The following is a 57,275-nucleotide window of genomic DNA, read 5'->3' as shown; positions in this document are numbered from 1 at the left end:
TGGAGGCGCGACGGCGCGACCCGGCCGCCGGAGTGCTGGAGGCGGCCATGCGGGGCGATCTCACCGGGTGGTCGCGATTCACCGTCACCTCGGACGGGCCGGGCAGCCGCGTGCTCTTCGAGGAGGACACCCGCCCCGGCAAACCCCTGCTGCGCCGCCTCGCCCTGCCCCTGCACCCGCTGTTCCGGGCCAACCACGCGGTGATGATGCGCCGGGGGCGGCGGGGGCTGGCGGCACACCTGGGCAGCGGGGGCGGGCCGGCGAACGGGTGACCACGCGGCCGGTGGCGGCCGGCACCCGTCCGGCTCTAGCGTGGCGGCGCACCCCCGACCACCGGAGGCCGTCATGCCCACCACCGCACCGGACGCGTTCGGCTTCGCGGCCCCCTTCGACCGGACCGGGACGGGCAGCAGCAAGTGGGCCCGCGCGGGGGCGCCCGGGGTGATCGCGATGGGCCTGGCGGACATGGACCTGCCCGGACCGCCGGCTGTGGCCGCCGCGCTGGAGCGCCGGGCCCGCCACCGCGCGTACGGGTACACGGTGTGCGACCCGGCCGGGCGGGCGCTGGTGGCCCGCTGGTACCGCTCGCGGCACGGCGTCGAGGTGGATCCGGACTGGGTGCTGCTGCTGCCCTGCGGCCCGCGCACCGCCCTACGCCTGCTGCTGGAGACCGTGCGCCCGCAGGCGCCGGTGCTGTTCCCGACGCCGGAGTGGGGCGGCTTCGCCCAGCTGTGCCGGGCGGCCGGCCTCCCGTACCGGGAACTGCCCCTGACCGCCGGCCCGGACGGCTACCGGCTCCCGGACGGTCCGCTCCCCCACCCGGCCGGAGCCGTCCTGCTGAGCAGCCCGCACAACCCCTCCGCCCGGGTCTGGCCGGCCGCCGACCTGCGGGCCCTCGCCGAGCGGGCGGCGGAGGCCGGCGCGCTGCTGGTCTCGGACGAGGTGCACGGCGATCTCACCCACCCCGGGTACGTCCACCCGGTGGCGGTGGCCACCGTCGACGCGGCGCTCCGGCCCCGGGTGGTCACGCTGAACTCGGTCGGCAAGACCTTCAACTGCTCCGGCCTGCCGAGCAGTTTCGCGCTCGTCCCCGATCCGGGCCTGCGCGCCCGGTTCACCGAGGTGCTGGCCGGCTTCGGCCTCTGGGAGGGCGGTCTGCTGGAGCAGACCGTCCAGCGGGCGGCGCTGGCCGAGGGCGGGCCGTGGCTGGACGCGCTGCTCGCCCACCTCGCCGCCGCCCGCGCCCGGCTCACCGGCCGGCTGGGGCCCGCCGTCCGCTCCGCGCCGCAGTCCTCCTACCTGCTCTGGCTGGACGCCGCCGCCCTGGGGCTGCCACCGGACGGGGCCCGCCGGGCGCTGCTGGAGCGCTACGGCCTGGAGGCCTCGGACGGCGCCGAGTTCGGCCCCGGCGGCCGGGGCGCGCTGCGGCTGAACTACGCCCTGCCGGGCCCGGTGCTGGACGCCGTCCTGGAGCGCCTCGACCGGCGGTGACCGAACCACCGGGCCACCCCGCCCGGCAGCCCCGCGCACGTCCCGCCCGGCGCCCCCGCGCACGCCCGGAAAGCCGCCCGGATCCCCGGATTCACCCGATCGCGCCACCCCTGACCTGCAGAAACGAACGTTCACACGATATTTGCGAAGCGCCCCCGCATGCTCCGTAGCAGACTGGGCAGGGTAGTTCGGGCCGCAATCCTGACCCCGAGGATGGTAAGTCCGGTGATACCGACATCCCGCACCACTCCGCCCGACCGGCAGAGCCCCCCAGCGCCCCCGCCGGGGGTGACCCCGCTGACCGAGTCGGGGGCGCTCAGCCACGTGTCGGGCGTCTGCTTCAAGATCGGACCGCCCCGGCTGGTGGGCGTCGAGGTCGAGTGGTTCGTCCACGACGACCGATGTCCCGGCAAGCCCGTCCGACCGGAACTGGTCCACGCCGCACTGGAGTCGCTGCCACTCGGCGGCCCGGACGGAGCCTCGCTCCCCTCCGGCTCGCGGCTCACGCTCGAACCCGGCGGGCAGGTCGAGCTCAGCTCCCCGCCCGCCACCGGCCTCCTGGCCTGCGTCGAGGACACCCGACGCGATCTGACCGCCCTGCGGGCCGCCTTCGCGGCGCAGGGCCTGCGCCTCACCGGCACCGGGACGGACCCGCTGGCCCGCCCCCGCCTGATGGTCCTGGACCACCCCCGCTACCTCGCGATGGAGCGGTTCTTCGACTCCGCCGGCCCCTGGGGCCGGATCATGATGACCGGCACGGCCTCGGTGCAGGTGTGCCTGGACGCCGGCGACGCGGACGGCCCGCACGCGGTGGAGCGCCGCTGGCGACTGACCCACCTGCTCGGCCCGGTCCTGGTCGCCGCCTTCGCCAACTCCCCACTGCTGGACGGCAGGCCGACCGGTCACCGCTCCACCCGGCAGACCGTCTGGTCCCGGATGGACCCGACCCGCACGCTCGCCCCGGAGCCGGACCACGGCGACCCCCGCGAGGCCTGGGCGCAGTACGTGCTGGACGCCGAGGTGCTGTGCGTGCGCCGCCCCGAGGGGCTGCCGTGGACGGCCCCACCCGGCCTGACCTTCCGCGACTGGGTCCGCGGCGGCGGCGAACGCCCGCCCACGCTGGGCGACTTGGACTACCACCGGACCACCCTGTTCCCGCCGGTGCGCCCGCACGGCCACCTGGAGCTGCGCATGATCGACGCCCAGCCCGGGGACGGCTGGGTGGTGCCCACCGCCCTGGTGACCGCGCTGCTGGACGACGTGCCGGCCGCCGAGGCCGCGCTCGCCGCGCTGGAGCCGCTGGGCCGCCCGGACGGTCCGCGCCCGCCGCGCAGCGACGTCTGGCGCCGGGCCGCGACGCTGGCCGTCGCCGATCCCGAGCTGCGCCGCGCCGCCCTGACCTGCTTCGCCGCCGCCGACGCCGCGCTGGGCCGCCTGCCCGGCGCCGGTCGGCTGCGCGCCGCCGTCGCCGAGTTCGCCGAGCGCTACCCCGCGCGCGGCCGCTGCCCGGCCGACGACCAGCTGGACGCCCTGCGCTCCGGCACCCGACGCACTCCTCCGGAGGAGGCCGCACCATGACCGACGTCCGCCCCCCTGCCGCCCCGGCGGCGGGCACCGAGGAGTTGCGCGAGACCATCGCGGCCGAGCTGCTGGCCGCCCGCGCCCGCACCGCCGCGCTCACCGACTGCGTCGAGGACGGCGACCTCACCGCCCAGCACTCGCCGTTGATGTCCCCGCTGGTCTGGGACCTGGCGCACATCGGCAACCAGGAGGAACTCTGGCTGCTGCGCAACGTCGGCGGCCGCGACCCGATGCACCCGGAGATCGACCCGCTGTACGACGCCTTCCAGCACCCCCGGGCCGAGCGGCCGAGCCTGCCGCTGCTGGCGCCCGCCGAGGCCCGGGCGTACGCGCACGAGGTGCGCGGCCGGGTGCTGGACCTGCTGGCGGCCAGTCCGCTGGAGGGGGCGCCGCTGCTGGACGCCGGGTTCGCGTTCGGGATGATCGCCCAGCACGAGCAGCAGCACGACGAGACGATGCTGATCACCCATCAGCTCCGCCCGGGGGAGCCTGCGCTGGCCGCTCCCCCGCCGCCGCCCGCCCCGGCGGACGCGGCCGCGCTGCCCGCCGAAGTGCTCGTCCCCGCAGGACCGTTCACGATGGGCACCGACACCGAGCCGTGGGCACTGGACAACGAGCGCCCCGCGCACGTGGTCGAGCTGCCCGCCTTCCTGCTGGACACCACGCCGGTCACCAACGCCGCGTACCAGCGGTTCATCGCGGACGGCGGCTACGACGAGCCGCGCTGGTGGACGCCCGAGGGCTGGGAGCACCGGCGGCGGGCCGACCTGACCGCCCCGCTGTTCTGGCGCCTGGACGGCGGCCAGTGGCTGCGGCGCCGGTTCGGCACGGTGGAGCCCGTCCCGGCGGACGAACCCGTCCTGCACGTCAGCTGGTACGAGGCGGACGCCTACGCCCGGTGGGCCGGACGGCGGCTGCCGACCGAGGCGGAGTGGGAGAAGGCGGCCCGGCACGACCCGGCGAGCGGCCGCTCCCGCCGCTACCCGTGGGGCGACCAGGCCCCCGGAGCCGAGCACGCCAACCTCGGGCAGCGACACCTGCGCCCGGCCCCGGCCGGCGGCTACCCGGCGGGCGAATCCCCGTACGGCGTACGGCAGTTGATTGGCGACGTGTGGGAGTGGACGGCCAGCGACCTCCGCCCCTACCCCGGGTTCCGGGCCTGGCCCTACCAGGAGTACTCGGAGGTCTTCTTCGGACCGGAGTACAAGGTGCTGCGCGGCGGCTGCTTCGCGGTGGCGCCGGTCGCCTGCCGGGGCACCTTCCGCAACTGGGACTACCCCGTCCGGCGGCAGATCTTCGCCGGGTTCCGCACCGCCCGCGACCTGGAGGTGGCCTGATGTGCCGCCACCTCGCCTACCTGGGTGGGCCGGTGGCGCCACGGGAGCTGCTGGTGCACCCGCCGCACGGCCTATACCGGCAGTCCTGGGCGCCCCGGGCGCAGCAGTACGGCACGGTCAACGCGGACGGCTTCGGCCTCGGCTGGTACGCGGACGGCGACGAGGTGCCGGCCCGCTACCGCCGGGACGGGCCGATCTGGGCGGACGCCGCGTTCGCCGACCTCGCCCGGGTGATCCGCACCCGGGCGCTGCTGGCGGCGGTCCGCTCCGCCACCGAGGGCTGCGCGGCGGGCGAGAGCGCGGCGGCGCCGTTCGCGGCCGGGCGCTGGCTGTTCAGCCACAACGGCGCGGTGGCGGGCTGGCCGGGCAAGCTGGACGCGCTGGCCGCCCTGCTCCCGCCGGCCGAGCTGCTGGAGCTGGAGGCACGCTCCGACTCGGCGCTGCTGTGGGCCCTGGTCCTGCACCGGCTGCGGGCGGGGGCCGGGCTCGGCGAGGCGCTGGCGGGCACCGTCGCGGACGTCACCGCGCACACCACCGGCCGGCTCAACCTGCTGCTCACCGACGGCCGCACACTCGCCGCGACCGCCTGGGGCGACACCCTGCACCACCGCGACCTGCCCGGGCTCGGCACGGTGGTGGCCTCCGAGCCGTACGACGACGCTCCCGGCTGGACGGCCGTCCCGGACGGCTCGCTGGTGGTGGTCGACGAGCGCGGCGTCACCGTCCGTCAGCTCCTCGGCCGCTACTGATCCTCCACCGCCCCTTCATCTTCTGAACAGAGGACCCACCCTGTCATGGACACATTTGATCTCACCCGGCTGCTGCCCGCCGACCACTTCAGCAGCGCGCTGCGCCACGACGTGCAGCACGGCCTGACCTCCGAACCCAAGTGGCTGCCGCCGAAGTGGTTCTACGACGCGCGGGGCAGCGAGCTGTTCGAGGAGATCACCCGGCTGCCGGAGTACTACCCGACCCGCGCCGAGCGGGCCATCCTGACCGCCCGGGCCGGCGAGATCGCCGCCGCCACCGGGGCCCGCACGCTGGTCGAGCTGGGCTCCGGCTCCTCCGAGAAGACCCGGCTGCTGCTGGACGCGCTGCGCGCGCTCGGCACCCTGGAGACGTACGTCCCGGTGGACGTCAGCGAGAGCGCGCTGACCGCCGCCGGCGTCGCGCTCGCCGCCGAGTACCCCGGGCTCGCCGTGCACGGCGTGCTGGCCGACTTCACCGCCCGGCTCGGCCTGCCCCCGGAGGGCGGCCCCCGACTGGTCGCCTTCCTCGGCGGCACCCTGGGCAACCTGCTGCCCGAGGAGCGGGCGGCCTTCCTGCGCGGGCTGCGCGCCTCCCTCGACCCGGGCGACTTCCTGCTGCTCGGCACCGACCTGGTCAAGGACCCGTCGGTGCTGGTCGCCGCCTACGACGACGCGGCCGGGGTGACCGCCGAGTTCAACCTCAACGTGCTCAACGTGCTCAACCGCGAGCTGGGCGCCGACTTCGACCCGACCGCGTTCGCGCACGTCGCGCGGTGGGACCCGGATCGGGAGTGGATCGAGATGCGGCTGCGCTCGCTGCGCGCGCAGACCGTGAAGATCCCGGCGCTGAACCTGCCGGTGCACTTCGACCGGGGCGAGGAGCTGCGCACCGAGGTGTCCGCCAAGTTCCGCCGGGAGCGGGTGTCCGCCGAGCTGGCGGCGGCCGGGCTGCGGCTGAGCCACTGGTGGACGGACGAGGAGGGCCGGTTCGGGCTGTCACTGTCCGCCCCGGCGTAGGCACGGTCGGCGCAGCTGAATTTGCTTGTTCACCTTACGAATCCTCAGAGCAAAAATTGAGGTTTCCGGTGTACAAGACTTAAACGAATAAGGGTTACGATCTCGGCTACCGAGCTCAGCGTTGAGTACCAGGAGTCAAGATCGTGAGCGTCACCAAGCAGCCCTCCGGGGCGGTCGAGGCCTCCGCGCCCGGCCGCCTCGGCTTCGTCGTCTTCATCACCGCCGCCGCAGCCCTCGGCGGGTTCCTGTTCGGCTACGACAGTTCCGTGATCAACGGCGCCGTCTCCGGGATCCAGGAGAAGTTCGGCGTCGGCGACGGCGTGACCGGTCTGATCGTCTCCTCCGCCCTGCTGGGCTCGGCGATCGGCGCCGCACTGGCCGGCCGGTTCGCCGACCGCTACGGCCGCATCAAGGTCATGAAGGCGGGCGCGCTGCTGTTCGCGGTCAGCGCGATCGGCTCGATGCTCCCCTTCGCCGCCTGGGACCTCGCCTTCTGGCGCGTGCTCGGCGGCGCGGCCATCGGCATCGCCTCGGTGATCGCCCCGACCTACATCGCCGAGGTCGCGCCCACCAAGTACCGGGGCCGGCTGGCCTCCTTCCAGCAGGCCGCGATCGTGCTCGGCATCGCGATCTCCCAGCTGGTCAACTGGCTGCTGGCGAACGCGGCCGGCGGCGACACCCGCGGCCAGCTGCTCGGCCTGGAGGCCTGGCAGTGGATGCTCGGCATCTGCGTCGTCCCGGCCGCGGTCTACTTCACCCTCGCCTCGGTGATCCCCGAGTCCCCGCGCTACCTGATCCAGGCCGGCCGGCTGGACGACGCCCGCGCCGTGCTCGCCCAGGTCGAGGGCCAGGACGTCGACACCGACGCCCGGATCGCCGAGGTCCAGGGGCTGATCGCCTCCGACCACCGCCCGCGCTTCGGCGACCTGCTCGGCGGGCGCTTCGGCCTGCTGCCGATCGTCTGGGTCGGCATCGGCCTGTCGGTCTTCCAGCAGCTGGTCGGCATCAACGTGATCTTCTACTACTCGTCGATCCTGTGGCAGTCGGTCGGCATCGACCAGAGCAACTCGCTGCTGATCAGCTTCGTCGGCTCGGTCATCAACATCCTCGGCACCGTGGTCGCGATCCTGCTGGTGGACCGGATCGGTCGCAAGCCGCTCGCCCTGATCGGCTCGGCCGGCATGGCCGTCGCGCTCGGCGCGGCCGGCTGGGCGTTCTCCTCCGCCACCGGCAGCGGCGACAACGTCACGCTGCCCGACCTCCAGGGCACCGTCGCGCTGGTCGCCGCCAACGCCTTCGTGCTGTTCTTCGCGATGTCCTGGGGCGTGGTCGTCTGGGTGATGCTCGGCGAGATGTTCCCGAACCGCATCCGGGCCGCCGCGCTGTCCGTCGCCGCCTCCGCGCAGTGGATCGCCAACTGGGCGATCACCGTGTCGTTCCCGTCGATGTCGCGCTGGAACCTGTCGGCGACCTACCTGGTGTACGCGGCGTTCGCGGCGCTGTCGATCGTCTTCGTGGCGAAGTTCATGAAGGAGACCAAGGGCGTCCGGCTGGAGGACATGGGCTGATCCGACAGTCCGACCATCGGCCCCCGCACCCTAGCGCGATCATCGCGGGTGCGGGGGCCGAATCGTTCACTCCCTGCGGCGGCCCGGACACCTCCGGTACTCCTGTTCGCCAGGAGGGATGTGTCCTTGATCTTCAACCGGCTCCGCGCCCGCAGACCAGCCGCCGTCACCGCCACCGCCACCGCCGGCTGCCCGTACGCCCACACCCACGCCCACACCCACTCCCCGGCCGCGGCCCGGCCGTCGCCCACACCGTCGCCCCCGCCGTCATCCCCGCCGCCGTCCCCACCACCGTTCACCGACCCGGAGCAGGCCGCCGAGTTCATCCGCCGCTTCCATCACGAGCAGCCCGCCACCGGGGCCCCGGACACCCGGATACGGGCCGTCCTCGACGAGATCGAGCGCACCGGCAGCTACGAGCACACCCCCGCCGAACTCGCCTACGGCGCCAAGCTCGCCTGGCGCAACGCCGCCCGCTGCATCGGCCGGCTGTACTGGCGCAGTCTGGTGGTGCGCGACCTGCGCCACCTCGGCTCGGCCGACGACATCGCCGCCGAGTGCTTCGAGCACCTGCGGCTGGCCGGCAACGGCGGACGGATCCGCCCGGTGGTCTCGGTGTTCGCCCCCGACCGCCCGGGCCGCCCGGCCGCCCGCATCGTCAACCAGCAGCTGGTCCGCTACGCCGGCCACCGGGTCGGCGACGCCGTCGTCGGCGACCCGGCCGGCACCGAACTCGCCGCCCGCGCCCGCGACCTCGGCTGGAAGTGCGCCGAGGACCGCTTCGAGGTGCTGCCGCTGCTCGTCCAGGAACACCCCGGCGAGCGCCCGCACTGGTACGAGCTGCCGGACGACACCACTCTGGAGGTACCGCTCACCCACCCCGCGTACGAGTGGTTCGCCGGCCTGGGCCTGCGCTGGTACGCGGTGCCCGCGATCAGCGACATGACGCTGGAGATCGGCGGCGTCCGCTACCCGGCCGCGCCCTTCAACGGCTGGTACATGGGCACCGAGATCGGCGCCCGCAACCTCGCCGACGCCGACCGCTACGACCTGCTCGGCACCGTCGCCGAGCGCCTGGGCCTGGACACCTCCAGCGCGCGCACGCTCTGGCGCGACCGCGCGCTGATCGAACTCAACATCGCGGTGCTGCACTCCTTCCAGGAGGCCGGAGTGACGATCGCCGACCACCACACCGAGTCCGAACGCTTCCTCCGGCACGTCGCCCAGGAGAAGCGGCTCGGCCGGCCGACCCCGGCGGACTGGAGCTGGATCGTGCCCCCGGTCTCCGGCGGGCTCACGCCCGTCTACCACCGGTACTACGACCCGGTGGACCCGTCGCTGCGGCCGGCCTTCCTGCCGCGCGAGCCCTGGTGAGGCGGCGGGGAAGGAAACGGCGGAAACGGCGGAACGGGGGGGGAGGCCGGCGGCGGAGTCTAGGAGCGTTCGGTGAGGCGGTCGAACCGCAGGACGAGCCCGTCGAGCAGCGCTTCCAGGCCGGTCTCGAAGGCGCCCTCGTCCACCGTCCCACGATGCCCGGCCAGCCGGTGCGCCTCGCCGAGGTGCGGGTAGTCGGCCGCGTCGTACACCTCGGCGTCCGCGGGGAAGCCGGCCGCGAAGGAGGCCAGCGCCGAGCCGGTGACGAAGTAGCGCATCAGCGCGCCGATCCGGGTGGCCTGGCCGCGCGGCCAGCCGGCCTCGACCAGGTGGCCGAAGACCGCGTCGGCCAGGCGCAGCGCGTTCGGCCGGCGGCCCGGGCCCTGGGCGAGCACCGGCACGATGTTGGGGTGGGCGGCGAGGGCGGCGCGGTAGGAGCGGGCCCAGTCGCGCAGCGCGTCCGGCCAGGGCGTCGGCCTACCGCCGGGCGAGCGGTCGGGCGCGCCGTCGGGAGTGCCGAACATCGACAAGTCGACCTCGCCGATCACGCTGTCCACCACCGCGTCCAGCAGTTCGTCCTTGGTCGCGACGTGGTTGTAGAGCGAGGGACCGCTGACCGACAGTTCGGTGGCGAGGCGGCGGGTGGAGAGGGCCGCCAGGCCCTCGGCGTCGATCAGCCGCAGAGCAGCGGCGACGATGCGCTCGCGGCTGAGCAGCGGGGTGCGCGGGCGGGCCATCGGGGTGCTGCCTCCGGTTCCTCCGGTCGGGTGGGGCGGGGACCGATTCTGGCAGGCGCCCCTTCCCAGCGCGGGCCGGCCGGGGCTACAGTCCCTCCATAAAACTTGCAGCGCTAGTTTAATGGATCTGGAGCCGCCGTGAACCTGGAGCTGTCCGAGGAGCAGAGCGCCGTCCGGGACCTCGCCGCCTCCTTCACCGATCGCGAGATCGCTCCGCACGCCGCCGCGTGGGACCGCGCCGAGTCCGTCGACCGCGCGATCATCGGCAAACTGGCCGGGCTCGGCTTCCTCGGCCTCACCATCCCCGAGGAGTACGGCGGCAGCGGTGGCGACCACCTCGCGTACTGCCTGGTCCTGGAGGAGCTCGGCCGCGGCGACTCGGCCGTCCGCGGCATCGTCTCGGTCACGCTCGGCCTGGTCGCCAAGTCCGTCAACGGCTACGGGACTCAGGAGCAGAAGCGGCACTGGCTCCCCCGGCTCACCTCGGGCGAGTCGCTCGGCTGCTTCGCGCTCACCGAACCCGGCACCGGCTCCGACGCGGCCAACCTCAGCACCCGTGCCGTCCGGGACGGCGACGACTGGCTGATCAGCGGCGCCAAGATGTTCATCACCAACGGCACCTGGGCCGACGTCGCCCTGGTCTTCGCCCGCACCGGCGGCGACGACCCCGACCGGCAGGGCCACAAGGGCATCACCGCTTTCCTGGTGCCCACCGACCTGCCCGGCTTCACCCGCACCGAGATCCACGGCAAGCTCGGCCTGCGCGGCCAGGCCACCGCCGAACTCGCCCTCGACCGGGTCCGGGTGCCCGACAGCGCACGGCTCGGCGAAGTCGACAAGGGGTTCCGGGTGGCGATGTCCGCGCTCGCCAAGGGCCGGATGTCGGTCGCGGCGGGCTGCGTCGGCATCGCCCGTGCCTGCCTGGAGGCCGCCGTCCGCTACGCCGGCGAGCGCGAGCAGTTCGGCCGCCCGATCGCCTCGCACCAGCTCGTCCAGGAACTGCTGGCCGGCATCGCCGTCGACGTCGAGGCCGCCCGGCTGCTCACCTGGAAGGTCGCCGACCACATCGAACGCGGCCTGCCGTTCGCCACCGAATCCTCCGTCGCCAAGCTCTACGCGAGCGAGGCCGCCGTCCGGGCCGCCAACAACGCGCTCCAGGTGTTCGGCGGCTACGGCTTCATCGACGAGTACCCGGTCGGCAAGTACCTGCGCGACGCGCGGGTCATGACCCTCTACGAGGGCACCAGCCAGATCCACCAGTTGCTCATCGGCCGCGCCCTCACTGGGGTCAACGCCTTCTGACCAGCCCGTTCATCCCATCCGATCAGCCAGGACGGGTCAATCGGACCACCCGGACCGTCCTGACCACCCGGACCGTCCTGACTGCTCGGATCACCCCGACTGCTCAGATCACTCGGATCACTGAGATCACTCGGATTCAACCGGATAGGAGCCCGACGACGTGCGTCCCGTCTACTTCGCCGCAGCCCGCCGCACACCCATTGGCCGGCTGCGCGGAGCGCTCGCCACGGTCCGCCCGGACGACCTCTCGGCCACCGTGCTGCGCGCCCTGCTCGCCGACGTCCCCGCCCTCGACCCCGCCCGCATCGACGACGTCTACTGGGGCGCCGCCAACCAGGCCGGCGAGGACAACCGCAACGCCGCCAGGATGGCCGTCCTGCTGGCCGGCCTGCCGGAGACCGTCCCCGGCGCCACCGTCAACCGGCTCTGCGCCTCCGGGCTGGAGGCCGTCACCCTCGCCGCCCGGGCCATCGGCTCCGGCGAGGCCGACGTCGTCCTGGCCGGCGGCTGCGAGTCGATGACCCGCGCCCCCTTCGTCCTCCCCCGCCCCGACGAGGCCCTCCCGCACCGGATCGAGACCTACGACACCCGGCTCGGCTGGCGGCTCACCAACCCCCGGATGGCCGAACTGCACGGCGTGCTCAGCATGGGCGAGACCGCCGAGGAGGTGGCCGGCCGGTACGGCATCGGGCGGGAACGCCAGGACGCCTTCGCGCTGCGCAGCCACCAACGGGCCGCCGCCGCCCGCAAGGACGGCCACTTCGACGCCGAGCTGATCCCGGTCGAACGGCCCGACGGCGTGATGGTCAGCCAGGACGAGGGCATCCGCGAGGACACCAGCCTGGAGAAGCTCACCCGCCTCAAGCCCGCCTTTCGCCCCGGCGGCACCGTCACGGCCGGCAACGCCTCGCCGATGAACGACGGCGCGGCCGGGCTGCTCCTGGTCGGCGAGGAGGCGCTGCGCGACCTCGGGTTGCGCCCGCTCGGCCGGTACGTCGCCGGCGCCTCCGTCGGGGTGCACCCCGACGTGATGGGCATCGGCCCGGTGCCGGCCACCCGCAAGGTGCTCGGCCGGGCCGGCTGGTCGCTGGCCGACCTCGACACCGCCGAGCTCAACGAGGCCTTCGCCGCCCAGGCCCTGGCCTCCGCTGACGGCATCGGATTCACCCCCGAACAGGCCGACGAACTGGTCAACCCGAGCGGCGGGGCGATCGCGCTCGGCCACCCGCTGGGCGGCTCCGGCGCGCGCATCCTCACCACCCTGCTGCACCGGATGCGCCGCACCGACGCCCGGCGCGGCCTCGCCACCATGTGTGTGGGGGTCGGTCAGGGCACCGCCGTCCTCGTCGAGAACGTTGACTGAGTGCGCGCCCGCGTTCGCGCTCGCGTTCACGTCCGGGTTCGCGTTCACGTCCGAGTTCGAGTTCACGTCCGAGTTCGAGTTCACGTCTGAGTTCACGTCCGAGTTCAAGGGAGCACCGGGAATGACTGAAGTAGCCGCAGTGGCCGAAGTGACGGGCCTGGCGGGCAGGTTCGCGGGGAGGGTCGCCGTCGTGACCGGCGCCGCGCAGGGCATCGGCGCGGCCACCGCCCACCGGCTCGCCGAGGAGGGCGCGGCCGTCGCCGTCGTCGACCTCACCGCCGAACGGGCCGCCGGGACGGTCGCGGCGATCACCGCCAAGGGCGGCACCGCACGGGCGTACGGCTGCGACGTGGCCGACTACGACGCCGTCGAGGCGGTGTTCGCGCAGGTCGCGGCGGACCTCGGTGGGGTGCACATCCTGGTGAACAACGCCGGGATCACCCGGGACAACCTGTTCTTCAAGATGCCGAAGGCCGACTGGGACGCGGTCCTGACCGTCAATCTGACCAGCGCGTACAACTGCAGCCACGTCGCGCAGAAGTACATGGTGGCGCAGAAGTACGGGAAGATCGTCTCGCTCAGCTCGCGCTCCGCCCTCGGCAACCGGGGACAGGCCAACTACGCGGCCGCCAAGGCCGGCATCCAGGGGCTCACCGCGACCCTCGCGATCGAGCTGGGGCCGTTCAACATCAACGTCAACGCCGTCGCCCCCGGGTACGTCGCCACCGCGATGACCGCGGCCACCGCCGAGCGGGTCGGCAGCACGGCCGAGGACCAGCAGGCGGAGGTCTCCGCCCGGACCCCGCTGCGCCGGGTGGGACAGCCGGAGGAGATCGCGTCCGTGGTCGCCTTCCTGGCCAGCGAGGACGCCTCGTACGTCAGCGGGCAGACGCTGTACGTCAACGGCGGGGCGCGGTAGGTCTAGCCCGGGCGGGGACCTTCAAGGACTCTTCAGCATTAGTACGATAATACTGACGTAGCGTCACATGACCGTCCCGGGCGTGGGGTTACCTTCACCTGGGACGGCCTTTACCTTTTCGCGTGGCCGAGCATGACCATGCCTCTGATCAGGCGACCCCACCAAATGACTATGGCATGATCATGCGGCAGTCGATGGGATGGCCGGACCGACCCGACCGGACCAGGTCGGGCCCTGCGCCCCAAGGAGTCCCATGGGCAGCCCCGCCCCCCTTCGCCGTGCCCTGGCTCTGCTCGCCGTCGGGGCCACCGCCCTCACGGCCGGCACCATCGCCGTCCCGGCGGTCGGCGCCGCGACCGCCGCCCCCGCGCACGACCTCACGGGCGTCCACGTCCGCCCCGCCTCCTTCGGGCACCACAACGCCCAGGGCCGCACCGCCCCGCTGACCACCACCCAGTGCGTCAGCCAGATCGGCATCCACTGCTACTCGCCGCTGCAGTACCGGAACGCCTACAACCTGAACCCGTTGTACCAGGAGGGCATCACCGGCAAGGGCCGCACGATCGTCATCGTCGACTCCTTCGGCTCGCCGACCATCCAGCACGACCTGGAGGTCTTCGACAAGCAGTGGGGCATCCAGGACACCAACGTCGAGGTGGTCAAGTGGGGCAACGTCCCCGCCTTCGACCCCAAGAACCCCGACCACACCGGCTGGGCCGGCGAGACCACGCTGGACGTCGAGTACGCCCACGCCATCGCCCCCGACGCGCACATCGTCCTGGTCGAGACCGGTGTCGCCGAGACCGAGGGCACCACCGGCCTGCCCGAGATGATGGACGCCGAGAAGGCCCTCATCAAGGCCGGTCGCGGCGACGTCATCTCGCAGAGCTTCGGCGCCACCGAGAACACCTTCCCGGGCTACGACAAGGGCGACTTCAAGTCGCTCACCGACCTGCGCTACGCCTTCCAGGCCGCCGCCGACCACAACGTCACCGTGCTCGCCGCCTCCGGCGACAACGGCGCCACCGACTCGCAGGCCAACGGCACCGACCTGTACCCGTACAAGGTCAACTCCTGGCCGTCCTCCGACCCGCTGGTCACCTCCATCGGCGGCACCCAGCTCACCCTGGACGACAACGGCGCGCGCACCGCGCCCGACAAGGTGTGGCACGACAAGTCCGGCGCCGGCGGCGGTGGCGTCTCCGGCATCTTCGAGCGCCCGTGGTACCAGGCCGGCGTCGCCAACGTCACCGGCAACCACCGCGGCACGCCCGACATCAGCATGAGCGCGGCCGTCGACGGCGGTGCCTGGACCTACGAGTCCTACGACCCGACCTCCGTCGGCTGGCACCTCACCGGCGGCACCAGCGAGGCCACCCCGCTGTTCTCCGGCGTCGTCGCCCTCGCCGACCAGCTCGCCGGCCACCGCCTCGGCCAGCTCAACTGGCGCCTGTACGGGCTCAACCTGCTCCCGAGCGCGTGGAGCGGCATCACGGACGTGAAGGAGGGCGACAACTCCTGGGGCAGCGTCACCGGCTACACCGCCACCGAGGGCTACGACCTCTCCAGCGGCCTCGGCACCATCGACGGCGCGAAGTTCGTCCACGCCATCGCCGGTCGCTGACGGGCCGCAGTGAGTAGCAGGTAACAACTAACAGCGAACAGATAACAGATTTCGAAATCTGTTATCTGTTCGCTGTTCTCTGTCATCTGTTCGCGGCCAGGTACCGGTCGTCCGGCCCAGCCGCGCGCGGCGCGAAGGGTCAGACGCGGTCCGCCGGGGCGGAAGCAGGCGTCGCGGCGGGCTCCGGGGCGGCGGCCAGTTGGGCGAGGTAGCGCTCGGCGGCGCGGAGCTTGCGGCCGTCGGGGCCCGGGAGGTAGGCGCGGAGCTCGATGATCTCCGGGGCGATCCGAAGGGCCGCCGCACGATCGGGGACAGAGCGCCAGCAGGCCTCGGCGTTGGTGGCCGCCTGTTGGGTCTCCGGGTGGTCCGGTCCCTGCGAACGGAGCAGCGCCAGGGCCACCTCGCGGTAGATGTCCGCGGCCTCGGCCGACCGGCCCGCGAGACGGCACACGTGCGCCCGGACCTGGCGCACCTGGAGGACCGGTTCGGAGACGGCGCCGTGCTCGGCGATCGCCTCCAGTTCGAGGGCGAAGGCGAGTTCGGTGGCGGCGCCGTGCTCTCCGGCGTCCGCGCTGCGGACGATCCGGCCGATGGCCTCCCGGTAGTCGGCACGCGGCTGACCGGACACCGGAGCGTCGACGGGCACCGCATCGGCAGGTACCTCGTCTGCCGGGACGGGGTCCGCCGGGGCCTCCGCCACCGGGACCGCGTCCACGGGGGCCTCGCCCACGGGGGCCTCGTCGTCGGTCGGGGCCGTGCCGTCCGGCGCTTCCGCCGTCGGCACCGCGTCGGCGGGGGCCTCGTCCACCGGAGGGGCCTGCGCCGGGACGGCGTCCTGCGGTTCCGCCGTCAGCGTGGCGGCGTCCGCCGGTGCCTGCTCCGGCTCCCACTCCGACTCCGGCTCCATCTCCGGCTGCTGGGGCTTGGCCAGCGTCACGCCTGCGGACGGCTCGACAACCTCGGGCGTCGCGTCCGCCGGAGCGGGCTTGTGCAGGGTCACGCCGGCCGGACCGGCCGGCTGCCCCTTCAGCAGGCTGACCGGGCGGGCCGGCCTCGGCGGGGTGGGCGGCACGCCGGGCTTGACCAGGCTCACCGGACCGGCCTCGGCCGTGGGAGCGGGGGAGGCCGACGGCGGCGGAGCCGTGGGCGCCACGGGCGGTTCGACGACGGCGTCCTGTGACTCCGCCCGGCCCGGCACCGGCGGCACCGACAGCGCGGGCGGCCCGGACGACACCACATCGGCGCGCACGGCATCGACCGGCACCGCATCGACCGGCGGCACCGCGTCGGCCGACGCCGACACGTCGGCCGGCGGACCGTCGCCACGGCGGGCGGTGTTGCGGAAGACCGGGCGGTCCGGGGCGTGCGTGGCCAGGATGACGACGTCCGGCCGCAGCACCGAGTACACCTGCTGCCGCAGTTGCTCGGGCGCGAGCACGTCGCCCGCGCCGGGGCGGCCGCCGTGCAGCGCCTCGATCAGGGCGCGGGTGAAGGTGCCGATCTGCTCCGGGTCCGGGCTGACGACCGCCCAGAGCGGGATGCCCTCGCTGAGCGGCGAGGCGGCGCCCTGGAGGTACGGCCAGGCGTTCTGGTCGGCACTGAGGTCGGCGACGACGAGGGTCTGCCACTCGGCCGGGCGGTGGCTCAGCTCGGCGGCGACGGCCTGCCAGGGCAGGCCGTCCTGCTTGGAGTCGCGCAGGGTGAGCTGGAGCTGTCCGCCGCGCTTGTCGGCGACCACGTGACCGCCCAAGTGGACGAGCAGCGGCCCCGGATGGCGGGACGCGGCGCGCAGGTGGGCGAGGACGGTGTGCGGGTCACTGGCGCCGGGGAGGTGGACGGCGTCCACCGCGTCCGCGGCGAGCAGCACCTGCGGTGAGACGGCCGCGAGCATCGCGGACAGCACCGACGCCTGGGCGGGACCGCCCCGACCCCAGGTGCGGCGCCCGGAGTTGCCGTACCCGCCCTCGACGACCAGGATCCGTCCGCGCGGCGCCGCCCCCAGTCCGCCTGTACCGGGAGCGCTCACGCCCGGGGCCGGGAAGGACAGCGGCGTGGCCGTGGACGGCAGCGCGCCCACGGCGGGCATGCCGGTGACGGTCCATCCGGTGGGCGCGGTCGGCGGCGGGCCCGGCACCGCGGCCGGAGCCGTCGGCGGGGCTGCCGGAGCGGACGGCGGGAGCGGGGGCACGGGCGGCGGCTCGTAGAGCGCGGCGGGCCCGGGCGGGTGCTCCTCGGCCGGGGTGCGCGGCGGCGGTACGGCGTCCCAGGGGCCCGAGTCCGCTGCCGGTTCGGGGCCTCCGGGGACAGCTGTCGTCTCCGCCATCTTCTGGTCACCGCCCACCCCGCCGCTTCGCGGCGTCTGATGCCCTTGCTGGGTGGTGCCTACCACCACTCCCGTCGCGCCACCCTACGAGATCCCGGCACACCCGATCCAGGCCGGGTCTCCGATCGGAGCGCCACGCGGCCCGCTATCGTGCCGTCATGGCAGGCCCCGGTACACCTCTCCTGTTCCTCGACGTCGACGGACCACTCATCCCCTTCGGCGCGCCGCCCCCTGGCGGCTACCCCGTCTTCCGCGGCGACTCCGCCGCCGCACCCGGTCCGGGCGTCAACCCCCTGCTGGCCCGCGTCGATCCGGCACTCGGCGGGCGCCTGCTGAGCCTGCCGTGCGAACTGGTGTGGGCGACGACGTGGATGTCCGATGCGAACGAGTGCCTCTCCCCCCGGCTCGGACTGCCGCAACTACCCATCGTGGACTGGCCGGTGGCGGAAGGCGACGAACCGGCCGACCTGCACGGGAAGACCCGCGCGCTGGTCGCCCGAGCTGCCGGCCGCCCGTTCGTCTGGGTGGACGACGAGATCACCGCCACCGACCGCCGCTGGATCGCGGCCCACTCGCCCGCCCCCGCACTCCTCCACCGCGTCGACCCCCAACGCGGCCTCACCGCAGCCGACTTCGCCACCCTGGACGCCTGGTTGCGCGCACTACCGACTCGACGCGCCCTGGACTCCCCGACCATCTAGACTCCCGGACCGTGGACTACGCCGCCGGACCGCCCCTGCCCTGGCACCTGACGCTGGACGGCGGGGCGGTGGTCGAGCTGTGGGCGGACGGGTACGGCGTCGAGGGCGGGGCGTACGTCTTCAGCGTGCTCGCCCGGGCCACCGTGGCGGAGCAGGGGCAGGTCGACGTCGTCGCCCGGACGCCGGCGGACCCGACCCGGGTGGGTGTGACGGTGGCCCGCGTCCCGGTCGCCGCCGTCTGGGACGTCCACACCGCCACCGAACGCACCGTCGACGGCCGGTGCGTCTGCCCGACCTGACCGACCCCACCGGCCCTGCCCTGCATGCCGCTGCCCGGTCACCCCGAGGGGCGGCCGGGCAGCGGCATGCAGGGGACGTCAGGAACCGGCCAGCAGATCGCGGAGCAGGGCGACGGTGTCGGCGTCCAGGTCACGGCCGGTGCGGCGGCTGAGCGCGTCGAGACGGTTGACGGCGCGCAGGAGTTGGTCGCGGGCGCCGGCCGAGGCGTAGGCGTAGAAGAGGTCCCGGTGCAGGAGTTCGACGTCCGGGGCGACGGCGAGGCCGCGGAAGACGGCGGCCTCGGCGCTGCGGTGGTCGCCGTACTGCAGGCGGCGGGCGGCCAGTTCGTGGGCGGTGTCGACGATCGCCGCGATCATGTCCTGGCGTTCGGCCTCGGCCCAGCCGTAGGAGGCGGGCGGGGCCTCGGCGAACGGGGCGCCGCGCACCAGGGCCAGGGCGTGGGCGAGGGCGGCGTCGGCGGTGGCGCTGGTGCTGCGCATGCCGCGCCGGTAGAGGCTGCGGAACTCGTCCCAGTCGCAGGTGACGACCGGGGTGAAGGAGTAGCCGTCGGTGGTGTCGGTCGGCAGGAAGGCGCGGCCCTCGGGCGAGGTGCCGAACCAGGCGGCCAGGTCGGCGAGTTTGCCGGGGAGCGGGCTCTTGGCGTCGGCCGCGGTGGGGTGCGGGTCGAGGTGGGCGGCGCCGGGGTGGAGGTCGTGGTCGAGGGCGTGGTGGTCGGCGCCGGGCCGCAGCGCGAGGTAGACGGCGAGTTCGGTGAGCCGGGACAGCGCGCCGGGTTCGGCGGCACCGAGGGCTCCGGCGACGTCGACCGGGCCGAGCAGGCGGATCCGGGGGGCGTTGCGGGCGGCGTGCGCCTCCGGGGAGCGCAGGATGGCGAGCAGGTCGTCGCTGTCGCTGCGCCCGGGGGTGGTCTGGGCGACCGGGGCGGCGGCGGGGCCGGGCTCGGATCCGGGTTCGAGCCCGGGCTCGGCGTAGGAATCGGCCTGGGAGCCGGCTTCGGCCGGGGCCTCGGCTTCGGTGCCGGGCACGAGGTCGGGCGAGGGCTCCGGCCGGGACGGGACGCGCGGGTCGACGCCGGAGGGCGCGGGCGCGGGCTGGTGGACCGGGGCCGGCTCGACGGGCGGCGGCGGCACGACCGGCTGGACGGACTGGACGGCGGGCACGGACGGCACGGACAGCACGGGCTGGACGGACGGCACGGCGAGGACCGCCGCGGGGGCTTGCTGCGGTGCCTCCGCCGCGTCCCCCGCCACCGCGTCCGGGCGGCGCAGGTCCCGGGTGGCCTCGTCCGCTGCCTCGTCCGCGGCCTCGTCAACGACCTGACCGACCACGAGCTCTTCCTCGGTCCCGATCCCGCTCCCGGTACCGGCTCCGCTCCCGACCTCGACCTCGACCTCGACCTCGGTCTCGACCTCGGTCTCGGTCTCGGCGGAGGCGGCCTGCCGCCCCTGTCCGTTGACCGCGTACCGCCCCGGCCCGGCCGGAGGGGCCGGCACCGGCGTCGCCGGGTCGGTGCCCGCGAACGGGCTGGCGCCGGTGCCGATGACCCGGGCGAGCAGCCGGGGCCCGGCGGCCGTGTCCGTACCGCCCTGCACGCCGGCCGCGGGGGCCCCGACGGCGGCCAGTACGGGTACGGCGGCGGGCAGTTCGGCCGTGTCGGCGTCGTCGTCCGCGTCGGGGTCGAGGCCGGGACCGTCCAGGGTCCAGGCGGGGGCCGGGTGCTGGGTGAGGTCGTCGGCGGCGCGGAGCAGTTCGGCGACCTGGTCGTACTGCTGGTCGCTGAGCCGCTGGAGTTCGACGGTGAGGTGCAGGCCGGGGATGGCCGCCTGGCCGGTGGCCGGGAGGGTCCAGCGGGCGACCGGGCCGGTACCGCGTTCGGGGGCACGGGTGATGACGGCGACGCAGGTGCGCGGCCGGGCATCGAGCAGGCGGCCGAGTTCGGCGGGGACCTCGCCGCCGGGCTGCTGGGCGCAGAGCACGATCTCGGGGGTCCAGGACTCGTCGGCCTGGCCCCGGCTGCGGGCGTCGCGCGGGCTGGCGGCCTCGGCGGCGACCAGCGTGGCGCGGGCCTTGGCGGTGCGCGGGCCGAGGGCGGCGAGCGCGGCCTCCAGGGTGGGGTGGCGGTGGATGCGTTCGGCGGCCGGGCCGCTGATCGGCACCTCCTCGGCGAGGTCGACCAGGTGCAGGTGGAGCCGGTCGGCGAGCGGGCTGTGCGCGAGTTCGATGGCGAGGGTGCGCAGGATGTCGCGGGCGTCGTCGGGGTGGCCGGAGAGGTGGAGCAGCCGGACGGCCTCCAGATCGGCGAGGACGACCGAGCCGTCGGGCGAGGTGCCGAGGGTGACCAGGGCGGGGTAGGGCGCGGCGGTCTTGCGGGCCTGGGCGGCGCTGAGCAGGTCGCCGGAGTCGAGGCTGCACCACCAGACGTTGGCGGCGTGCGCGGCACGGAACGGCGCGATCGGGGTGGCCGGGCCGGAGAGGTGCAGTTCGATGGTGTGGCCGGGGGTGATCCGGGCGGCGACGATGGCGGGCAGGCGCTTGCCGCCGCGCACGGTGTTGCGGGCCATGGTGCGCAGGGCGCGGTCGAGCAGGTCGAGGCCCGCGTCGTCCTGACGGGCCCTGAGCTCGTTCTCGAAGGCGGCGGCCTCGGCGTCGGGCATGGTGATGCGGTGCCGGGGGCGGCGGGCGCGCAGCTGGGTGCCGCGCTTGTGCGCGACGGTGCCGACCATGACGGCGGCGAGCAGGACACCGACGGTGGAGGCAGTGAGGGCGATGGAGTAGTCGTCGCCGGCGGCCGGTTCGGCGTGCGCGGCGGGGGCAGGCGCATGGGTGGGCGCGTGGGTGGGCGCCGGGGTGACGGGATTAGACGCGGCCGGGGTCGGCGCGGCCTGGGTCGGCGCGGGGGCGGGGGTGGCGGGCGCCTGATCGGCCGGCGGCTGGCCGGTCGACGGCGCCGACTGCGGCGCCGGAGCGGGAGCGGGAGCGGGAGCGGGCTCGGACGAAGGAGCAGGCGAAGGAGCAGGCGCGGGAGCGGCGGCCCCCGGCACCGTGAGCACCATCCCGGGCACCAGCACGTCCGGATCGGTCAGCCGTTCCCCGTCCGGCGCCTGGGCGCCCTTGTTCGCCTCGAACAGCTTCGGCCACGCCTCGGCGTCCCCCAACTCCCTTTGGGCGATGGCGGACAGGCTGTCCCCGCCCTGGACGGTCACCGTCGCATGCCCGCCCGCACCCGGCTCCGTCCCGGCCTGCGGCACCTGGGCCGACCCGGCACCGGGAGCGGGGGCAGGGGCAGGCTCGGACGAAGGAGCGGGCGCAGGAGCGGGCGCGGGCGCCGACCCGTCCGCCTTCGCGTCCCCCGGCATCAGCAGCGCCCACCCCGGCTGGATCGGCCGGTCGGCGTCGAAGCGGATGCCGGAATCGTCCATCACCCGGCCGTCGTTGAGCTTGGCGATATCCACCCACCGTTCACCGGAGCCCAGTTGGCGTTCGGCGATGGACCACAGGCTGTCGGCGGGCCGACTGTCCCGCACGGTGTACGTGGGGTTCTGCTCGGCGGCGGGCGCCAGGGCGGGCGCGGCCTGGGCGGCGGGCAGGGCGGCGCGCTGCACGCCGGCCGCCAACTGCGCGGGGGCGGTGGCGGTGTGGGCCGGGGTGGCGGCGAAGGCCGAGCCGGCGACCGGCATCAGCGCGAACACCGAGCCGACCAGGCCGGCCGCCATCCGCTGGCTCCAGCCGAAGGCGGGGATGCGGCGGGCGATCCGGCCGCGCAGCTGCGCGGGGATCTCCAGCAGGACGGAGAGCGCGAAGCAGGCCCAGGCGAACCAGCCGACCACGACCAGCAGCCAGAGGAACAGCCGTCCGTCGTCCGGGCCGGTGAGCGCCTGGCCGACGCCCTCCGGCGCGACGTCGCCCATCGCGGCGACCGCACGGGTGCCGTAGAGCAGCAGCGCGGGGACACCGAGCAGCAGGGCGAGCAGGGTGACCAGCGCGGCGAGCGCGGTGATCAGGGCTGCGCCGCGGCCTCGCCCACGCGGTGGGCGGGGCGCCGGGGCGGCGGGGCGGCCCGCGGCCCGGTGGCCGGTGTGGGCCCGGCCGTCGGCGCCCCGGGCCTGGTCCTTGGCGCCGGGGCTCCGGCCCTTGGCGGTTCGAGCCCGGCCCGGGGCGGTTCGGGCCTGGTCCTTGGCACGTGGCGCGGCCATCAGTCGGTCTCCGCTTTCTCGACTCCGTGGACGAGGGTCGCACTGCCCTTGCCCGTTACCTTCCGCTCCCCGAGCGCGCCCAGCAGGACGGGCCGGTAGTCGGCCCGCACGGTGACGGTGACGACCTTGCCGTCGCCGGAGAACTCGACCTCGCCCGCCTGAAGGCCGTACAGGGCCAGGTAGGCGTCGGCGGCCTGCCGAACGTAGTCCTGCTGGACCTTGAAGCCCTTCCCCTGGAGGACGGCGGCCTGGTCGAGCTGCTGTCCGCCGACCCGCGCGGCCTCCTGGGCGTAGGCGTCGGTGCGTTCGGCGACCCGCAACCGGCCGCCGGCGTCGATCACCAGGGCGATGACGAGCACGACGTAGGCCGCGCAGATCGCCACGAAGAGGGCGACCGCGCCCCGGTCGGAGCGGCGCCGGCGCCGCGCCCTGACAGGCACTCCCATCCCCCCTGCCCCTCCCGCCCCTCGTCCTCCCCACCGGCCCCCACCGGGCGCCGGCCGGTCCCGTCGTGTCATCCCCCGTGCGCTCTCCGCTTGCGTCTCCCCCGCGCGGGCCGTCCCCAATCCCCCGTCGTGGCCCGTGTCCCGCCGGGTGCCGCCCCGGGTCGTCATGTGCCCCGGTAGCGGTCCACCACGGAGGTGAACTCGCCGACGAGGTGCTTCGTCACGGGTACGCCGGACGGTCCGCCGAGCAGGTCCGCCAGTTCGACGTCGCACACCACGGTGACCTTGACGGTCGTGACGGCGCCGCCGGGCAGGTCCAGTTGGCCGGGCACGACCTGGACGTCCCCGTTGCGGCAGGAGACGCCCTGCTGGCGCAGCGTCGCGAGGGCCGAGTCCCGGCCCGGCTGCGTCATCCCGTCGACGCTGCGCTGCAGGGAGGCGGTGCGGGCGCCGGCCCGGGCGGCGGCCTCGACCGTACCGGCCGTGGTCTGCACCCGCCCGGCGGCGATGGCCACCAGGACCAGTCCGACCACCGGGGGCACGACGATCGCCGCCTCGATGGCGACCGCGCCGCCGTCGCTGCGCCGGACCGGCCACCACCGGGGTCGGCGCGCGGCGCAGGGCTCGGAACGGCCCTCGGAACGGCGCTCGGCGCGGAGCGCCGGCCACCGACCGGCCCGGGTCCGCGGTCTCACGGCGCCACCGCCACCGGCGGGACGAAGTGCTCGCGCGGCGCCTCGGCGAACTGCGTGAGGGCGGGCGCCGACAGCCCGGGTATCAGCAGCGGCGGGCGCACCGCCACCGTGACCCGGACCACTTCGGGCGTGCTGCCGTCGGTCGTCACCGTGTACGAGTGCACGCCCTGCCGGTCGAGGAAGTCCCTGGCCTGTCGGCGCGCCGCCTCGTTCTTCACCTCGTCCGTCGCGTTGCCCTGGATCCGGCCGGCGTCCACGCCCTCGCGGGCGGCGGTGAGCGCGAGCTGGCGGTCGTACCACAGCAGCGCGGCCTGGACGACGAGCATCAGGAGCACCAGGACGACCGGGAAGACGATGGCGAGGCTCACGCTCATCGACCCCCGGTCGCCGCGGCGGCGAGGTCGGTACGTCACTTGGTGGCGCCTCCCGCGCCCGCACCCGGCATGTTCGGGTCCTGCTCGACCTTCTGCACGACCTTGTCCTTCAGCAGGTACAGCGCGGTCGCGACGGCGCCCGCGACGAAGACCAACGCGATGATGGCGAGGGCGAGTTCGATGCTGATCGCGCCGCGGTCGCCGCGCGCGCGGGCGGCCCGCAGCCGGCCGAGCCGCAGGGTGAACAGCAGCAGGGCGAACTGCACGGGCAGCAGGACGGGCCGGATCAGCCGGCCTGCCAGGTGGACGAGTCGGACGGTCATTCGGGTCTCCCGGGGGTGGAGTGCGGTGTGGTGCCAGATGCCCTGCGAGGATGGTCAGTTGAGCATCTGGTGGAGTGCGGGGAAGACGATCAGGACGGTCATCAGCAGGGTGAGGGCGGCTCCGGGTGCGACCATCCGCTCGCTGTCGGCGTTGGCGCGGGCGAGGTCCTCGGCGAGCAGTTCGCCGCGCAGGCCCTTGGCGCGCGCCCGCAGGGTGTCGTACACGGCGGCGCCGTCGGTGCCGGACAGCCGCATGATGTCCGCCACGTCCTGCAGCGGGCTGAGCCCCAACTCCTCGGCCAGCGCGTCGAGTCCGGCCCAGGGCGGGAGCCGGTCGGTGGCGGCGCGGTCGAGGGCGTCGCGGATGCGCCGGAACACGGTGCCGCGCCCGACCGCGGCGGCGCGGCGCAGCGCCTCGGCGGGCCCGCAGTCGGCGGCCCGTTCCAGGGCGACGAGTTCGAGGTAGGCGGCGATGCCGTGCAGGTACTCGGTGCGCGCCTCCTTGGCCTCGCCGCGCACGATGGCGTCGGGGACGAACCAGAGCAGGCCGGCCAGCAGCGGCCCGGCCAGCAGCGGCAGGGCGAAGGGCAGGCCGATGTCCATCAGCGCGGCCATCGCGCCCAGGTAGGCGGGCAGCAGCAGGCCGATCGCGGCGAACAGCAGCTTGTGCACCATGAACCGGGCCGGGGCGCGGCCGATCAGGGCGAGTTCGCGGTGCGGCAGGGACACTCCGCGCAGGCCGATCGAGCGCTCGCCGATCCGGTCGTACCAGCGCGGCCGCTCGTCCGGGTCCGCGGCCCGTTCGGCGGGGGTGCGGTGCAGCCGGTCCAGGGCCTGGCGCAGGTCGGGCGGCGCGGGCCGCAGTTCGGCGATCAGCAGGGCGACGCCGCCGGCGGCGACGGCCCCGGCCAGCACGGACCAGGGGGAGATCACCGGACCTCCCCGAGCTGCTGGAGCGCCTCGTCCTCGCGCGCCGGGGCGCGGCGCCCGGCCTTGCCGCGCCGGTCGGACGCCAGCAGCCGGGGCACCGGCGGGTGCGAGGCGAGGGCGCGCATCCAGGCGATGATCGCGACGAACAGGGCGGCGACGACGGCGAGCACGATCTGGCCGAGCAGCGTGCCGTACGGCCGGGTGTACTCGGTGTTGAAGGAGCCGACCGTGACGACCAGCACGATGATGCCGACCAGCCAGCGGATGGTGGTGCGGTGCTTGGCCCGGTCGGCCTCGATGGCGCGGCGCTGGCGGACCTCCTCGCGCACCGAGTCGGCCATGTCGGCCAGTGCCCGGGCCAGGCCGGGGCCGCTGTCGCCGGACCGCAGCACGAGCGCGGCGAGCACCTTGTCGGCGGTGGCGTCGGCGACGCTGTCGGCGAAGGCCTGGAGCGCCTCCTCGGGCCGCCAGCGGGCCTGGAGCCGGGCGGCCAGCTCACCGATCTCCTCCTCCAGGGCGGCGGGGGCGGTGCGGCGGCTGGTGACGATGGCCTGGTTGAGGCCGACGCCGAGCAGCAGCACGTCGGCGATGCGCTGGGTCCACTCGGACAGCGCCTCCAGGCGTTCGATCCGGCGGGTGTCCGGGCGGGTGGTGTCGAACAGCCAGGGCAGGCCGAACACGGCCAGCGGCACCAGCAGGGCGGCCAGCGGGATGCCGGTGAACAGCCAGGCGAGCGGGGCGCCGGCGAGCGCGAGCGGCAGCTGGATCCGGCGCAGCCGGGCGACCCGGGCCGAGGCGGCGCCGGGGGCGCCGTACCAGAAGACGTGGGCGCGGCCGGCCAGCGGGTTGCTCCGCTCCGGGGTCTCGTCCTCGTCCGCCGGGTCGCTGCCGCGGGCCCAGGCCACCAGGGCGACCAACCCGCCCGCGACGGCCAGCCCGCACAGGGCGAACAGCAGCATCATCGCGCGCCACCGCCGATCCGCAGTTGCAGCGGGGTGGCCCAGCCGCCGTAGCGGGAGCCGAGCAGGGCGGCGTCGAAGCCGGCCCTGCGCAGGTCGTCCAGGCACTGCGGCGGGGTGTGCGGGACCGCCCGCGGCTCACCGAGGTCCACCCGGGGGCCGAACACGGTGTTCAGCGCGGGCCGGCCGCTCTCGCCGAGGCCGGCGACCTCCAGGACGTGGGAGACGAAGCGGTGCCGGCGTCCGCCGACGGCGGTCTCGTCGACCATGGTGACGTGCACGATGAGGTCCAGGGCGTTGGCGGTGAGCCGGTAGGCGAGCGAGTCGGTCATGTGCGAGCCGTACTCCAGGCAGAGTTCGGCGATGCGGTCGACGACCATGTGCGGGCCGCGGGCGTGCAAGGTGCACATCGAGCCGCCCTCTCCGTTGGTCATGACCCGCAGCATCGGGACGACCTCGCCGGATCGGACCTCGCCGACGATGATCCGGGACAGCGTCATCCGCAGCGCCGCCGGGATGAGGTCGCCGATCGTCAACTCGCCCGCCAGGCGGCCTTCGACGCGTTCGCCGTTGCCCTCGCGGGCCTCCATCGGGACGACCTGGCGCAGGTGGCCGAGAGTGTGCAGCCACAGCTCGAACTCCGACTCCAGGGTGCCGATCCGCTCGTCCGGCGGGATCTCTGCGGCCATCGCGCGCAGCAGGCTGGTCTTGCCGACGCCCTGGGTGCCGGTGATCATCACGTTCTTCCGGGCCCGGATCGCGGCGGCCAGGAACGCGGCCAAGGTGCTGTCCAGGGTGCCGAGTTCGACCATCTCCGGCAGGGTCGCCGAGGCCACCCGGTGGCGCCGGATCGCCACGTACGGGCGGGGCGTCACCTCGGTGAGCGCCTGGAGGCGCATGCCGCCCTCCAGGCGCAGTGCGAGGGTCGGGCTGGCGGTGGACAGGCTGCGCTCGCCGCCGCCGTGCTGACGGGCCAGGTCCTGGAGCAGTTCGACGAGTTCGGCGTCGCTCTCGGCCACCGGCGGTACCTGGCGCAGGGGTTGGTGCACCCGGGAGACCCAGACGTCGTCACAGCCGTTGATCAGGATGTTCTCGATCTCCGGGTCGTCCAGATAGGGCTGGAGTCGCCCGGCCCGGAACAGCAGGTCGAAGACGGCCTCGGCGAGCGCGCGGTCCTGCTCCCGGGTGGGCGGGATGCCGTGGGTCTGCGCGTAGGCGTCGGACCAGCGGGCGACTGCCTCCTCGATCAGCGCGCGGCCGCGCTGGCGGCGGGTGGCGCGGTCCGGTTCGGCGCCCGAGGTGGCGGTCAACCGGGTGATCTGCTGGTGCAGTTCGGCCGCGACCTGGCGCTTCAGCTCGCGGGCCACCTGCGGGTCGACGGCCGGCCGGGTGGCGGCGCCGCGCAGGTCGAGCGAGGGCAGCTGGGAGGGCACGGCGGTGGGCGTGGCCGCGCCGCCCGCCTGGACGTACGGCGGCGGCGCGGGCTGCGGGGCGACGGGGCCCGGCCGGTAGGCCTGGGGCGGGGCGGCCGCCGGCGCCTGCGTCTGGGCCTGTGTCGGGGCCTGGGCCTGGGCCTGGGTGGCCCAGGGCAGCGCGGCCGGGTCGGCCGCGGGGTGCTGGTGCAGGGGGCTACCGCGCACGGAGCACCTCCCCGGGGTTGTACGGCTGCGGACCGTTCGGGTGTGCCTGATCAGGTGTCACGGCGGGCTGCTGGAGCGGGTAGCGGCCGTCGTCCTCGGGCTCCGGGCGGACGTACCCGGGCTGCTGGCCGTACGGGGCCCCCACCTGCTGGTCGTACGGGGTGGACCCGCCCTGCTGGTCGTACGCGACGTAGCCGGCCTGCGGCCCGTACGGCGGCTGCGGCTGCGGCTGGACGTGCCCCGGGAACGGGGCCGGAGCGGCCGGCTGGGGGGCCAGCCCGGCCAGCGGCGCCACCGGGCCGGTGGTGATCACCGGCCCGACCGGCTGCGGCGGGGTGTACGAGGGCTGCTCCCCCTCCACCGGCCGGTACGCCGTCGGCGCAGCCGCCTGCGGGGTCGGCACCGGGGGCTGGGCGTGAACCGCGGTCGGGGGCTGGGCCGGGGTCCCGGTCCGGGCCGCGGCGGTGAGCTGGGCCGGGACCGGCGCGGCGGTCGGCGCGAGCCGCTGGCGACGGCGGCGGACCAGCAGCTGCACCTCGTCCGCCGCCGAACGCGCCGTCCGCATCAGCTCCGAGCGGATGAACCGCCGGTCGGTGATGTCACCGCCGTCGGAGAGCACCCGGGCGGTGCGGGTGGCGTGCGGCAGCAGCCCCAGCACCGGCAGGCCGAACTCGCGCGCCACCTCCGGCCCCGAGTACGGCCCCTCGGCGACCAGCAGCAGTCCGAGCGCGTCCACCCCGGTGCCGGCCGTGGCGAGGTCCTCGGCGAGCGCGGCCAGTCGGGGCCGGGCCGAGCTCAGGCCGCGCAGCGTGGTGCGGACGGTCACCGCGACCACGTCCGCCCGGCGGGCCAGCACGGCGCTCACGCCGGTGGCGCCGGAGCGGCCGAGGTCCACGATGACGTCGTAGCCCTGCGGTTCGAGGCCGTGCAGCAGGTCGACGAGCGGCTCCCAGGTGTAGGCGAGGCCCGGGGCCTGGGTGGGGTCGGTCAGCCCGGGCAGCAGCAGCCGCTCGGCGGTGCCCTCGGGCGAGAGGTCGATCAGCTGCTCCCAGATGGTCTCGGCGAGCAGTCCGCGCCGGTCCGCGACGGCCAGGTTGCGCAGCCCGTACACCGCGTCGACCCGGCCCTCCAGGGCGCCCGCGAGCACCGCGCCGCCGTCCGGGTCGGCCTCCACCAGCAGGACCCGCCGTCCGGACTCCAGCGGCCAGGCCAGCAGCAGGGCCAGGGCCGCCGTGGTCGCGCCGGGCGCGCCCGGGCCGCCGGCCACCGCGATCACCGCCATCAGGCGCCACCCGCCCCGGTCGGGGGCACGGGGGCCGTGGCAGCGCCGGGGGTGGTCCCGGTCGCCGGGGCCGTCGGCACGGTACTGCCGCCGGTGCCCGCACCGGCGGTCCCGGTCGCGCTGCCGGCCGCGGCGGCGCGCGGGGCCAGCAGGACCTGGATCCGGCCGCCGGCCACCCACTGCGCCAGCCGGGGGCCGTCCGCCGCGCCGACGGCCACGTCGATCACCTGGCTGCCGTCGGTGTCCACCCGGCCGACCGTGATGACCGTCGCGGGCATCGAGTCGGCCTTGGTGTTGTCCGGGGTGTAGACCACGACGATCTGCAGCCCCGGCTGGAGCCGGCTGGCGGGCAGCTGGCTGCGCTTGGCCGAGACGCCGACCACGATCTGGCCGGGCTGCACCGCCAGGGTCTGCGCGACGTCGCCCCTGGTGAGCATCGCGCCGCGCTTGAGGTCGGTGGCGGCCCGCATGCCGACCGCCTTGTCCCGTTCGGTGGCGGACAGCGGCCGCAGCGCCGGATCCCCGGCGATCCGGGCCACCACCAGGTCGTCGTCGGTGATCACCTGCCCCCACGGGATGTCCCGGGCCAGCGCCAGCACGGCGACCCGCTGGCCGGTGCTGTTGTAGAGCACCGCACCGCCCAGGCCGCCGGCGGCGATCAGCGCGACGGCCATCGCCAGCACCGCCGGGCGCCGTCGCCGGGCCCGCAGCGTCCGGCCGGGGACGTGCGGGGCGGCGCGCCCCTTGCCCTTGCCCGCGCCGCCGCCCGGGGCCTCGCCCGGCCCCTGCCCCTGGTCCGGGACCGCCACGGACACCGCGGCCCCTGCGGGTGTGCCGGATCCCGGCGTCGCGAATGTACGGTTCTCCACCGGGTTCCGCCCTTCCCTCGTGCTCGTTCCGGATCGTCAGTACTGGTTTCTCGGTGCTCGGGTCACCGCTGCTCAGGCCGCCGGTGCCGGGCTTCGACACATGGACTTCGGCGCCGTGGTCGCGTGCGGCCGGGCCGCCGGCGCCCCGCAGCCGGGCCGCGGGGCATCGGACGTCCGCCGCCGCCAGGTCAGTTGAGGACCTGCACCTCGGCGACCTTGAGCGTGAAGTTCGAGGACTGCGGCATCTTGACGTCGAAGGTCTTCGCGTTCGGCCCCGTGACCACGACCTCACCCACCCAGTTCGCCGTCACCGTGCCGTTGAAGACGCCGCTCTTCCTGGTGCCCGAGCCCACGGCGAACTCGTAGCCGCAGTCCGGCGACTTGGCGGCGCCGTACTTGGGGTCGTACGGCGTCCCGGCCTTGTCGCAGGTCACGGAGACGCCGCTGTCGAAGACCCAGGTCACGCCCCTCAGCACCGGTGTGACGGTGACGGAGGCCCCCGGGACGGACAGCGTCTTGGGCGCGGGCGCCGCCACGCCGTCCAGCCAGAGCCAGACCGGCGCCTTCACCACCGCCGTGCCCTTGGGCGCGACGCCCGCCGTCGGCTTCGGGAAGCGCATCTCGTGGGCGAAGCCGAAGCCGACGTCCACCAGGTTCAGCGCCGGCGGCCCGGCCGGCGAGGTGGCCTCGAACACGATCTCGGCGCCGTCCTGGCCGCCGCCCGTCTGCGGGCAGACCTTCGAGTAGAGCGCGCCCTCGGACGGCTTGTGGCCCTGCCACTCCGGGTCGCCCTCGGGGGGCGGGTTGTCCAGCGGGCGGAAGTAGCACCCGACGCCGCTGTTGAACCAGCCGCGCTCCGGGTCGTGGCAGGGCCACTGCTGGTCGTGGTAGCTGCACAGCAGCGGCCCGTCGCCCGTACTTCCGCCACCGCCACCGCCACCGCCGGGCTGCGACGGTCCGGGCTTCGGTTTCGTGCCCCCGGAGTTGACCCCGGAGCAGATCACGTCCGGGTAGCACTGTTCGGCACCTCCGCCCGGCGGTTCGTCCGCCGCCGCCGACACCGCCGAGGCCAACAGCAACCCGGCGGACAACGGCGCGAGGATCGCGAATCGCCGGGCCGGTTTACGCGTGTTCAGCATGCCCGGTCCACCTCCCGCTTGAAGTCGTAGATCAGCCAACGTGCTTGGAACCAGCGCAGGGACGCGGTCGCGACGTAGCGGTTCAGTCGGTCGCCCGGATCCTTTGCCACCTGGGTGACGGCGTCGACGCGGTGCCATCCCGATACGTCGACGCAGTCCTCGATCACGGCGGTCTGCGGATCGGCTTTCAGGTCAATGGCCTTGACCACCGCCGAATTGCGCGGCGTTCCGGTCATCACCAGTTTGGCGTCGCGAAGTTGGCGGAGACTGACCAGGGTGTCGGTAAGGGCCCGCCCGGAAGAGTACGTCTCCAGAGCGAATCCGTCCGAATCCGACCGCCCGAATGCCTCGGCCTGGGCCTGCCACCAGTCCTGATACGTCTTCAGGGCGAGTCGCCCCATGGCACCTTCCGGCCCGTCCGTCGGCGCGATCGAGGTGTTTACCGAACCACCCGAAGGAGGTACCGGATCCACTCCCGCGACACTGGGCGCAGCCGTTCCGAGCCGATCGACGGAACCATCGGCACCGCCGCTCGCACAGGCACCGAGGAGCAACACCAGAACCACCCCACCGACCCCAACCGCCCCAGGGCGCAACACATTTCCGCGCTGCCGCATCGCCCCACCTCGTCGCGACCGACCGATTCATGATCCGTGGCCGCCGGAAGAATTCCGTCGTCCCGCAGGTGTTTCCGCTGGGGATCGATTCTTCGCCAACCCACCCCATCACGGCAACACCTCAGGCCACCTGACCTTACGCGGAAGGCGGTTCCGTCGGGGCACTTTCCCGCCACAGAACGGCCAACAGTTCTTCGGAAAGCGACAATCCGGCCAATGCGCCCCGAACCGCGGCCCGATTGCGCATCAACAGGCGCCCGCCCTGCGGCGGAACGAGCAGGCGCGCGCCCGGCGCACCCGAACTACCCGGCGCTTCGCCCCCGTCGAGCAGCGCGGCGACGGACGGCTGGAGGTCCAGCGGGGCGACGGCGGCCGGGGCACCCGGGACGCCCTGCCGCAGCACGGTGGTCAGGGCGTGGCTGAACGAGCCCTCACCACCTGGCAGTACGGCGTCCCGGCCGCGTCTGCCCGGGGTGTACCGGCCGACCCGGCCCCACAGCGGGACGCGCGGGTAGGCCAGCAGTTCCCCCGCACCGTCCTCGCCGCCGCCGCGCTCCAGCGCCGCCCAGGTGTCCCGGTCGGCCACCGCGTCGACCAGCAGCAGGGCCTCCTCGTGGTCGCCGTGCACCATCGCACTGACCACCCAGTCCCAGGCCAGGCCGCGCCGGTAGGCGTTGTCGGCGGTGCTGCCGCCGGTCACCAGGGCGAGCCGGCGCCCGCGCGGATCGACCGCCAACTGGCCGACCAGGCAGACCACCAGCCACCGGCCCGGGTGCTGGGCGGCCTCCCGGACGGCGGTGAGCATCGCGTTGGCGTCCGCGTCCGGCGCCACCTCGGTGACCCGGCAGCCGGCCGCGCCGACGTCGAAGCACATCCCGGGCAGCACCCGCGCGAGCAGCCGGGCTCCGTCCGGCGCCAGCGCCGAGCCCCCGAAGCCCCGATCGGGCCCGCCGTTCGCCCCGATCACCACCAGGTCGACCCCGCCCGCCATCCGCACGCCCCCTCCCATGCCGGCCCCGGCGCACCCGGGGCCGCCCGCCGCGCCCGCCGCTGCCGTGGTGAGCAGGGGCGCGTACCGTACCGCCGCCGGGCAGGCTACCGCTCCGGGCGGCCACCGACGGGGCTCCCGGCCCGTCCGCTCAGGGACCATGGGCCCTATCGGCACGCGCGCCGACCGGAGGACGATCGGACGCATGGAGCGTGAGGACCGTGTGGAGACCCTGAGCGAGGCCGAGTGCCTGCGACTGCTCAGCACCGTGCCCGTCGGGCGCGTGGTGTACACCGAGCACGCGCTGCCGGCCGTGCTACCGGTCTCCTTCGAGGTCCTGGACGGGCGGTTGGTGCTCGCCGTGCGCCGGGGAAGTGCCACCGCGCGCGGGCTTGACGGCACGGTGGTGGCCTTCCAGGCGGACCTGCTGGACCCGGTCACCCGGACGGGCTGGAGCGTGCTGGTCCACGGCCGGGCGGACGTGGTGCGCGAGCCCGAGCAGGTGCGGCGGGTGCTGCGGTCCGGCCTGCGGCCGTGGGTGGGGGACCCGGAGCCGCTGTTCGTCGCGCTGGTGCCGGAACTGGTCAGCGGCCGGCGGCTGTTCCCGACCGGGCAGGACGCGCTGGGGCGCGGGGCGCTGCGGTCCTGAAACACCCGCAGGCCGCCGCGCCCGGGTTCCCGCGTTCCTGTGTTCCCGGGTTCCCGCGTTCCGCACCGCTGACAGATACCGGCGGGTACGCATACGCTTCCGGCGTCCTGACCCCTCCCCCAGGAGCGCACCGTGACGAGCTTCGCCTCCCTCGCCGATCTGACCGCCGCCGTCGGCACCGAACTGGGCACCAGCGAGTGGCACACCATCGGACAGCGGCAGATCGACCTGTTCGCCGAGGCGACCGGCGACCACCAGTGGATCCACGTGGACCCGGAGCGGGCCAAGGAGAGCCAGTTCGGCTCGACCATCGCGCACGGCTACCTGACCCAGTCGATGATCCCGGTGCTGGCGAAGGAGTGCTACGGCGTCGAGGGCGTGCGCATGGCGCTGAACTACGGCTCGGAGAAGGTGCGCTTCCCGGCGCCGGTGCCGGTGGGCACCGCGATCCGGGCCACCGCCGAACTGCTCTCGGCCACCGAGGTGCCGGGCGGGGTCCAGGCGGTGGTGCGGTTCACGATCACCAGCGCGGAGAGCGCCAAGCCGCACTGCGTCGCGGAGACGATCACCCGCTTCTACGCGTAGCGGTACCGGACGGTTCTCCGCGTAGCGGCACCGGGCGGTGGCCCTGGGCGCGCGGCCGGGGCGGGGTACGCCGATTGGCCCGCGCGGGGCCGCTCACCAGGTCCGGACGGCCCATAACGAGTAATCTCCGACGAGATGGTTGTCGTATCGCAGCGGCCTCACCAGCCGCCCGGATACGCGCCCCGGCACGCCCGGTAGCCGTGACCGTCCTTGGAGGAGCCTTGCCCCGCCCCGCCCCCTGGTTCTCCCGCCTCGCCGGTCTGTCCTCGCAGTTCACCACCCCGCCGACCAGCAGCCCGACCACCAGCCCGGCCCTCGGCCCGACGGCGAACCGCACCGGGTCGGACCTGGCCCGACTGCCCCGCGCGGCCTGGCACCGGGTCCGGGCCGAGGCCTTCGGGGCCGAGCCCCGGGGCGAACGGCTGGCCCGGATCCACCGCTCCCCGCAGTTCGCCGACGGCGCCTTCCGCAACCCGCTGCCCACCCGCCGCCTGGTCTACGAGCGCAGCCCGCTGGAGATCACCCGCGCCCAGCTGACCGGGGACAAGACCCGCCGGGCGCCGACCGCCGCCGTACCCGTGCACCGGCTGCTCCCGGTCGACCTCGCCCTGCCGCCGGATTCCGGACTGCGGCTCACCTGGCTCGGCCACGCCACCGTGCTCGCCGAGATCGGCGGGCGGCGGGTCCTGATCGACCCGGTGTGGGGCGAGCGCTGCTCCCCGTTCGCCTGGACGGGGCCCAAACGGCTGCACCCGATGCCGCTGCCGCTGTCCGAACTCGGGCCGGTGGACGTGGTGGTGATCTCCCACGACCACTACGACCACCTCGACATGGCCACCATCCGCGAGCTGATCGGAACGGACGCGGTGTTCGCCGTCCCGCTCGGCGTCGGCGCGCACCTGGAGCACTGGGGAGTACCGGCCCGGCGGATCGCCGAACTCGACTGGTGGGAGTCGGTCGAGGTCGCCGGGCTCACCCTCACCGCCACCCCGGCCCGGCACTACTGCAGCCGCGGCCCGCGCACCAGCGCGCTGTTCCTCTGGGCGTCCTGGGTGGTGGCCGGCGGCGGGCACCGGATCTTCCACAGCGGGGACACCGGCTACTTCCCGGGCTTCGCCGAGATCGGCCGCCGGCTCGGGCCGTTCGACGCGACGCTGATGCAGGTCGGCGCGTACAGCGACTTCTGGCCCGAGGTGCACATGACGCCCGAGGAGGGCGTCCGGGCGCACCTGGACCTCGGCGGCGATCTGCTGCTGCCGATCCACTGGTGCACCTTCAACCTGGCGACGCACCCCTGGGAGGAGCCCGCCGAACGGGTGGTCACGGCTGCCCAGGCGCTCGGCGCCCGGCTGGCGGTGCCCCGGCCCGGCAAGCCCTTCGAACCGGTCGACCCGCCCGCGCTGCGGCTGTGGTGGCGCGCGGTCGCGGCCACGCCTCGCGGCATCGAGCCGCTGGTCCGGGACCGCAGCGCGGTGCCGGACCGGGAACGGGCGACGGATTTCAGCGAGCAGATCTCAAGATCTGCTCGCTGAAATCCGTCATCTGCTCGCTGTTACCTGCCCGCCGTCACTTGTCCGCCTCCGGCCGCCGGCGGCGGATCAGCGCCCAGGCCCGCTGCTGCACCAGCAGGGTCAGCACCCCGGCCAGTACGATCCCCAGCAGGTTCAGCAGCAACTGCACGCTGGAGCCCGAGAACTGGCGGAATTCCCCGTACCCGAGCGCGACGGTGGCGTTGGCGGCGGCGGGCACCGTGGTCACCGAGATCGCCACTCCGACCAGCATCCCGGCCTTCGAGGAGGTCAGCGAGAGCACGCCCGCGATGCCCGCCAGGAAGGCGACCACGAAGGACGTCGCGTCGGGCTGCCAGATGAACGAGGTGTTCGGCCGCGCGGCGGCGAACTTGGCCTCGCTGAACAGCCCGAGCCCGTCCATCAGCAGAGAGAACCCGACGGTCAGCGCCATCGCCACCGCGAAGCCGGTGACCAGCGCGTTCAGCGACCGCAGCGCCGGGCGCAGCCGCCGCTGGACCAGCGCCACGCACAGCCCGGCCAACGGCCCGAACTCCGGCCCGACCGCCATCGCCCCGACGACCAGGATCGCGCTGTCCAGCACCGCGCCGCACGCGGCCAGCATGGTCGCCACGGTGAGGAAGGCCAGGAACACCCAGGTGAGGGTGGACTCCTCGTGCGTGATCTCGGAGACCGACTCCCAGACCAGCGCGTCGGCCCCCTCCCCCGGGGCCAGCCGCTCGGCCTCGTCGGCGGCCGCCGAGAGGGTCAGCTCGATGCCGGAGACGTCGATCGCCCCGCGCTCGGGCAGGCCGGTCCCGCGCAGCACCCCCAGGATCTCGTCCGCCGACTCGCGGGCGACGTCGCAGAGCACCACGTCCCCGGCAGGCCGTACGGCCGCACCCGGCAGCACCACGACGTGCGTCACCCCGACCGCGGCGTCCAGGCTGCTGAGCACGGGCTCCCGCAGGTCGGGCGGGACGATCAGGCGCAGGTGCAACACGAGCACTCCGGTGGGACGGGGCGGGCGAAAGTCCCGCCCACCCTAGGCCGTGACCCGACGCCGCCAGCGACCCGCCGTCACCCGGTGGTGCTCCTCGCCCTGCTGGCGGCCGCGGTGTCACCCCGCCAGGACGTCCCGCAGGGCGCGGGCCTCCTTGACCAGGCGGCTCGATCCGCCCTGCTCCGCCGTCGCCGTCACCTCGGCCACCGGTCCCCGGGTGCGGGTGCGCCGGGCGCAGTCCGCCGCGAGGGCGAGCAGGTCGCCGAGGCCCCGGGCGGGCGTGCCCTCGCCGCCCAGCAGGGCCGGCAGCGCGGGCTCGAGCACCGACCAGACCGTGCCGTAGGCGCCCGTCCCGGCGGCCAGGGCGAGCGCCGCCGCGAGCCGGTTGAGCTTCACCGCGCCGCAGTCGACCAGCGCGCCGAGTTCGCGGCCGAGCTGCGCGCCGTCCAGGTCGCCGCGGGCGGCGAGCACCAGCAGGGCGTCGACGGCCGCCGTCCGGTCCTCGGTGTGCCGGGCGCCCAGGCCGTAGGCCAGCGCCAGGTGCAGGGCGAGCCCGGCCGGGCCGCCGGCCTCGGCGAGAGCGGGCAGCAGCCGGCCCGTGTCGCGCTCGTCCCGGTCGGCGCCCGCGGCGAAGTGGTCGAGCCACCGGGCCGCCAGTTCCTCCCGGTGCCAGGGGAGCATCGCGGCCCAGTGCGCCGTGGGCCGCCACGTCCAGCCGCCCACCTTGCGGGCCCGGGCCACGCTCGGCTCGGTGCCCTCCAGCAGCGCCCTGAACTCGGGGGCGAGCCGCTCGCCGTCCGGGCCCTTCGGGCCGGCCCCGATGCCGGGCTGGGCGACGGCCACCCGCCGGACGTCCTCCCACCAGCGGTCCGCGTACTGGTGGCCGTGCTTCGAGCCCCGGCCGGGGGCGAACAGCACCCGCTCGGACGGCTGGTCGGGCAGGCCGCCGGTGCGCAGCCACTGGGCGACCCACCGCCCGGACGGCGAGGTGAGCGCCTCGGCGGCACGCAACACCCCGGCGTCGGCGCGGGGGCCGACCCGCAGCAGGGCCGCGCACAGGTCGGCCCGGCCGGGGGTGATGCCCGCCGCCTGGTACCCGGCGAGGCGTTCGACCAGCGTGCCGGGGTCGAGCGCCCCGGTGGTGTCGGTCGGGATGGCCAGCAGGTAGGGCGGCCGGTCGGCGGTCACCTGCCAGGCGGCCTCCTCCAGCCGGGCGGCGAGGGCGGTGCCCTGCGCGGTGTCGTTCTGGCCGCGCAGCGGGGAGCGCTTCTTCTTGCCGCCGAGGAAGTCCCAGACCCGGTGCGGCGGCGTCTCGCCGGCCACCGCGGCCGCGACGTAGAGGACGTCCCGGGGCGAGCAGTCGTGCCAGCGGCCGACGCCGCTCCACGGGTGGACCCGCCGGACCGGCTCCAGCGCCTCGGCGAGCGCCGCCCGGTCCTGGTAGGCCTGGCGGACCAGGCCGTCCAGCACGCGCTCGAAGACCGCCGGCTCCGGCTCGTCGGCGGCGAGCAGGGCGGACAGCTCCTGCGCGAGTTCGGCCGCCGAGGCGATCGGCGGGCCGATCGGGAGGGGCTGGGGGGCGGGCGGGAGGAGTTCGTTCCACCCGGTGTCCGGGTCGTCGTCGCCGTCGCCACCGACCGGTGCGCCGAACAGTTCACCGGCGCGCCGGTGGTGGGCGGGGTTCAGCGCCTCGGCGGCGAGCCGCAGTTCGGGCAGGACGGCCTCCCCGGCCACGCGCAGGTGGCGGGCCACCACGTTCAGCGCCCGCTCCTGGACGGCCTGGTCCGGGTGCCCGAACGCCTCGGCGGCCGCGAGCACTACCGGCCCGGACCGCCCGGGCTCGCGCCGGGCCGCCCGCTCCAGCCAGCCGAGTTGGGCGCGGACGAGCTTCTTCTCGGCCCGGAACAGCACCACCGCGGAGGACTCGACCAGCACCTCGGGTTCGATCAGCCCGGCCTCGTCCAGCCCGGCGAGCACCTCCTGGGCGTGCCCGGCGACCACCGACAGCCCGTCCAGCAGCGGCAGCACGTCCCGTACCCGGGCGGCGTACTCCTGCGGGGTCGGGGCGAGGGCCCTCAGCACGTCGAGGAAGAAGCGCTGGTCGGCCGGCTTGCCGCCGCGCAGCAGCCGGGCCAGGCAGCGGTCGATCAGGTCGGCCCGGTCGAGGTCGCCGGCGGCGGCGAGTTCGGCGATCGCCTCCGTAAAGGCGTCCCCGGGGCGGGGGCTGAACCGCAAGGACACCGCGCCACCGATGTCGGCGAGTTCGAACACCCGGGGCAGCAGCAGCGGGGTGAACGCGTCGGCCCGCAGCAGCTCGACCAGGGTGGGCCGTGCGCCGCTGCCCCGGCGCTGGCGTTCCATCCACTCGCGGACGAAGGGCTCGCTCTGCGGCACCGCGCAGCCGGTGCGGCGCACCACGGCCTCGATCACCGGGTACAGCGCCCAGCCCCAGCTCGGCGCCGGCCGGGCGGCGAGCCGGGTGGCCACCTCGATCTGCCACTCCACCGGCTGCGCCGCGACGAGTTGGCCCACCGCCGGGTGGCGGGCCCAGCCGAGCGAGGTGAAGTCGCGGGCGCCGAGCCAGGTGGCGGCCCCGGCCGGGCCGGGGTGGCAGCCGGCGCCGGCCAGCAGCAGGGCGCCCCTGGTGGCGAGCGCCTCCTTCGACCACTCGTCACGCAGTTCCTTGCGCAGCGCCTTCAATGCGAGCAGGCAGTCCCGGCGCTGCGCCTGGTCCAGCGCGGCGACCAGCGCCGGTATCTGCGGCATCCGTCCGCCCCGGACGGCGGCGAGCAGGTCCTCGACCGCCGCCTCGCCCCGCACCGCCTCCGGCATCGGCGCCACCGCCGTCGCGCCCCGCACCGCCTCCGACCCCCCTGCCGCCGCGCTCATGCCTGGACCCCCTTATCCGTCGTCGGAACCGCCGGGACCGCCGGGACCGCCGGAACCTGTTCCCCGGCCGCCCGTTGGGCCGCCTCCCGCACCATCGCGACCGCCAGCGCGTGCTTGCACGGACCGCGCCCGCCACGGTACTTGGCCCACCAGAGGCAGGTGCAGCCGAGGCGCCCCGCCTCGTCCGTACGCACCCGCTGGATGTGGTCGTCCACCATGACGACGGCCGTCGTGCCGCCCGGCTCCAGCCGCACCGCGCCCGCCGCGACCAAGGCCTGGGCGGCACGCAGCCGCGGGTTGGCGGCCTCGGCCCGCCCGGCGTCGTACGGGAGCTGGCGGTGGAAGTAGGCGGCCTCGGCGGTGTCGTAGCCGATCTGCCCGGCGGTGCCGAGCCGGGTGAGCGCGGCGCGGACCCGCTCGTGGCTGAGCCCGGACTGCTCGGCGAGGTCGGCGACCTCGATCCGCGGCTCCCAGGCGAGCAGTACCGCGACGAGGTCGGCGTCCTGCTCGGCGGTGCCGGTGGCGAGCGCGCCGAGCATTCCGCCCTCGCCGGAGAAGCCCCGGGAGGCGTCGGGCGAGAGGGTCAGGGTGAGCCGCATGCCGGGCAGGACCACTTCCCACGCCGAGGCGGCCGGGCCGGTGGCGGCGACCGGGCCGTACACCCGCAGGGCGAGCGCGTGCCGCAGCACCCGCTGGAGCGCCACCAGCCGGTCGGGCCCGGGCAGGCAGACGGCGCCGGGCACCGGCCGGGTGGTGGGCCGCAGCGTCCGCCCGGCCGGGACGACCCAGGCGGTGCTGGAGCGGCCGCCGCGCGGCAGCGAGCGCAGGAAGCGGACCGCCTCGGCGGCGGGCAGTTCGGCGCGCAGGTCGAAGCCGGCGGCGACGACCTGGGTCTCGGCGAAGCCGCGCAGCCAGCGCTGCGGCAGCGGCACCTTCTTCTCGACCAGCGGCCCGTCGAAGCTGGTGACCTCCAGCGCGTCCGGCCCGACCGCGAGGTGCAGCGGGTCGCTCGGGCCGATCCTGGTCAGGGCCTCCCGCAGCGGGTTGTTGACGTCCACGTTGGTGGTGCCGTGGCCGATCTCGTCGCCGTCGAGGCCGGCCTGGAGCACGTCGAGCCGGGCGTAGACGCCGCAGCAGCCGGAGAACGACTCGAAGCGCAGCCGGTCCCCGTTGGCGGTGACCACCGGGTCGAGCGAGGAGCGCAGCTGCGGCTGGTAGTACCGCGCGGCGGCGACGTCCGCGACGGCGAGCAGCGCGGCGGCGGCCGGCGCCGGGTCGGCCAGGAAGCCCGCGAAGAAGCGCGGGTTGGCCGTTTCCCCGAGCGGGGTGGCGCCGCCGGAGGTGGCCAGGTCGAGGTGCCGGCCGTCGGCGCCGTCGAGGACGGCGGACGGGCGCAGATAGGCGTACGCGTGTGCGGATTGCGTCATGTCGAACACGCTAGGTGAGGGCACTGACAATCCGTCGGGCCGCGACCGCACTGGAACAGGTTCTACCAGGCGCCGGAGCCCCGGGGCGTTACCCAGGTCACACCGCGGCGCGGCGGGATTCTGCCACTATGGGCCCGTGACCGACCTGACAGAACAGGAAATCCGGGCCGACCGCCCGGCCGGCTCGTTCGCCGGACTGCTGGAGCTGGAACGACTGGACGAGAACACGTTCCGGGGCCGCTGCCACGCCGGGGCGCCGATGCGCGCCTTCGGCGGACAGGTCGCCGCGCAGGCGCTCACCGCCGCCGGCCGCACCTGCGAGGGCCCGCGTGCGGTGCACTCGCTGCACGGCTACTTCCTGCTGCCCGGCGACCCGTCCCAGCCGATCCGCTACGAGGTCGAACGGGTCCGCGAGGGCGTCTCCTACACCACCCGCCGGGTGACGGCGGTGCAGAACCAGAACGCGATCTTCACCCTCTCCGCCTCCTTCAAACGCCCCGAGACCGCGACCGACCGCCACCGCACGATGCCGCCGCTGCCCGGGCCGGAGACCCTGCCGGACGCCTTCTCGCTCTGGGACCCGGCCCTGCGCGCGGCGATCACCGGCACCGGCGGCTTCCGCGACCTCGAACTGCGCTTCGTCCCGCCGGACGCGCCGGGCGTGCCGGCGTCCGTGCCGGGGATGCCGCAGCAGTTCGTCTGGCTGCGCATCGCCTCCCCGCTGCCCGAGGGCGACCCGCTTCTGCACGTCTGCGCGCTCACCTACCTCTCCGACCTCACGCTGGCCTCCACCGCCGGGCTGCACGAGCAGCCGAACTTCTTCCAGCGCACCGAGCCGCCCCGGCTGCTGATCGCCTCGCTCGACCACGCGATGTGGTTCCACCGCCCGTTCCGGGCCGACGAGTGGCTGCTGTTCGCCCAGCGCAGCCCGTCCTCCTCGGACGGCCGGGGGCTGTCGCTCGGCGAGTTCTACGACCGGGACGGGCGGCTGGTCGCCTCCGCCGTGCAGGAGTCGCTGATCCGCCGGCTGCGCTGATCCGGCGCGGGACGGGACGGCGCGGGGCGGAACGGGCCGGGGCGGAACGGGCCGGCGGCCCGGACCCCGGCGACGGTGACCGCACGGCGAACGCAAGGGGGCCGGTCGGCGTCATACTCCTGAGCGGCCCCGGCCCGTATCATGGTGCGGGTGACCAAGGTTGACCTGTCACCACGGCCGGTGGAGGCGATGTCTCCGCGCCAGCTCGAACGCCGCGGAAGCCTGATCGCGGCCGCGCTCGCCCTGGTGAACGAGATCGGCGTCGAACGGCTGCAGATGAAACAGGTCTGCGAGCGGTCCGGAGTCGCCCTGGGGACGGCGTACCGCTACTTCTCCTCCAAGGACCACCTCCTGGCCGCGGCGATCGCCGAGTGGCACCGCCTGCTGCTGGCCGACCTGGTGGCGGAGCTGCGCGGCCCGCGCGCCGGGCGGGGGGCCACCGACCGGGCGGTCCGCTTCGTCCGCGGCGGGATGCGGGCCTACCAGCGCCAGCCCGAGCTGGCCCGGCTGCGGGTGGCCGTCGCCGCCTCCACCGATCCGTTCGCCAGCGAGACCTTGCAGGGCATGGCCCGGGCCGACAGCACCGCCCTCCAGGCGGTGACGACCGAGGTGCCGGCCGCCGCCAGCGACCTGGTGCGGCACATCGTCGCCCACGCCTGGCAGGGCGAGCTGACCGCCTGGGTGACCGGGCGCACCACCCTCGGCGACGCCCGGCGGCGGCTGGAGGACGTGGTGCGGCTGGTGCTGAACCCGTACGAGACGCCGTACCCGGCGCCGTACGAGGTCCCGTCCGGCGCCCACCGGCCCTGACCCGTCCGACGCGACAGCCGGCTCAACTCCCCGGTGCCGGACGGCTTCCGCCCGTGGTTCCGGCTCGCCGCGCGCGCCCCGGCCCATGAGCACCCGGCCTGACGGGACGTAAGTCCCCACCCTCCGCCTCCCCGGCGCGCCCTCCCGCCCCTCGCGGCACGAACTGGACATAGTGCGACATGCAGCTTTAATCCGCCGATGTCGCCGAAGCCCACGTCCGCCCCGAGGCAGGAGAGTCCACCCGATGAGCAGCCAGCCGCCGCAGCCCGACCAACGCGCGGAGGAACCCGACGAACCCGCCGCGACCCTGCCCGCCGACCGGGCGGTGTTCGGGATCAGCGCCGCCCTGGTGCTGGCCGTGGTCGCCTGGGGAGTCTTCGCCGAGGACTCGCTCGGCCGGACCTCCAGCAGCGCGCTCGGCTGGGTCCTGCACAACTTCGGCTGGCTGTTCGTGGTGGCCGCCGACGTCTTCCTCGTCCTCACCGTGCTGCTCGCCTTCAGCCGCTTCGGCCGCATCCGGCTCGGCCGCGACGACGACGAACCCGAGTTCTCCACCCTCGCCTGGGTCGCCATGATGTTCAGCGCCGGCATGGGCATCGGCCTGATGTTCTACGGCGTCGGCGAGCCGCTCCAGCTGTTCGCCACCCCGCAGCCCGGCTCCGGCCTGGAACCGCAGAGCGCGGCCGCCGCCCAGCAGGCCCTGGAGTTCTCGCTGTTCCACTGGACGCTGCACCCGTGGGCGATCTACGCCGTCGGCGGCCTCGCCCTCGCCTACACCACCTTCCGCAAGGGCCGCGGCAACCGCATCTCCGCCGCCTTCGTCCCGCTCATCGGCCAGCGCGGCGCCGACGGCTGGGCCGGGCGCGCGATCGACCTGCTGGCCGTCTTCGCCACCGTCTTCGGCTCCGCCACCAGCCTCGGCCTCGGCGCGCTCCAGGTCGCCGACGGCCTCGGCTACATCACCTCCGTGCGCAACACCCAGAACGCCCAGCTGATCATCATCGGCTCGCTGACCGCCGCCTTCGTGCTCTCCGCCTTCTCCGGCGTCCACAAGGGCGTCAAGTGGCTCTCCACCGCGAACGTCGTCCTGGCCTCGCTGATCATGCTCTTCGTCTTCGTGTTCGGCCCGACGGTGTTCACGCTGGACGCGATCCCCTCCACCGTCGGCGGCTACCTCTCCGACCTGCTCGGCATGTCCACCCAGACCGGGGCCTTCACCGACGAGAGCTGGCTCGGCTCCTGGACGATCTTCTACTGGGCCTGGTGGCTCTCCTGGGCCCCCTTCGTCGGCACCTTCATCGCCCGCATCTCCCGCGGCCGCACCATCCGGCAGTTCCTGCTCGGCGTCCTGCTGGTGCCCAGCGGGGCCACCGTGATCTGGTTCTGCGTGATGGGCGGCACCGCGATCCGGCTGGTCACCACAGGCACGGCCGACCTGGTCGCGACCATCCCGAAGGGCGCGGAGGCCTCGCTGTTCGAGATGCTGCGCTCGCTGCCGCTCGGCTCCGCCACCAGCGTCGTCGCCGTGCTGCTGGTGATGACCTTCTTCATCACCAGCGCCGACTCCGCCTCCCTCGTCCTCGGCTCGCTCTCCAGCCGCGGCTCGCTGCACCCGCGCACCTGGCTCGTGGTCGTCTGGGGCGTGCTGATGGGCGGGGTCGCCGCCGCCCTGCTGCTGGCCGGCGGGCTCACCGCGCTGCAGAACGCGACGATCCTGGTCGCGCTGCCGTTCGTGGTCGTGATGCTGCTGCTCTGCGTGTCCCTGGTGAAGGAGCTCCGCGAGGACCCGGCCGCCGGCCCGTCCCGCCTGCACCCCGTGCACGGCCTGCGCGACGCCGTCCGGGTCGCCGTCGGCGAGGCCCTCGCCGAACGCACACCACGCCGCTGACCAGCGCGTACGCCTCACCCGCGCGGGTGGGGCGTACGCGGCCAACCGACGCCCAACCCCCGCCCGGACTTCACCCGCGCGTACCGACCGTTCACACCACCCTGGAACCCTCCCTGTCATGAACGCCAGCCCTCAGGCGCCCTACCAGGAACCGCGCTTCCCGCTCCCCCGGCGCCACCGCCGACTCCTCGCCGCCACCGCCGTCCTCGCCTCCATCGCCCTCGGCACCTTCGGCGTCGGCGCCACCGTCGAGACCGTCCAGCACGGCACCCTCGCCGCCACCACGGCCACCGCGAGAAAGTGACCCGCGAGAAAGCAACCGGAGAGAAAGAGACCGACTGACCGTCCGATCCACCCCTTCAGCACCGCCGTCCGCCCCCGGACGCGGTGCTTCCGCCTTTCCGGCGACGGCGGAGCGGCGAGGCGCGACAGCGAGGCGAGACAGCGGAGCTGGGCGGCGAACCGGCCTCAGGCGCGCCGCTGCTCCCGGGCCCCGGCCGGCGCGGGGCGGGAGTGGCGGCCGGTGCCGGGGACGGGGTGGAAGTCCGGGGCGGGGGCGTAGCGGGCGGCGGGCGGGCGCAGGAGCCAGCCCGGGGAGCGGCTGCCGCGGGGGGTGGGGGTGATCAGGCCGAGGTTGTGGAGCAGGTCGAGGGCGTCGCGGCGCAGCGCGGTACGGTCGGCGAGGTAGTCGCGGCGCCAGCGGGCCGGGAGGCCGTACTCGTCGGCGATGTCGCCGAGGAGGCCGTCTATCAGCGCGTCGGGGATCGGGACGTCGCCGCCGGTGGTGGTCTCGCCGGGCAGCGGGCGGACTTCCTCCACCAGGCGTTCGAGCAGCAGCAGGGCGGCCTGCGGCAGGGGGCCGGCGCCGGGGAAGACGAGGTCGGTGAGCTCGTCGGCCGGGTCGAGCAGGGCGACGCCCTCGGTCCGCAGCTCGGTCTCCAGGCCGAGGAAGTCGGCTAGCGCGGCCGGGCCGCTCAGCCGGTGCTCGTGCAGCCAGGCGCTCCGGTCCTCGGGGAGGTCGGCGTCGAGGACGGCGGGGGTCTCGGCGAGCAGACGGCGCACGGCGGTGGCGGGTTCGGCGTCGGCGGCGCGGCGGATCAGGTCGGCGGCGTCGTCGGCGAGGGCGGGCGGGCCGGCCGGGACGGAGCGGGCGAGTTCGCGGTCGACGGTCAGTACGGCGGCCCGGACGGCCGGGTCGGCCGGGTCGGCCGGGTCGGCCGGGTCGGCCGGCAGGTCGCCGAGGACCTGCCAGTCGGCGAGCGCGGCGAGGGCCATCGCGCGGTCGGCCGGGCCGGCGGCGAGGCCCGGCGCCGCGGCGCGCATGGCGTCGAGCAGCCGCCCGTACGGCAGTTGCTCGGGGGCGTCGACCAACAGGGCGAGGGCGAGAGCGAGTTGGGCGTAACCGGCGGGGGTGAACGGGGCGCCGGTCGCGGGGTGTTCGAGGCGGCGGGCGGCGCCGGGGCCGAGGCCGGCCTTGCAGAGCCGGGCGTGCCAGGGGCCGACGACGAGCCGGTAGCCGAGCAGGGCGTCGAAGCGTTCGACGAGCCAGTCGCGGTGACGGCGAATCAGCGGGAAGCCGTCGGCGTGCGGGCCGGAGGCGGTGACCAGCGGGTGGGCGAGCAGCAGCCGGGCGGCGATCCGGCGTTCGGCGGCGGGCAGGTCGACGGCGGGAAGGGCCGGGGCGCAAACGTCCGCGACGGGCAGGGCCGGGGCCGGTATCGGAAGGTCCTGGCCGGAACGATCCTGCGCGCCCGGCACCGGGCGGGTGCGCTCGGGCTTGCGGTGCCTGCCGGGCCTGCCCGGCTTGGCACCTGACCGGACGACGGGCAGCGCGGAGGCGTCCCGCCGGGCGCGGCGCAGACCGCCGACGGGGCGGGGCCCCCGGGAGCGCAGGGCGGCGGTGGCGTGCGCGGTGGGGCCGTGCCACCAGCTGACGTCGGCGTCGGGCGCCGCTTCGGCGGGGGCGCCGAGATGGCGGGCCGGGTAGAGGCCGAAGGAGGCGGCGCACAGGTCGTCGGCGGTGCCGGGGGTGGCGGCGGCGAACCAGTGGGCGAGCCGGAGCAGGCCCGGGTCGGGCGAGAGCGCGGAGGCGGCGCCCGGCTCCGGCGCGGGCCTGGTCGGCGCGGCGTCAGCACGGGGGCCGGACACGGCTTCGGGCGCCGGCCCGGCCGCGGGTTCGCGTACGGCGAGGAGGGCGTCGGTGGTCCTCCGCCCCGTCCCGCCCGTGCGCCCGTCCGGCCTGCCGGTGGCCACCCGGGTGGCGCCGACCGCGTACTCCTGCTGCTCCATGTCGGGGACCAGACTAGACGGTGGCCGGGTCACCCGGCGGCAGCAACCGGCCGTGCGCCGAAGTGACCGGCCGCCCTCCGCTACGCCACCCGCCGGCCCGCACCCGCCGCCGCGCCGTCACCCGCCCCGCACCACCCGGGTTACGCGCCGGTAACCCGCTCTTCCGCCGCACCGGCGGGTCGCCTAGGGTTCGTCCCACTCCCCCCACCGCCCGACCCCGGAGGTCAGCAGCCGCATGAGCATCCGTACGACCACCCGTGCCGTCCTCGGCGGCCGCCTGCGCTCGGCCGCCGGCCTGCTCGGCGGCTTCGCGGCCGCCTCGGCGACGCACCTAGGCGCGATCGCCTCCGGCGCGTCCGTGCTGCAGAACGCCACCAAGCCGGCCCTGATGCCGCTGCTGGCCGCGCACAGCGTCGCCGCGGCCGCCACCGCCGGGCGGCGGGCGCCGAAGCCGCTGGCCCCGGCACTGCTGCTGAGCGCGGGCGGGGACGTGCTGCTCCAGCTGAAGAACGACACCGCGTTCCTGGCCGGGATGGGCTCGTTCGCGGCGGCGCACGTCTGCTACGTGACGATGTTCGTCCGGCGCGGGGCGCTGACCGACCGTCGGCGGGCCCTGGTGGTGGCGGCCGCGTACGCGACCGCCTGGGTGGCCATGGTCGGGCAGCTCTGGCCGGACCTCGGGGACCTGCGGATCCCGGTGGCCGGCTACAGCCTGCTGCTCGCCTCCACGGCCGTCACCTCGGCCGGGCTGGGCTGGCGGACCGGGCTGGGCGGGGCGCTGTTCCTGCTGTCCGACACACTGATCGCCACCCAGCTGGCGAAGTGGCGGGAGCTGCCGGGGCACCAGTTCTGGATCATGGCGACGTACGTCCTGGCCCAGTACCTGCTGGCCAGCGGCACCCTCCGGCACGAGCACGAGCACGAGCACGGGCACGGGCACCGTGAGCTCGAACTCGGGCACGAGAACAAGCACGGGCAGGAAACCGGGCACGGGCCTCAGCAGCAGCGGAAGCCCGCGCCGCAGGCCGGCTGACACGCCTGTGCGCCGTCGGCCCGGTCAGGGTCCGACGGCGCGCGGGGAAAACAAAACGGCGGCGGTGCCCATCAGGCACCGCGCCGCCGCAGCAGCCAGAAGCCTCCGACGCCGCCCGCCACCAGGGCCAGGCCCCCGGCCAGCTCCGCCGGATCGGCCGCGACCGAACCGCCGAGGCCGGTGTTCACGGCGCCGTGCGGGGCGACCTGCTGGCCGCCGGCGCCGGACTGGCCGAGCGAGCCCGCCCACTCGCCGGCCGCCTTGCCCCAGTCGCCGAGGCCTTTCTCGGGACCCTTCTCGGGACCCTTCTCGGCGCCTTTCTCAGGCCCTTTCTCGGAGCCCTTGTCGGAGTCCCTGTCGGAGCCGGCGACCGGGACGCCGGCGACCGCGACCTTGGTGGAGAACGCCCCGCCGTCCGGGCAGGTGCCGTCGATCTTGTTGTCCCCGGAGTGCTGGCCGGCCAGCCGGGCCGAGCCGCTGTGCTTGCCGTCGGAGCCCAGGGTGAGAGTGGCCGGACCGCCCTCGAACGCGGCGGAGTGGGCGGTGATGGTCTTGGCGTCGGGCTTGTCCGACTTCTCACAGGAGACCGTGAGCTTCACGGTCTGGCCCGGTGCGGCCTGGGGCGGGCTGACCGAGGCCGAGCCGTCCCTGGCGGATGCGAGGGGGGCCGTCAGGCCGGTCAGCACCGTCGCGCCGATCAGGGCGGCGGCGGCCGTACGCATGGGGCGCATGCCGGAACCTCCGGGATTCTCGGGCGCAGCCGGGGGGACTCCGATGTCCACGTGGTCGAACAACTGCACCCGGTTATGCCCGACAGTAGGCAGCCCGCCCGGCCCCGGCCACCGGTCGGGACCGTTCGGGTTACCGCCCCTCACCCAGGGTGATTCACAGGTCGAGGTCCACCACGACCGGCGCGTGGTCCGAGGTGCCCTTGCCCTTGCGGGCCTCGCGGTCCACGTAGCTGTCGGTGACGGCGTCCACGAACGGCTTGTTGGCGTAGGTGAGGTCGATCCGCATGCCCCGGTTCTTGGGGAAGGCCAGCTGGCGGTAGTCCCAGTAGGTGTAGGGGCGGTCGTACTTGAGCGGGCGCGGCACCACGTCGTGCAGGCCCACCTCGCCGAGGGCCTCCAGCGCGGCCCGCTCGGCGGGGGTGACGTGGGTGAGGCCCTCGAAGGCGGCGACGTCGTAGACGTCCTCGTCGGCGGGAGCGATGTTGAAGTCCCCGAGGACGGCGAACGGGCGGGGCCCGGCGGCGTCCTCGGTGGCGGCCGTGCGCAGCGCCTGTAGCCACTCCAGCTTGTAGCGGTAGTGGGCGTGGTCGACCTCGCGGCCGTTGGGCACGTAGACCGACCAGACCCGGACCGGGCCGCAGGTGGCGGCGACGGCGCGCGGCTCGACGTCGGGCAGCAGGGCGCCGTCGGCGAGGTAGCCGGGCTGGCCGGGCAGGTCGCGCACGACGTCGTCCAGGCCGATCCGGGAGACGATCGCGACGCCGTTCCACCGGCCGGTGCCGTGGGCCGCGGTCTCGTACCCGAGGGCGCGCACCGCCTCGTACGGGAAGGCGTCGGCCGCGCACTTGAGCTCCTGGAGGCAGAGCACGTCGGGCTTGGCGCTCTCCAGCCACTCCAGGAGCTTGGGCAGCCGCGCGGTGACGGAGTTGATGTTCCAGGTGGCGATGCGGACGGTCACGGCGGGCGGCCTTCCCGGTGGTTCGGTACGGACGGGTGCTTCGGTCGAGACGAGGGGTGGGCACCCCCCGAGGGGACGCCCACCCCGAACATACCGCCCGGCACCGACAGTACGGCCCGGCCGGCCTGCGGCCCGGTCAGCCCGTGGGCCGGACCACCGCCGCGGAGCCGCCCCCGCGCCGGACCGGTTCGGCCGCGGCCACCCACCGCCCGTCCGGCAGCCGTTCGACGCCGGTGGCGGCGCCGATCTCGGCGACGGACGTGAAGCTGTGCCCGAGCGCCTCCAGGGCGGCCCGTTCGGGCAGCGCCAGGAAGCCGGGCTCGGCCTGGGTGGCGACGGTGTTGCGCTGGCTGGCGCGCGGTGCGGCGATGGCCTGTTCCAGGCTCAGGCCCCGGTCGAGCCGCCCGAGCAGCACCTGGAGGGTGGTGGTGATGATGGTCGCGCCGCCGGGGCTGCCGGTGGCGAGCAGCGGTTCGCCGTCGCGCAGCACGATGGTCGGGGAGATCGAGGAGCGCGGCCGCTTGCCCGGGCCAGGCAGGTTGGGGTCGGGGACGCCCGGGGTGAGCGGGGAGAAGTCGAAGTCGGTGAGCTCGTTGTTGAGCAGGAAGCCACGGCCGGGGACGGTGATGCCGCTGCCGCCGGTCTGCTCGATGGTGAGGGTGTAGGAGACGACGTTGCCCCAGCGGTCGGCCACGCTGAGGTGGGTGGTGTTGGGGCCCTCGTAGGGCTCGGCGACGGCGGGGCCGGCCTCGGCGCAGTCGGCGGGGTGGCGCGGGTCGCCTGGGGCGAGCGGGCTGGTGAGGGCGCGGTCGGGGCTGATCAGGCAGGCCCGGGAGGCGGCGTAGCGCGCGGAGAGCAGTTCCTTGGTGGGGACGTCGCCGAAGGCCGGGTCGCCGACCCAGCGGTTGCGGTCGGCGAAGGCGATCCGGGAGGCGTCCAGGAAGTGGTGGTAGTACTGCGTGTCGCTGTACGCGCCGAGGTCGCCGTCCTCCAGGATGCCGAGCGCCTCGCCGACGGTGGTGCCGCCGGAGCTGGAGGGGGCGATGGAGTAGACGTCGTAGTCGCGGTACGGGACGTGGGTGGGCGCCTGGCGGCGGACCTGGTAGGCGGCGAGGTCGGCGGTGTCGATCTTGCCGGGGCGGGCCTTGCGGCCGGAGGCCGGGTCGACCGGCGGGTGCTGGACGGTGTTGGCCACGTCCTTGCCGAGGTCGCCCTGGTAGAAGGCCTTGACGCCGTCCTCGGCGAGCAGCCGGTAGGTGGCGGCGAGGTCGGGGTTGCGCAGGACGGTGCCGACCTCGGGGGGCTTGCCGCCGGGCAGGTAGAGCTTGGCGGTGTCCGGGAAGTCCTTGAACCGGTCGTAGTTGTCGGCGGTCTGGCCGCGGAAGGTCTGGTCGACGACGAAGCCGTTGTCGGCGATCCGCTCGGCGGGTTCGAGGGCGTCGGCGAGCGTGCGGGTGCCCCACTGGCGCAGGGCGGTGTCCCAGGTGGCGGCGGTGCCGGGGACGCCGACGGACAGGCCGCTGGTGACGGCGTCGGCGAAGGCCAGCGGCTTGCCGTCCTCCAGGAACAGCCCGCTGTCGGCGGTGCGGCCGGCCACCTCGCGGCCGTCGATGGTGTGCACCCGGCCGCTGGCGTGGTCGTAGTAGACGAAGTACCCGCCGCCGCCGATGCCGGAGGAGTAGGGCTCGGTGACGCCGAGGGCGGCCGCGGTCGCGACCGCCGCGTCGACCGCGTTGCCGCCCTTGCGCAGCACCTCGATGCCGGCCGCGGTGGCGTCGGCGTCGACGCTGGCCACCGCTCCGCCCCGGCCCACCGCCTCGGGGGCCTTCGGCGGCGGGGCCGCCCCCGCCGCCCCGGCCGGCCCGGCGCAGGACCAGACCAGGGCGGTGGCGAGCAGCAGCGGTGGTGCGATACGGGCCAGAGCCCTCATCCGAGTCCTCCTGAGTCGACGTCAACTCCGTTGTCTCACAGGAGGCATGATCCCGACAATCACACCGCACCGCTACCAACCGGTAGTTGACGGAACCGAATCAGGCGAAAGGGCTCAGACGCCGCTGCGCTCGACCCGGCGCCGCTTGATGGTGCGGAACCGGCGGGCGACCTGCCGGGCGAGGTCGGCGGCGCCGACCAGGCCGGCCTCGTTGCCGAGTGCGGCGTGCACGATGCTGGCCTCGGGCCGGAAGCCGCGCCCGGTGAGGGTACGACGGAAGGTGTCCCGGGCCGGGCCGAGCAGCAGGTCGCCGGCCTCGGAGACGCCGCCGCCGATGACGAAGCGGCCCGGGTCGAGCGCGGCGGCCAGGTTGGCGATGCCGACGCCGAGCCAGGTGCCGACCTCGTAGAGCAGTTCGGTGGCGGTCGGGTCGCCGGCCCGGGCGGCCTCGGTGACCAGCGGTCCGGTGATGCCCTCGACGGTGCCGCCGGCCCGGGCGAGCAGCGTCTGCACCACCGGGGACTCCTCGGCGACGAGTTCGCGGGCGTCGCGCACCAGCGCGTTGCCGGAGGAGTACTGCTCCCAGCAGCCGCGGTTGCCGCACGGGCAGCGGTGGCCGCCGGGCAGCACCTGCATGTGGCCGAACTCGCCCGCCAGGCCGTACTTGCCGCGGTCGACGTAGCCGTCGCGGACGACGGCGCCGCCGATGCCGGTGCCCAGGGTGAGCATCACCATGTGGTCCTCGCCGCGCCCGGCGCCGAAGCGCCATTCGGCCCAGGCGGCGGCGTTGGCGTCGTTCTCGACGATCACCGGGAAGCGCAGCCGCTCGCTGAGCGCCTGCTGGAGCGGCTCGCCGCGCCAGTTCAGGTGCGGGGCGAACAGCACCGTGGAGCGGTCGGCGTCGACCCAGCCGGCCGCGCCGATGCCGACGGCGTGGACGTCGTGCCGGTCGGCGAGCTCCAGCACCAGGTCGACGATGACGTTCTCGACGACCTTGGCGCTCTTGCTCTTGTCGGGGGTGTCGGTGCGCAGCTTCTCCAGCACCTTGCCCTCGCCGTCCACCACTCCGGCGACCACCTTGGTGCCGCCGATGTCGACGCCGATGGTGGGCAGTCGCAGTATCCCGGCGGGCAGGGCGCGGCGGCGGCGCTCGGCACGGGGGCCGAGGCCGAGCAGGGTGGGCAGGACGGCCGGCCGGGTGCTGCCTTGGGGGCTGGTCACGGCTGCGGACGCTCCTCACGGGGCTCGGGGTCAGGACGGGGCTGGGGGTCGGTGCGGGGCTGGGGTTCGGTGCGGGGCTGGGGTTCGGTGGGCCGGGCCAGCTCGTGCGAGAGCTCGGCGAGGTCGGAGCCACCGGCCATCTCGGTGGTGAGCTGTTCGAGGCCGATCTCGGCGCGCGGGTGGCTGCCGGCCATCCGGCCCCGCTTGAGCAGGGTGAAGTGGTCGCCGACCAGGTACGCGTGGTGCGGGTTGTGGGTGATCAGGACGACCCCGAGCCCGGCGTCGCGGGCGGCGGTGACGTACTTGAGCACCACTCCGGACTGCTTGACGCCGAGCGCCGCGGTCGGCTCGTCCAGGATGAGCACCTTGGCGCCGAAGTGCACGGCCCGGGCGATCGCCACGCACTGGCGCTGGCCGCCGGAGAGGGTGCCGATCGGGCGGTCCACGTCGTGCAGGTCGATGCCCATCCGGGCGAGCGCCTCGCGGGTGGTGGCGCGCATCGCCTCGGCGTCCAGGCGCAGGCCGCCCCAGCGGCGGTGGCCCTGCTCGGAGCCGAGGAAGAAGTTGCGCCAGACCGGCATCAGCGGGACGACGGCGAGGTCCTGGTAGACGGTGGCGATGCCGCGGTCCAGGGCCTGGCGCGGGGAGTCGAGCCGGACCTCCTCGCCGCCGACGGTGTAGGTGCCCTCGTCGTGCTGGTGCAGCCCGGAGATGATCTTGATCAGGGTGGACTTGCCGGCGCCGTTGTCGCCGAGCACGCAGCTGATCTCGCCGGCGTGCAGGGTGAGCGAGACGTCCTGGAGGGCGCGGACGGTGCCGTAGCTCTTGCCGACGCCCTCCAGGGCGAGCAGTTCGGTCTTCATCGGGGCCCCCGTTCGGCCTGGCGCTTGACGTACGCGTTCAGCAGGGCGGCGAGCAGCAGCATCGCGCCGAGGAAGAACTTGAACCAGTCCGGGTTCCACTGGGCGTAGATGATCCCCTTGCTGGCCATGCCGAAGATCAGCGCGCCGAGCGCGGAGCCGACCACCGAGCCGTAGCCGCCGGTGATCAGGCAGCCGCCGATGACGGCCGCGACGATGTAGATCAGCTCGTTGCCGACGCCCTCGCCGGACTGCACGGTGTCGAAGGAGAACAGCAGGTGCTGGCCGAGCACCCAGGCGCCGAAGCCGACACCGAGGTAGAGCAGGGTCTTGGTGCGGGCGACCGGCACGCCGACCGCGCGGGCGGCGTCCGCGTCGCCGCCGACGGCGAAGATCCAGTTGCCGAAGCGGGTGCGCAGCAGCACCCAGCTGCCGACCGCGAGCAGGCCGAGCCACCACCAGACGGTGGCCTTGATCGTCAGTCCGCCGACGGTGACCTCGGAGGCGAACAGCCAGCGGCAGGAGGCGAAGCCCTCCATGTCGGAGATCGGCCTGGTGGAGACGGTGCCGGAGACCAGCTTGGTGACGCCGAGGTTGGCACCGGTCAGCATCAGGAAGGTGCCGAGGGTGACGATGAAGCTGGGCAGCCGGGTGCGGCCGAGCATCCAGCCGTTGAAGGCGCCGACGGCCAGGGTGACGGCGAGCGAGACCAGCACGCCGACCCAGGTCACCGCGGTGAACTGGTAGGAGACCATCGAGGAGGTCAGCGCGGCGGTGGTGACCAGCACGCCCGCCGACAGGTCGAACTCGCCGCCGATCATCAGCAGCGAGACCGGGACGGCCATGATCCCGATGGTGGACGCCGCGTAGAGCACGGTGCCCAGCGAGGAGACCCGCAGGAAGGGTTCGGCGGCCACCGCGAAGACGGTGAACACCGCGACGGCGGCGATCAGCGAGCCGAGCTCGGGGCGGGCGAGGAGGCGGCGCAGCGCGGCCGGGCGGTCCTGGGCGAGGACGTCGGTGGTGCTCACCTGGTCCCCCTCGCGACGTACTCGGCGAGCGCGTCGGCGTCGTCCTTGGTCAGGATCTGCGGGCCGGTCGCGACGGGCTTGCCGCCGCCGAGCATGTCCAGGTTGGACTTGTACAGCCAGAGCAGGTCGACGCCCTCGTAGCCCTGGAGGTAGGGCTGCTGGTCGACGGCGAAGCCCACGGAGCCGGACTTGAGTCCGGCCACCACCTGCGGCCCCAGGTCGAAGGTGTCGAGCTCGACGGCGCGGTGGACGTCCTGGACGGCCTGGAGGCCGGTGGCGGCCACCGGGCCGGAGAGGGTGAGCACGGTGTCGATGGCCGGGTCGGCCTGGAGCTTGGCGGAGATCGCGGCGCGGGCGTCGGGCATGTTGACGCCGTCCACGTACAGCACCTGGAAGGCGCCGCCGGCCTTGGACTGGGCGCCGGAGCAGCGCTGCTCCTGGCCGATGTTGCCCTGCTCGTGGATGACGCAGAGCACGTTCTTGCGGCCGCGGCCGGCCAGCTCGGTGCCGGCCGCCTGGCCGGCGGTGGACTCGTCCTGGCCGATGTGGGTGAGCGCGCCGAACTTGGCGGAGTACTCCTGGCCGGAGTTGACGGTGATCACGGGGATGCCGGCGGCCTTGGCCTTGCCGAGGACGTCGGCCATGGCGTCGCCCTTGGCGAGGGTGACCAGCAGGCCGTCGACCTTCTGGTCGATGGCGGCCTGGACGAGCTGGACCTGGTTCTGGGTCTGCGCGTCGTTGGAGTACAGGAAGGTGATGTTGTCCTTGGCGGCGGCCTGCTCGGCACCCTTGCGCACGCTGTCCCAGAAGGCGTCGCCGGCCCCGGCGTGGGTCACCATGGCGACCTTCCAGCGCGGGGTGGTGACGGCGCTGCCGCCGGCGGCCGACGCCTTGGCGCGGGCCTCCTCGGCGCGGCGGCCTCCGGTACTGCTGCAACCGGCCGCGGTGACCGCGAGTGCCAGGAGGGCGCAGACGGGCCAGAAACGGCGGGACGGGCGAAAGCGGGTTGTGCTCATCCCCATAGTCTCTCTGGCCGGGCGGCACGTGGATGACACCGCCTCGCCCGGCGGCGCCCGCGACGCGGGAGGTAAGGTGCCCCGGGGGACCTTCCTGGAAGTTCGCTGGACATCTCGTCCGGACGACGGCCGTCCGGGTGGCAGACTTAGCGCCGACCCGAAACAGGAACATCACAGGAAACGTGATGTTCCTCTCAGGTTCCGCACAGATTCGGATGGCAACCGATCATCGGTTCCGCGCCGTCCAATGCCATTGGAGTGCGTTCGGGCGAGTGGGGCCCGGGCGGCCAGCAACCCGGATACGAGAACTCGATGCAACTGACAGGTACGCCATTCTTCATCCTCACCGTCATCCTGGTGCCGGTGTCCATCGCGGTGGCGCTCCTGTACTGGAGCAAGGTCCGCGGGCCGAACCCGGTGCGGATCCTGTCCAGGCTCGTCATGATCATGTTCTGCCAGATCACGGCCGTGCTGATGGTCTTCGTGATGGTCAACAACGCCAACCTGATCTACGGCAACTGGGACGACCTGCTCGGCACCGGTGACCACGTCCGGGCCGTGCCGCAGGTGGCGCCGGCCGACCAGGGCGCTTCGGGCAAGGAGGGCGCCGGCCAGGGCGGCGGCGACGCGGCCAAGCAGCCGCCGAAGGCGCTCCAGAAGTTCGCCGGCGTGGGCGACCCGGCGGTGCCCGGCGACGTCCAGAAGACCGAGCTCAAGGGCCAGGTGTCCGGGGTCGACGGCGAGGTGCTGGTCTGGCTGCCGCCGCAGTACAACGACCCGGCGTTCAAGGACAAGAAGTTCCCGGTGGTCGAGCTGATCCCGGGCTACCCGGGCTCCTCCTCCACCTGGTACGGCACCCTCAAGGTCTCCGAGCAGCTCAAGCCGCTGATGCAGCAGGGCAAGGTCTCCCCGTTCATCCTGGTCTCGCCGCGCACCCTGCTCCTCGGCAACCACCAGGACGCCGGCTGCACCGACATCCCCGGCAAGATCAACGCCGACGCCTGGCTCACCCGGGACGTCCCGCAGATGATCATGGACAACTTCCGCGCCGACCCGTCCCCGGACCGCTGGGGCATCGCCGGCTACTCGGCCGGCGCCCACTGCGCGGCCAAGCTGTCCCTGGCGCACCCCAACCGGTACCGGGCCGCGATCTCGATGTCCGGCTACAACGACCCGGCGTCCGAGAGCGACTCCCTGGTCGGCAAGGACCCGAAGCTGCGCGAGGCCAACAACCCGGTCAACATCCTCAAGAGCGCCCAGCAGCCGCCGAAGGTCAGCCTCTACATCAGCGGCAAGAAGGGCGACGGCCTGGAGGACGGCCAGGCGATCGCGGCGGCAGCCAAGGAGCCGACCAAGGTCCAGGTCCAGGAGAGCAACGGCCCGCACACCACCGAGCTGTGGAAGACCATGGTGCCGAGCATCTTCGAGTGGATGACCTCGGTCATCCCGCCGCAGTAGTCCCACGCAGTAGTCCCAAGCAGTAACGATCATGCAGGAGGGGGGGGGGGGGGGGGGGGTGGGGGGGGGGGGGGCGCTGGGGGGGGGGGGGGGGGTGGCCGTCTTCCTGGTC

At 74.7% G+C, this 57,275-nt stretch carries 49 protein-coding genes (1 of these 49 running past the window's edge); 23 read left to right on the top strand and 26 right to left on the bottom strand.

All coding sequences use genetic code 11. The features are described from left to right. From AC07BF_RS08565 to AC07BF_RS08530, 8 genes are all read left to right on the top strand, one after another. A protein-coding gene (locus AC07BF_RS08565) for an SRPBCC family protein (RefSeq protein WP_400325588.1) crosses the window boundary here: on the top strand, window positions 1–272 show its 3' portion. The gene continues 193 nt to the left of window position 1, outside the view; the window shows 272 of its 465 coding nt (coding positions 194–465); its start codon lies off the left edge, out of view; its stop codon occupies window positions 270–272. 73 nt (window positions 273–345) lie between these two features. Further along, the gene (locus AC07BF_RS08560; protein WP_478333102.1) at window positions 346–1,491 is read left to right on the top strand and encodes an aminotransferase class I/II-fold pyridoxal phosphate-dependent enzyme; all 1,146 of its coding nucleotides are present in this window, start codon (window positions 346–348) and stop codon (window positions 1,489–1,491) included. A gap of 288 nt (window positions 1,492–1,779) precedes the next feature. Next, the gene (gene egtA / locus AC07BF_RS08555) at window positions 1,780–3,069 is read left to right on the top strand and encodes an ergothioneine biosynthesis glutamate--cysteine ligase EgtA (RefSeq protein WP_400984412.1); all 1,290 of its coding nucleotides are present in this window, start codon (window positions 1,780–1,782) and stop codon (window positions 3,067–3,069) included. Beyond that, a complete protein-coding gene (gene egtB, locus AC07BF_RS08550) occupies window positions 3,066–4,409 on the top strand; it encodes an ergothioneine biosynthesis protein EgtB (RefSeq protein ID WP_363579144.1) in 1,344 nt (447 codons plus the stop codon). The genes egtA and egtB overlap by 4 nt, the downstream gene beginning before the upstream one ends. Then, complete coding sequence (gene egtC / locus AC07BF_RS08545) at window positions 4,409–5,158, top strand: ergothioneine biosynthesis protein EgtC (RefSeq protein WP_363630631.1); 750 nt, start codon at window positions 4,409–4,411, stop codon at window positions 5,156–5,158. Before egtB ends, egtC begins: the two co-directional genes overlap by 1 nt. Before the next feature lie 45 nt (window positions 5,159–5,203). Continuing rightward, window positions 5,204–6,175, top strand: a complete 972-nt coding sequence (gene egtD / locus AC07BF_RS08540) for an L-histidine N(alpha)-methyltransferase (protein WP_363579148.1) — start codon at window positions 5,204–5,206, stop codon at window positions 6,173–6,175. A gap of 143 nt (window positions 6,176–6,318) precedes the next feature. Continuing rightward, the gene (locus AC07BF_RS08535; RefSeq protein ID WP_363579150.1) at window positions 6,319–7,743 is read left to right on the top strand and encodes a sugar porter family MFS transporter; all 1,425 of its coding nucleotides are present in this window, start codon (window positions 6,319–6,321) and stop codon (window positions 7,741–7,743) included. Window positions 7,744–7,869: 126 nt separating this feature from the next. Continuing rightward, window positions 7,870–9,117, top strand: a complete 1,248-nt coding sequence (locus AC07BF_RS08530; RefSeq protein ID WP_400843695.1) for a nitric oxide synthase oxygenase — start codon at window positions 7,870–7,872, stop codon at window positions 9,115–9,117. Window positions 9,118–9,176: 59 nt separating this feature from the next. Here AC07BF_RS08530 and AC07BF_RS08525 read toward each other — a convergent pair whose 3' ends face one another. Next, complete coding sequence (locus AC07BF_RS08525) at window positions 9,177–9,854, bottom strand: TetR/AcrR family transcriptional regulator (protein ID WP_363579153.1); 678 nt, start codon at window positions 9,852–9,854, stop codon at window positions 9,177–9,179. Between the two features lie 138 nt (window positions 9,855–9,992). On the opposite strand from AC07BF_RS08525, the gene AC07BF_RS08520 reads away from it, so the two are divergent. The 4 genes from AC07BF_RS08520 (at window position 9,993) to AC07BF_RS08505 (ending at window position 15,062) form a co-directional block, all read left to right on the top strand. Next, window positions 9,993–11,156, top strand: a complete 1,164-nt coding sequence (locus AC07BF_RS08520) for an acyl-CoA dehydrogenase family protein (RefSeq protein WP_363579155.1) — start codon at window positions 9,993–9,995, stop codon at window positions 11,154–11,156. A gap of 160 nt (window positions 11,157–11,316) precedes the next feature. Beyond that, entirely contained in the window at window positions 11,317–12,519 is a 1,203-nt protein-coding gene (locus AC07BF_RS08515) for a thiolase family protein (protein ID WP_363579157.1), read from the top strand. Between the two features lie 121 nt (window positions 12,520–12,640). Continuing rightward, a complete protein-coding gene (fabG, locus tag AC07BF_RS08510) occupies window positions 12,641–13,438 on the top strand; it encodes a 3-oxoacyl-ACP reductase FabG (RefSeq protein WP_363579158.1) in 798 nt (265 codons plus the stop codon). A 253-nt stretch (window positions 13,439–13,691) separates the two neighbouring features. Beyond that, on the top strand, window positions 13,692–15,062 hold the full coding sequence (locus AC07BF_RS08505) for a S53 family peptidase (RefSeq protein ID WP_363579160.1): 1,371 nt from the start codon (window positions 13,692–13,694) through the stop codon (window positions 15,060–15,062). 139 nt (window positions 15,063–15,201) lie between these two features. Here AC07BF_RS08505 and AC07BF_RS08500 read toward each other — a convergent pair whose 3' ends face one another. Next, a complete protein-coding gene (locus AC07BF_RS08500) occupies window positions 15,202–17,385 on the bottom strand; it encodes a hypothetical protein (protein ID WP_363579162.1) in 2,184 nt (727 codons plus the stop codon). Between the two features lie 158 nt (window positions 17,386–17,543). Here AC07BF_RS08500 and AC07BF_RS08495 point away from each other — a divergent pair, with 158 nt between their 5' ends. Both AC07BF_RS08495 and AC07BF_RS08490 read left to right on the top strand, forming a co-directional pair. Then, window positions 17,544–18,086: an HAD domain-containing protein gene (locus AC07BF_RS08495; protein WP_363579164.1), complete on the top strand. Its 543-nt coding sequence runs from the start codon at window positions 17,544–17,546 to the stop codon at window positions 18,084–18,086. A gap of 11 nt (window positions 18,087–18,097) precedes the next feature. Then, a complete protein-coding gene (locus tag AC07BF_RS08490) occupies window positions 18,098–18,385 on the top strand; it encodes a hypothetical protein (protein WP_363579166.1) in 288 nt (95 codons plus the stop codon). Window positions 18,386–18,463: 78 nt separating this feature from the next. Here the strand turns inward: AC07BF_RS08490 and AC07BF_RS08485 are convergent, their stop codons facing one another. The 13 genes from AC07BF_RS08485 to AC07BF_RS08425 all read right to left on the bottom strand — a co-directional run bounded on the left by AC07BF_RS08485 (window position 18,464) and on the right by AC07BF_RS08425 (window position 32,844). Beyond that, window positions 18,464–22,579, bottom strand: coding sequence for a LysM peptidoglycan-binding domain-containing protein (locus AC07BF_RS08485; RefSeq protein ID WP_363579168.1), 4,116 nt, complete (start codon window positions 22,577–22,579; stop codon window positions 18,464–18,466). Continuing rightward, window positions 22,579–23,025, bottom strand: coding sequence for a hypothetical protein (locus tag AC07BF_RS08480; protein ID WP_363579169.1), 447 nt, complete (start codon window positions 23,023–23,025; stop codon window positions 22,579–22,581). Before AC07BF_RS08480 ends, AC07BF_RS08485 begins: the two co-directional genes overlap by 1 nt. Window positions 23,026–23,189: 164 nt before the next feature. Beyond that, a complete protein-coding gene (locus tag AC07BF_RS08475; protein ID WP_363579171.1) occupies window positions 23,190–23,720 on the bottom strand; it encodes a TadE/TadG family type IV pilus assembly protein in 531 nt (176 codons plus the stop codon). Next, window positions 23,717–24,094, bottom strand: a complete 378-nt coding sequence (locus tag AC07BF_RS08470; protein ID WP_063350046.1) for a TadE/TadG family type IV pilus assembly protein — start codon at window positions 24,092–24,094, stop codon at window positions 23,717–23,719. Before AC07BF_RS08470 ends, AC07BF_RS08475 begins: the two co-directional genes overlap by 4 nt. A 35-nt stretch (window positions 24,095–24,129) precedes the next feature. Continuing rightward, complete coding sequence (locus AC07BF_RS08465) at window positions 24,130–24,417, bottom strand: hypothetical protein (RefSeq protein ID WP_363579173.1); 288 nt, start codon at window positions 24,415–24,417, stop codon at window positions 24,130–24,132. A 54-nt stretch (window positions 24,418–24,471) separates the two neighbouring features. Further along, window positions 24,472–25,350, bottom strand: coding sequence for a hypothetical protein (locus AC07BF_RS08460; protein WP_363579175.1), 879 nt, complete (start codon window positions 25,348–25,350; stop codon window positions 24,472–24,474). Then, on the bottom strand, window positions 25,347–26,309 hold the full coding sequence (locus AC07BF_RS08455; RefSeq protein ID WP_363579177.1) for a type II secretion system F family protein: 963 nt from the start codon (window positions 26,307–26,309) through the stop codon (window positions 25,347–25,349). Before AC07BF_RS08455 ends, AC07BF_RS08460 begins: the two co-directional genes overlap by 4 nt. After that, on the bottom strand, window positions 26,306–27,946 hold the full coding sequence (locus AC07BF_RS08450) for a TadA family conjugal transfer-associated ATPase (protein ID WP_363579179.1): 1,641 nt from the start codon (window positions 27,944–27,946) through the stop codon (window positions 26,306–26,308). The genes AC07BF_RS08455 and AC07BF_RS08450 overlap by 4 nt, the downstream gene beginning before the upstream one ends. After that, window positions 27,936–29,228, bottom strand: a complete 1,293-nt coding sequence (locus tag AC07BF_RS08445) for a hypothetical protein (RefSeq protein ID WP_363579181.1) — start codon at window positions 29,226–29,228, stop codon at window positions 27,936–27,938. Before AC07BF_RS08445 ends, AC07BF_RS08450 begins: the two co-directional genes overlap by 11 nt. Next, window positions 29,228–30,043 carry an SAF domain-containing protein gene (locus AC07BF_RS08440; protein ID WP_363579183.1) on the bottom strand — a complete coding sequence of 272 codons (816 nt, stop codon included), beginning with the start codon at window positions 30,041–30,043 and terminating at the stop codon, window positions 29,228–29,230. Before AC07BF_RS08440 ends, AC07BF_RS08445 begins: the two co-directional genes overlap by 1 nt. Before the next feature lie 242 nt (window positions 30,044–30,285). Next, window positions 30,286–31,236, bottom strand: a complete 951-nt coding sequence (locus AC07BF_RS08435) for a hypothetical protein (protein WP_363579185.1) — start codon at window positions 31,234–31,236, stop codon at window positions 30,286–30,288. Beyond that, entirely contained in the window at window positions 31,230–31,709 is a 480-nt protein-coding gene (locus AC07BF_RS08430) for a hypothetical protein (RefSeq protein ID WP_363579187.1), read from the bottom strand. Before AC07BF_RS08430 ends, AC07BF_RS08435 begins: the two co-directional genes overlap by 7 nt. A gap of 280 nt (window positions 31,710–31,989) precedes the next feature. After that, window positions 31,990–32,844 (bottom strand): hypothetical protein, encoded by an 855-nt coding sequence (locus AC07BF_RS08425; protein ID WP_363579189.1) that lies wholly within the window; start codon window positions 32,842–32,844, stop codon window positions 31,990–31,992. A gap of 202 nt (window positions 32,845–33,046) precedes the next feature. Between AC07BF_RS08425 and AC07BF_RS08420 the strand changes: the two genes are divergently transcribed. The 3 genes from AC07BF_RS08420 to AC07BF_RS08410 all read left to right on the top strand — a co-directional run bounded on the left by AC07BF_RS08420 (window position 33,047) and on the right by AC07BF_RS08410 (window position 35,607). Next, window positions 33,047–33,490, top strand: a complete 444-nt coding sequence (locus AC07BF_RS08420; protein WP_063350036.1) for a pyridoxamine 5'-phosphate oxidase family protein — start codon at window positions 33,047–33,049, stop codon at window positions 33,488–33,490. Between the two features lie 132 nt (window positions 33,491–33,622). After that, complete coding sequence (locus AC07BF_RS08415; RefSeq protein ID WP_363579191.1) at window positions 33,623–34,075, top strand: MaoC family dehydratase; 453 nt, start codon at window positions 33,623–33,625, stop codon at window positions 34,073–34,075. A gap of 347 nt (window positions 34,076–34,422) precedes the next feature. After that, window positions 34,423–35,607: an MBL fold metallo-hydrolase gene (locus AC07BF_RS08410; protein WP_363579651.1), complete on the top strand. Its 1,185-nt coding sequence runs from the start codon at window positions 34,423–34,425 to the stop codon at window positions 35,605–35,607. A gap of 34 nt (window positions 35,608–35,641) precedes the next feature. Here AC07BF_RS08410 and AC07BF_RS08405 read toward each other — a convergent pair whose 3' ends face one another. From AC07BF_RS08405 to AC07BF_RS08395, 3 genes are all read right to left on the bottom strand, one after another. After that, window positions 35,642–36,586 carry a DUF389 domain-containing protein gene (locus AC07BF_RS08405; RefSeq protein WP_363579193.1) on the bottom strand — a complete coding sequence of 315 codons (945 nt, stop codon included), beginning with the start codon at window positions 36,584–36,586 and terminating at the stop codon, window positions 35,642–35,644. A 117-nt stretch (window positions 36,587–36,703) separates the two neighbouring features. Then, on the bottom strand, window positions 36,704–39,475 hold the full coding sequence (locus AC07BF_RS08400) for a DUF7824 domain-containing protein (RefSeq protein WP_400805050.1): 2,772 nt from the start codon (window positions 39,473–39,475) through the stop codon (window positions 36,704–36,706). After that, window positions 39,472–40,902, bottom strand: coding sequence for an SWIM zinc finger family protein (locus tag AC07BF_RS08395; protein WP_400805048.1), 1,431 nt, complete (start codon window positions 40,900–40,902; stop codon window positions 39,472–39,474). The genes AC07BF_RS08400 and AC07BF_RS08395 overlap by 4 nt, the downstream gene beginning before the upstream one ends. A 136-nt stretch (window positions 40,903–41,038) precedes the next feature. On the opposite strand from AC07BF_RS08395, the gene AC07BF_RS08390 reads away from it, so the two are divergent. From AC07BF_RS08390 to AC07BF_RS08375, 4 genes are all read left to right on the top strand, one after another. Then, window positions 41,039–41,938, top strand: a complete 900-nt coding sequence (locus tag AC07BF_RS08390) for an acyl-CoA thioesterase (protein ID WP_363616798.1) — start codon at window positions 41,039–41,041, stop codon at window positions 41,936–41,938. A 150-nt stretch (window positions 41,939–42,088) separates the two neighbouring features. Next, complete coding sequence (locus AC07BF_RS08385; protein WP_363630658.1) at window positions 42,089–42,748, top strand: TetR/AcrR family transcriptional regulator; 660 nt, start codon at window positions 42,089–42,091, stop codon at window positions 42,746–42,748. A gap of 244 nt (window positions 42,749–42,992) precedes the next feature. Continuing rightward, window positions 42,993–44,636: a BCCT family transporter gene (locus tag AC07BF_RS08380; RefSeq protein ID WP_363579201.1), complete on the top strand. Its 1,644-nt coding sequence runs from the start codon at window positions 42,993–42,995 to the stop codon at window positions 44,634–44,636. A 118-nt stretch (window positions 44,637–44,754) separates the two neighbouring features. Further along, window positions 44,755–44,940 carry a hypothetical protein gene (locus tag AC07BF_RS08375; protein WP_350875387.1) on the top strand — a complete coding sequence of 62 codons (186 nt, stop codon included), beginning with the start codon at window positions 44,755–44,757 and terminating at the stop codon, window positions 44,938–44,940. Window positions 44,941–45,104: 164 nt separating this feature from the next. On the opposite strand, the gene AC07BF_RS08370 is transcribed toward AC07BF_RS08375, so the two are convergent. After that, window positions 45,105–46,925, bottom strand: coding sequence for a DUF2398 family protein (locus AC07BF_RS08370; protein ID WP_400805045.1), 1,821 nt, complete (start codon window positions 46,923–46,925; stop codon window positions 45,105–45,107). Between the two features lie 235 nt (window positions 46,926–47,160). Here AC07BF_RS08370 and AC07BF_RS08365 point away from each other — a divergent pair, with 235 nt between their 5' ends. Continuing rightward, window positions 47,161–47,958 (top strand): lysoplasmalogenase, encoded by a 798-nt coding sequence (locus AC07BF_RS08365; protein WP_400805043.1) that lies wholly within the window; start codon window positions 47,161–47,163, stop codon window positions 47,956–47,958. Window positions 47,959–48,029: 71 nt separating this feature from the next. Here AC07BF_RS08365 and AC07BF_RS08360 read toward each other — a convergent pair whose 3' ends face one another. The 7 genes from AC07BF_RS08360 to AC07BF_RS08330 all read right to left on the bottom strand — a co-directional run bounded on the left by AC07BF_RS08360 (window position 48,030) and on the right by AC07BF_RS08330 (window position 55,711). Beyond that, window positions 48,030–48,689 (bottom strand): hypothetical protein, encoded by a 660-nt coding sequence (locus AC07BF_RS08360; RefSeq protein WP_400843589.1) that lies wholly within the window; start codon window positions 48,687–48,689, stop codon window positions 48,030–48,032. 154 nt (window positions 48,690–48,843) lie between these two features. Next, window positions 48,844–49,647, bottom strand: a complete 804-nt coding sequence (locus AC07BF_RS08355) for an exodeoxyribonuclease III (RefSeq protein WP_363579210.1) — start codon at window positions 49,645–49,647, stop codon at window positions 48,844–48,846. Window positions 49,648–49,783: 136 nt separating this feature from the next. Continuing rightward, complete coding sequence (gene ggt, locus AC07BF_RS08350; RefSeq protein ID WP_400805039.1) at window positions 49,784–51,577, bottom strand: gamma-glutamyltransferase; 1,794 nt, start codon at window positions 51,575–51,577, stop codon at window positions 49,784–49,786. A gap of 114 nt (window positions 51,578–51,691) precedes the next feature. Then, the gene (locus tag AC07BF_RS08345) at window positions 51,692–52,798 is read right to left on the bottom strand and encodes an ROK family glucokinase (RefSeq protein ID WP_400805037.1); all 1,107 of its coding nucleotides are present in this window, start codon (window positions 52,796–52,798) and stop codon (window positions 51,692–51,694) included. Continuing rightward, window positions 52,795–53,661: an ATP-binding cassette domain-containing protein gene (locus AC07BF_RS08340; protein WP_400805035.1), complete on the bottom strand. Its 867-nt coding sequence runs from the start codon at window positions 53,659–53,661 to the stop codon at window positions 52,795–52,797. The genes AC07BF_RS08345 and AC07BF_RS08340 overlap by 4 nt, the downstream gene beginning before the upstream one ends. Beyond that, entirely contained in the window at window positions 53,658–54,689 is a 1,032-nt protein-coding gene (locus AC07BF_RS08335; protein WP_363579215.1) for an ABC transporter permease, read from the bottom strand. Before AC07BF_RS08335 ends, AC07BF_RS08340 begins: the two co-directional genes overlap by 4 nt. Beyond that, a complete protein-coding gene (locus AC07BF_RS08330; protein WP_478333101.1) occupies window positions 54,686–55,711 on the bottom strand; it encodes a sugar ABC transporter substrate-binding protein in 1,026 nt (341 codons plus the stop codon). Before AC07BF_RS08330 ends, AC07BF_RS08335 begins: the two co-directional genes overlap by 4 nt. A gap of 306 nt (window positions 55,712–56,017) precedes the next feature. Between AC07BF_RS08330 and AC07BF_RS08325 the strand changes: the two genes are divergently transcribed. Next, complete coding sequence (locus AC07BF_RS08325) at window positions 56,018–57,163, top strand: alpha/beta hydrolase (RefSeq protein ID WP_363579219.1); 1,146 nt, start codon at window positions 56,018–56,020, stop codon at window positions 57,161–57,163. Window positions 57,164–57,275: the final 112 nt, after the last annotated feature.

Source organism: Kitasatospora sp. NPDC043950 (assembly GCF_056435345.1).
The sequence above is the reverse complement of the archived record's forward strand: the minus strand, read 5'-3'. Positions and strand labels throughout refer to the sequence as shown.

What these genes read in the sequence shown, in the direction of transcription:
- AC07BF_RS08325 (WP_363579219.1), top strand. Translation starts at nt 56,018, where the DNA reads ATGCAACTGACAGGTACGCCATTCTTCATCCTCACCGTCATCCTGGTG.
- AC07BF_RS08375 (WP_350875387.1), top strand. Translation starts at nt 44,755, where the DNA reads ATGAACGCCAGCCCTCAGGCGCCCTACCAGGAACCGCGCTTCCCGCTC.
- AC07BF_RS08480 (WP_363579169.1), bottom strand. Translation starts at nt 23,025, where the DNA reads ATGGGAGTGCCTGTCAGGGCGCGGCGCCGGCGCCGCTCCGACCGGGGC.
- AC07BF_RS08425 (WP_363579189.1), bottom strand. Translation starts at nt 32,844, where the DNA reads ATGGCGGGCGGGGTCGACCTGGTGGTGATCGGGGCGAACGGCGGGCCC.
- AC07BF_RS08435 (WP_363579185.1), bottom strand. Translation starts at nt 31,236, where the DNA reads ATGCTGAACACGCGTAAACCGGCCCGGCGATTCGCGATCCTCGCGCCG.
- egtB (WP_363579144.1), top strand. Translation starts at nt 3,066, where the DNA reads ATGACCGACGTCCGCCCCCCTGCCGCCCCGGCGGCGGGCACCGAGGAG.
- AC07BF_RS08380 (WP_363579201.1), top strand. Translation starts at nt 42,993, where the DNA reads ATGAGCAGCCAGCCGCCGCAGCCCGACCAACGCGCGGAGGAACCCGAC.
- AC07BF_RS08500 (WP_363579162.1), bottom strand. Translation starts at nt 17,385, where the DNA reads ATGGCGGAGACGACAGCTGTCCCCGGAGGCCCCGAACCGGCAGCGGAC.
- AC07BF_RS08365 (WP_400805043.1), top strand. Translation starts at nt 47,161, where the DNA reads ATGAGCATCCGTACGACCACCCGTGCCGTCCTCGGCGGCCGCCTGCGC.
- AC07BF_RS08525 (WP_363579153.1), bottom strand. Translation starts at nt 9,854, where the DNA reads ATGGCCCGCCCGCGCACCCCGCTGCTCAGCCGCGAGCGCATCGTCGCC.
- AC07BF_RS08485 (WP_363579168.1), bottom strand. Translation starts at nt 22,579, where the DNA reads ATGGCCGCGCCACGTGCCAAGGACCAGGCCCGAACCGCCCCGGGCCGG.
- AC07BF_RS08340 (WP_400805035.1), bottom strand. Translation starts at nt 53,661, where the DNA reads ATGAAGACCGAACTGCTCGCCCTGGAGGGCGTCGGCAAGAGCTACGGC.
- AC07BF_RS08505 (WP_363579160.1), top strand. Translation starts at nt 13,692, where the DNA reads ATGGGCAGCCCCGCCCCCCTTCGCCGTGCCCTGGCTCTGCTCGCCGTC.
- AC07BF_RS08395 (WP_400805048.1), bottom strand. Translation starts at nt 40,902, where the DNA reads ATGACGCAATCCGCACACGCGTACGCCTATCTGCGCCCGTCCGCCGTC.
- AC07BF_RS08330 (WP_478333101.1), bottom strand. Translation starts at nt 55,711, where the DNA reads ATGGGGATGAGCACAACCCGCTTTCGCCCGTCCCGCCGTTTCTGGCCC.
- fabG (WP_363579158.1), top strand. Translation starts at nt 12,641, where the DNA reads ATGACTGAAGTAGCCGCAGTGGCCGAAGTGACGGGCCTGGCGGGCAGG.
- AC07BF_RS08400 (WP_400805050.1), bottom strand. Translation starts at nt 39,475, where the DNA reads ATGAGCGCGGCGGCAGGGGGGTCGGAGGCGGTGCGGGGCGCGACGGCG.
- AC07BF_RS08470 (WP_063350046.1), bottom strand. Translation starts at nt 24,094, where the DNA reads ATGAGCGTGAGCCTCGCCATCGTCTTCCCGGTCGTCCTGGTGCTCCTG.
- AC07BF_RS08560 (WP_478333102.1), top strand. Translation starts at nt 346, where the DNA reads ATGCCCACCACCGCACCGGACGCGTTCGGCTTCGCGGCCCCCTTCGAC.
- egtD (WP_363579148.1), top strand. Translation starts at nt 5,204, where the DNA reads ATGGACACATTTGATCTCACCCGGCTGCTGCCCGCCGACCACTTCAGC.
- AC07BF_RS08420 (WP_063350036.1), top strand. Translation starts at nt 33,047, where the DNA reads ATGGAGCGTGAGGACCGTGTGGAGACCCTGAGCGAGGCCGAGTGCCTG.
- AC07BF_RS08455 (WP_363579177.1), bottom strand. Translation starts at nt 26,309, where the DNA reads ATGATGCTGCTGTTCGCCCTGTGCGGGCTGGCCGTCGCGGGCGGGTTG.
- AC07BF_RS08370 (WP_400805045.1), bottom strand. Translation starts at nt 46,925, where the DNA reads ATGGAGCAGCAGGAGTACGCGGTCGGCGCCACCCGGGTGGCCACCGGC.
- AC07BF_RS08465 (WP_363579173.1), bottom strand. Translation starts at nt 24,417, where the DNA reads ATGACCGTCCGACTCGTCCACCTGGCAGGCCGGCTGATCCGGCCCGTC.
- AC07BF_RS08495 (WP_363579164.1), top strand. Translation starts at nt 17,544, where the DNA reads ATGGCAGGCCCCGGTACACCTCTCCTGTTCCTCGACGTCGACGGACCA.
- ggt (WP_400805039.1), bottom strand. Translation starts at nt 51,577, where the DNA reads ATGAGGGCTCTGGCCCGTATCGCACCACCGCTGCTGCTCGCCACCGCC.
- AC07BF_RS08445 (WP_363579181.1), bottom strand. Translation starts at nt 29,228, where the DNA reads ATGGCGGTGATCGCGGTGGCCGGCGGCCCGGGCGCGCCCGGCGCGACC.
- egtC (WP_363630631.1), top strand. Translation starts at nt 4,409, where the DNA reads ATGTGCCGCCACCTCGCCTACCTGGGTGGGCCGGTGGCGCCACGGGAG.
- AC07BF_RS08360 (WP_400843589.1), bottom strand. Translation starts at nt 48,689, where the DNA reads ATGCGCCCCATGCGTACGGCCGCCGCCGCCCTGATCGGCGCGACGGTG.